General features: G+C 72.0%; 49 protein-coding genes, 1 tRNA gene and 1 riboswitch (1 of these 51 only partly in view). Of the genes, 31 read left to right on the plus strand and 19 right to left on the minus strand.

Annotation, left to right across the window (positions count from 1 at the left end):
• Positions 1-1,317: SUKH-4 family immunity protein (locus ABT300_RS09925; protein ID WP_351673778.1), on the plus strand; the 1,317-nt coding region annotated here is incomplete at its 5' end.
• Between the two features lie 236 nt (positions 1,318-1,553).
• Complete coding sequence (locus ABT300_RS09930; RefSeq protein WP_351673779.1) at positions 1,554-2,438, plus strand: coiled-coil domain-containing protein; 885 nt, start codon at positions 1,554-1,556, stop codon at positions 2,436-2,438.
• A gap of 172 nt (positions 2,439-2,610) precedes the next feature.
• On the opposite strand, the gene ABT300_RS09935 is transcribed toward ABT300_RS09930, so the two are convergent.
• Together ABT300_RS09935 and ABT300_RS09940 are read right to left on the minus strand one after the other, a co-directional pair.
• Positions 2,611-4,221: a sodium/solute symporter gene (locus ABT300_RS09935; RefSeq protein WP_351673780.1), complete on the minus strand. Its 1,611-nt coding sequence runs from the start codon at positions 4,219-4,221 to the stop codon at positions 2,611-2,613.
• Entirely contained in the window at positions 4,218-4,718 is a 501-nt protein-coding gene (locus ABT300_RS09940) for a DUF485 domain-containing protein (protein WP_351673781.1), read from the minus strand. Before ABT300_RS09940 ends, ABT300_RS09935 begins: the two co-directional genes overlap by 4 nt.
• Positions 4,719-5,490: 772 nt before the next feature.
• Between ABT300_RS09940 and ABT300_RS09945 the strand changes: the two genes are divergently transcribed.
• The 3 genes from ABT300_RS09945 (at position 5,491) to mfd (ending at position 12,872) form a co-directional block, all read left to right on the plus strand.
• A complete protein-coding gene (locus tag ABT300_RS09945) occupies positions 5,491-6,279 on the plus strand; it encodes an ABC transporter ATP-binding protein (RefSeq protein ID WP_351673782.1) in 789 nt (262 codons plus the stop codon).
• Complete coding sequence (locus tag ABT300_RS09950; protein WP_351673783.1) at positions 6,276-8,855, plus strand: ABC transporter permease; 2,580 nt, start codon at positions 6,276-6,278, stop codon at positions 8,853-8,855. The genes ABT300_RS09945 and ABT300_RS09950 overlap by 4 nt, the downstream gene beginning before the upstream one ends.
• 483 nt (positions 8,856-9,338) lie before the next feature.
• A complete protein-coding gene (gene mfd, locus ABT300_RS09955; protein WP_351673784.1) occupies positions 9,339-12,872 on the plus strand; it encodes a transcription-repair coupling factor in 3,534 nt (1,177 codons plus the stop codon).
• Positions 12,873-13,113: 241 nt separating this feature from the next.
• On the opposite strand, the gene ABT300_RS09960 is transcribed toward mfd, so the two are convergent.
• Entirely contained in the window at positions 13,114-13,299 is a 186-nt protein-coding gene (locus ABT300_RS09960) for an antitoxin (RefSeq protein WP_319279812.1), read from the minus strand.
• Between the two features lie 190 nt (positions 13,300-13,489).
• Between ABT300_RS09960 and ABT300_RS09965 the strand changes: the two genes are divergently transcribed.
• Positions 13,490-14,230, plus strand: coding sequence for an HNH endonuclease family protein (locus ABT300_RS09965; protein WP_351673785.1), 741 nt, complete (start codon positions 13,490-13,492; stop codon positions 14,228-14,230).
• Between the two features lie 52 nt (positions 14,231-14,282).
• On the opposite strand, the gene ABT300_RS09970 is transcribed toward ABT300_RS09965, so the two are convergent.
• Positions 14,283-14,678, minus strand: a complete 396-nt coding sequence (locus tag ABT300_RS09970; protein ID WP_351673786.1) for a hypothetical protein — start codon at positions 14,676-14,678, stop codon at positions 14,283-14,285.
• Positions 14,679-14,953: 275 nt separating this feature from the next.
• Between ABT300_RS09970 and ABT300_RS09975 the strand changes: the two genes are divergently transcribed.
• The 10 genes from ABT300_RS09975 (at position 14,954) to ABT300_RS10020 (ending at position 25,639) form a co-directional block, all read left to right on the plus strand.
• Positions 14,954-15,784, plus strand: a complete 831-nt coding sequence (locus ABT300_RS09975) for a glycoside hydrolase domain-containing protein (RefSeq protein WP_351673787.1) — start codon at positions 14,954-14,956, stop codon at positions 15,782-15,784.
• A 226-nt stretch (positions 15,785-16,010) separates the two neighbouring features.
• A complete protein-coding gene (locus ABT300_RS09980; RefSeq protein WP_351673788.1) occupies positions 16,011-16,655 on the plus strand; it encodes a SurA N-terminal domain-containing protein in 645 nt (214 codons plus the stop codon).
• Positions 16,656-16,812: 157 nt separating this feature from the next.
• Positions 16,813-17,901, plus strand: a complete 1,089-nt coding sequence (locus ABT300_RS09985; protein ID WP_351673789.1) for a nucleoside triphosphate pyrophosphohydrolase — start codon at positions 16,813-16,815, stop codon at positions 17,899-17,901.
• Between the two features lie 34 nt (positions 17,902-17,935).
• Positions 17,936-19,327 carry a cytochrome P450 family protein gene (locus tag ABT300_RS09990; protein WP_351673790.1) on the plus strand — a complete coding sequence of 464 codons (1,392 nt, stop codon included), beginning with the start codon at positions 17,936-17,938 and terminating at the stop codon, positions 19,325-19,327.
• 276 nt (positions 19,328-19,603) lie between these two features.
• On the plus strand, positions 19,604-20,668 hold the full coding sequence (locus tag ABT300_RS09995; RefSeq protein WP_351673791.1) for a LysM peptidoglycan-binding domain-containing protein: 1,065 nt from the start codon (positions 19,604-19,606) through the stop codon (positions 20,666-20,668).
• Between the two features lie 205 nt (positions 20,669-20,873).
• A riboswitch (cyclic di-AMP (ydaO/yuaA leader) is annotated at positions 20,874-21,054 on the plus strand.
• Positions 21,055-21,057: 3 nt separating this feature from the next.
• Positions 21,058-21,765 (plus strand): transglycosylase family protein, encoded by a 708-nt coding sequence (locus tag ABT300_RS10000; RefSeq protein ID WP_351673792.1) that lies wholly within the window; start codon positions 21,058-21,060, stop codon positions 21,763-21,765.
• A gap of 474 nt (positions 21,766-22,239) precedes the next feature.
• Complete coding sequence (gene eno, locus ABT300_RS10005) at positions 22,240-23,535, plus strand: phosphopyruvate hydratase (RefSeq protein ID WP_057578620.1); 1,296 nt, start codon at positions 22,240-22,242, stop codon at positions 23,533-23,535.
• Positions 23,536-23,654: 119 nt separating this feature from the next.
• On the plus strand, positions 23,655-24,131 hold the full coding sequence (locus tag ABT300_RS10010; protein ID WP_351673793.1) for an FtsB family cell division protein: 477 nt from the start codon (positions 23,655-23,657) through the stop codon (positions 24,129-24,131).
• Between the two features lie 36 nt (positions 24,132-24,167).
• Positions 24,168-24,701 carry a DUF501 domain-containing protein gene (locus ABT300_RS10015; RefSeq protein WP_351673794.1) on the plus strand — a complete coding sequence of 178 codons (534 nt, stop codon included), beginning with the start codon at positions 24,168-24,170 and terminating at the stop codon, positions 24,699-24,701.
• Positions 24,698-25,639 carry a Ppx/GppA phosphatase family protein gene (locus tag ABT300_RS10020; RefSeq protein ID WP_351673795.1) on the plus strand — a complete coding sequence of 314 codons (942 nt, stop codon included), beginning with the start codon at positions 24,698-24,700 and terminating at the stop codon, positions 25,637-25,639. The genes ABT300_RS10015 and ABT300_RS10020 overlap by 4 nt, the downstream gene beginning before the upstream one ends.
• A 4-nt stretch (positions 25,640-25,643) precedes the next feature.
• Here the strand turns inward: ABT300_RS10020 and ABT300_RS10025 are convergent, their stop codons facing one another.
• Both ABT300_RS10025 and ABT300_RS10030 read right to left on the minus strand, forming a co-directional pair.
• The gene (locus ABT300_RS10025) at positions 25,644-25,913 is read right to left on the minus strand and encodes a type II toxin-antitoxin system RelE family toxin (protein ID WP_351673796.1); all 270 of its coding nucleotides are present in this window, start codon (positions 25,911-25,913) and stop codon (positions 25,644-25,646) included.
• Entirely contained in the window at positions 25,910-26,182 is a 273-nt protein-coding gene (locus ABT300_RS10030) for a type II toxin-antitoxin system Phd/YefM family antitoxin (protein ID WP_351673797.1), read from the minus strand. The genes ABT300_RS10025 and ABT300_RS10030 overlap by 4 nt, the downstream gene beginning before the upstream one ends.
• Before the next feature lie 547 nt (positions 26,183-26,729).
• Here ABT300_RS10030 and ABT300_RS10035 point away from each other — a divergent pair.
• Together ABT300_RS10035 and ABT300_RS10040 are read left to right on the plus strand one after the other, a co-directional pair.
• Positions 26,730-28,124: an NAD(P)/FAD-dependent oxidoreductase gene (locus ABT300_RS10035; RefSeq protein WP_351673798.1), complete on the plus strand. Its 1,395-nt coding sequence runs from the start codon at positions 26,730-26,732 to the stop codon at positions 28,122-28,124.
• 234 nt (positions 28,125-28,358) lie between these two features.
• Positions 28,359-29,648, plus strand: a complete 1,290-nt coding sequence (locus ABT300_RS10040; protein WP_351673799.1) for a class I SAM-dependent methyltransferase — start codon at positions 28,359-28,361, stop codon at positions 29,646-29,648.
• A 57-nt stretch (positions 29,649-29,705) separates the two neighbouring features.
• Here ABT300_RS10040 and ABT300_RS10045 read toward each other — a convergent pair whose 3' ends face one another.
• Both ABT300_RS10045 and ABT300_RS10050 read right to left on the minus strand, forming a co-directional pair.
• Positions 29,706-32,234 (minus strand): ABC transporter permease, encoded by a 2,529-nt coding sequence (locus ABT300_RS10045; protein ID WP_351673800.1) that lies wholly within the window; start codon positions 32,232-32,234, stop codon positions 29,706-29,708.
• Positions 32,235-32,288: 54 nt separating this feature from the next.
• A complete protein-coding gene (locus ABT300_RS10050) occupies positions 32,289-33,059 on the minus strand; it encodes an ABC transporter ATP-binding protein (protein WP_351673801.1) in 771 nt (256 codons plus the stop codon).
• A 423-nt stretch (positions 33,060-33,482) separates the two neighbouring features.
• On the opposite strand from ABT300_RS10050, the gene ABT300_RS10055 reads away from it, so the two are divergent.
• From ABT300_RS10055 to ABT300_RS10065, 3 genes are all read left to right on the plus strand, one after another.
• Positions 33,483-33,566: transfer RNA gene (locus tag ABT300_RS10055), tRNA-Leu, on the plus strand.
• A 329-nt stretch (positions 33,567-33,895) separates the two neighbouring features.
• A complete protein-coding gene (locus ABT300_RS10060) occupies positions 33,896-35,071 on the plus strand; it encodes a 4-hydroxybenzoate 3-monooxygenase (protein ID WP_351673802.1) in 1,176 nt (391 codons plus the stop codon).
• Positions 35,072-35,283: 212 nt separating this feature from the next.
• Positions 35,284-36,174 carry a Bax inhibitor-1/YccA family protein gene (locus ABT300_RS10065; protein WP_351673803.1) on the plus strand — a complete coding sequence of 297 codons (891 nt, stop codon included), beginning with the start codon at positions 35,284-35,286 and terminating at the stop codon, positions 36,172-36,174.
• 104 nt (positions 36,175-36,278) lie between these two features.
• Here ABT300_RS10065 and ABT300_RS10070 read toward each other — a convergent pair whose 3' ends face one another.
• A complete protein-coding gene (locus ABT300_RS10070) occupies positions 36,279-36,506 on the minus strand; it encodes a DUF4287 domain-containing protein (protein WP_020128488.1) in 228 nt (75 codons plus the stop codon).
• A gap of 103 nt (positions 36,507-36,609) precedes the next feature.
• On the opposite strand from ABT300_RS10070, the gene ABT300_RS10075 reads away from it, so the two are divergent.
• Entirely contained in the window at positions 36,610-36,921 is a 312-nt protein-coding gene (locus ABT300_RS10075; RefSeq protein WP_319190738.1) for a hypothetical protein, read from the plus strand.
• A 40-nt stretch (positions 36,922-36,961) separates the two neighbouring features.
• Here ABT300_RS10075 and ABT300_RS10080 read toward each other — a convergent pair whose 3' ends face one another.
• The 3 genes from ABT300_RS10080 to ABT300_RS10090 form a co-directional block, all read right to left on the minus strand.
• A complete protein-coding gene (locus ABT300_RS10080; protein ID WP_351673804.1) occupies positions 36,962-37,777 on the minus strand; it encodes a hypothetical protein in 816 nt (271 codons plus the stop codon).
• A 273-nt stretch (positions 37,778-38,050) separates the two neighbouring features.
• Positions 38,051-39,271: an acetyl-CoA C-acetyltransferase gene (locus ABT300_RS10085; protein ID WP_351673805.1), complete on the minus strand. Its 1,221-nt coding sequence runs from the start codon at positions 39,269-39,271 to the stop codon at positions 38,051-38,053.
• Between the two features lie 165 nt (positions 39,272-39,436).
• Positions 39,437-40,465, minus strand: coding sequence for an SGNH/GDSL hydrolase family protein (locus ABT300_RS10090; protein WP_351673806.1), 1,029 nt, complete (start codon positions 40,463-40,465; stop codon positions 39,437-39,439).
• Positions 40,466-40,627: 162 nt separating this feature from the next.
• On the opposite strand from ABT300_RS10090, the gene ABT300_RS10095 reads away from it, so the two are divergent.
• Positions 40,628-42,016, plus strand: coding sequence for a cystathionine beta-synthase (locus tag ABT300_RS10095; protein WP_351673807.1), 1,389 nt, complete (start codon positions 40,628-40,630; stop codon positions 42,014-42,016).
• Between the two features lie 471 nt (positions 42,017-42,487).
• Here ABT300_RS10095 and ABT300_RS10100 read toward each other — a convergent pair whose 3' ends face one another.
• Complete coding sequence (locus tag ABT300_RS10100) at positions 42,488-42,913, minus strand: hypothetical protein (protein WP_351673823.1); 426 nt, start codon at positions 42,911-42,913, stop codon at positions 42,488-42,490.
• Between the two features lie 251 nt (positions 42,914-43,164).
• Between ABT300_RS10100 and ABT300_RS10105 the strand changes: the two genes are divergently transcribed.
• From ABT300_RS10105 to ABT300_RS10115, 3 genes are all read left to right on the plus strand, one after another.
• Complete coding sequence (locus tag ABT300_RS10105; RefSeq protein WP_351673808.1) at positions 43,165-43,707, plus strand: GNAT family N-acetyltransferase; 543 nt, start codon at positions 43,165-43,167, stop codon at positions 43,705-43,707.
• Positions 43,708-44,104: 397 nt separating this feature from the next.
• A complete protein-coding gene (locus ABT300_RS10110) occupies positions 44,105-45,028 on the plus strand; it encodes a MurR/RpiR family transcriptional regulator (RefSeq protein WP_502977907.1) in 924 nt (307 codons plus the stop codon).
• 141 nt (positions 45,029-45,169) lie between these two features.
• Complete coding sequence (locus tag ABT300_RS10115) at positions 45,170-45,754, plus strand: hypothetical protein (RefSeq protein WP_351673809.1); 585 nt, start codon at positions 45,170-45,172, stop codon at positions 45,752-45,754.
• A gap of 79 nt (positions 45,755-45,833) precedes the next feature.
• On the opposite strand, the gene ABT300_RS10120 is transcribed toward ABT300_RS10115, so the two are convergent.
• From ABT300_RS10120 to ABT300_RS10135, 4 genes are read right to left on the minus strand one after another with little or no spacing between them, the layout of a single operon-like run.
• Positions 45,834-46,208 carry a roadblock/LC7 domain-containing protein gene (locus ABT300_RS10120; RefSeq protein ID WP_057578582.1) on the minus strand — a complete coding sequence of 125 codons (375 nt, stop codon included), beginning with the start codon at positions 46,206-46,208 and terminating at the stop codon, positions 45,834-45,836.
• Positions 46,209-46,228: 20 nt separating this feature from the next.
• Entirely contained in the window at positions 46,229-46,759 is a 531-nt protein-coding gene (locus ABT300_RS10125) for a roadblock/LC7 domain-containing protein (RefSeq protein ID WP_351673810.1), read from the minus strand.
• 34 nt (positions 46,760-46,793) lie between these two features.
• Complete coding sequence (locus ABT300_RS10130; RefSeq protein ID WP_351673811.1) at positions 46,794-47,780, minus strand: transcriptional regulator; 987 nt, start codon at positions 47,778-47,780, stop codon at positions 46,794-46,796.
• On the minus strand, positions 47,777-48,229 hold the full coding sequence (locus tag ABT300_RS10135; RefSeq protein WP_351673812.1) for a hypothetical protein: 453 nt from the start codon (positions 48,227-48,229) through the stop codon (positions 47,777-47,779). The genes ABT300_RS10130 and ABT300_RS10135 overlap by 4 nt, the downstream gene beginning before the upstream one ends.
• 434 nt (positions 48,230-48,663) lie before the next feature.
• On the opposite strand from ABT300_RS10135, the gene hutU reads away from it, so the two are divergent.
• The 4 genes from hutU (at position 48,664) to hutI (ending at position 54,195) form a co-directional block, all read left to right on the plus strand.
• Entirely contained in the window at positions 48,664-50,328 is a 1,665-nt protein-coding gene (gene hutU / locus ABT300_RS10140; RefSeq protein WP_351673813.1) for a urocanate hydratase, read from the plus strand.
• A complete protein-coding gene (locus tag ABT300_RS10145; RefSeq protein ID WP_351673814.1) occupies positions 50,325-51,548 on the plus strand; it encodes an allantoate amidohydrolase in 1,224 nt (407 codons plus the stop codon). Before hutU ends, ABT300_RS10145 begins: the two co-directional genes overlap by 4 nt.
• Positions 51,545-52,921, plus strand: a complete 1,377-nt coding sequence (locus tag ABT300_RS10150; protein ID WP_351673815.1) for a formimidoylglutamate deiminase — start codon at positions 51,545-51,547, stop codon at positions 52,919-52,921. The genes ABT300_RS10145 and ABT300_RS10150 overlap by 4 nt, the downstream gene beginning before the upstream one ends.
• Positions 52,922-52,998: 77 nt before the next feature.
• A complete protein-coding gene (gene hutI / locus ABT300_RS10155) occupies positions 52,999-54,195 on the plus strand; it encodes an imidazolonepropionase (RefSeq protein WP_351673816.1) in 1,197 nt (398 codons plus the stop codon).
• On the opposite strand, the gene ABT300_RS10160 is transcribed toward hutI, so the two are convergent.
• A complete protein-coding gene (locus tag ABT300_RS10160) occupies positions 54,135-55,232 on the minus strand; it encodes a DMT family transporter (protein WP_502977908.1) in 1,098 nt (365 codons plus the stop codon). The genes hutI and ABT300_RS10160 overlap by 61 nt on opposite strands.
• Before the next feature lie 611 nt (positions 55,233-55,843).
• Positions 55,844-56,767 (minus strand): RNA polymerase sigma factor SigF, encoded by a 924-nt coding sequence (locus ABT300_RS10165; RefSeq protein ID WP_351673818.1) that lies wholly within the window; start codon positions 56,765-56,767, stop codon positions 55,844-55,846.
• A gap of 249 nt (positions 56,768-57,016) precedes the next feature.
• Here ABT300_RS10165 and ABT300_RS10170 point away from each other — a divergent pair, with 249 nt between their 5' ends.
• Positions 57,017-57,408, plus strand: partial view of an STAS domain-containing protein gene (locus tag ABT300_RS10170; protein WP_351673819.1) — the 5' portion only. 13 nt of this gene lie beyond the right edge of the window; the window shows 392 of its 405 coding nt (coding positions 1-392); it begins with the start codon at positions 57,017-57,019; its stop codon lies off the right edge, out of view.

Genomic DNA, 57,408 nt, shown 5'->3' on the forward strand with positions numbered 1-57,408 from the left:
GGCGCCCCGGGCGCCGCCCCCGGCGTTCCGGGCGGGAACGGCTCAGCGCCCGGCGCTCCGGGCGCCGTCCACCATGCCGCGACGATGCTGGCCGGTCCGTCGGTCGGCGGCCCGGGCGCGCCCCCGCCGCCGCAGGCTCCCGGGGTCCCCGGTGCTCACGGGGTTCCCGGTGCGCCGGGTGCGCCGGGTGCGCCTGGTGCTCCCGGTTTCCCCGGTGGCGGTCCCGGCGTGCCTCCGGGGCCTCCCGGGATGGCTCCGGGCGTTCCGCAGCCGCCGATGCCGCCGGGAGCCATGCCGCCGCCGGGGCAGCCGCCGTCGTACGGGTATCCGCAGCAGCAGGGTCTGCCGACGGTCGGGCCCGGTTATCAGGCCGTGCTGCGCTTCCGGGCGCAGGACGGTTCGGAGCAGCAGCTGATCCGGCGTTCTGCTCCGGGCACCCCGCACCCGGAGTGGCAGATCTTCCACGAGCTGCGGGCGATGAACGTGCCGCCGGACCAGGTGCTGGAGCTGCACACGGAGCTGGAGTCGTGCGAGTTGCCGGGTGCGTACTGCGCGCGGATGATCCGGGAACAGTGGCCGCAGGCGCGGATCACGAGCATCGCGCCGTACGGCACGGATCATGCGAGCCGACAGCAGGGCATGCAGCAGTTGCTGGCGCATCAGGGCGAGTTGCACCAGGTGGCGGACGGTCCCGCGCGTCCGGGGCCGGTACGGGCGCCGCTGACCCCTGTGCAGCCGGCGCCGCCGGTGCCGCCGGAGGCGATCGGGCAGGAGCTGGCGGCGGTGTTCGGGCCGGCGGTGTTCCGGTTCGAGCAGGCGGCGGTGTCCCGGCAGGGTGTGCCGCCGGTGGTGGCGCACACCCTGGTGGTGGCGGGTCTGCCGGCGGACATGGGGCCGTTCTTCTGGGCGCAGGCCCAGCCGGGGCGGCCGGTGCCGACGCTGGCGGAGCTGGCGGCGGAGCGGGGTGTGCAGCCGGCCTCGGACGCGGGGTCCTATCTCGTCATGGGCAGCGACTTCGGCAAGGCGATCTGTGTCCAGTACGGCACGGCGAACATCGTCGCCGTGCCGGTGGAGGCGGGTCTGGGCGGTGCTCCGGTGCCGCCGCAGTTCGTGAACACGGGGCTGCCGGAGTTCGCGCGCAGTCTGGCGCTGCTGGGGCGGATGTGGCGGCTGCGGTTCGGCCTGAACCAGGAGCAGGCGGGCCGCTGGACCGTCGACTTCCAGGCCCAGTTGGCCTCGCTCGACCCGGCGGCGCTCGGTTCGCCGGAGAGCTGGTGGTCGGTGCTGCTGGAGCAGATGTGGGACGGACTGCTGTGACGGCGGGCCGCTGACCTGCCGTAGGACTCAGCGCTGCTGCCGTAGGGCTCAGCACTCAGGACGGCGCGATGCCGGGCCCGGTCGGAAGACCGGGCCCGGCCTTTTCGTGTCCGGGCGGTGACGCTGTTGACCGTGACCTGTACGCGGAGTGTCGCGTTATGAACACTTACACCCGATACATCAAGATATGCGCGAAATCATCATGTCGTGTCCGTCGGGTGGCGAGGGGTTCAAGGATGAGCAGCGCATCGGTGTCACCGCCGGGGTTCGTGACCGTTCGCGGCCGCGGTTACCGGCCCGAGCAGGTCGAGGCGTACACGGCCGCGCTCTGTGCCGACCGGGACGCGGCATGGGAGCGAGCCGCCCGGCTCACCGTCCTCGCCCGGCAGATGGAGGAGGAGGCCGAGCGGTTGCGCGAGGTCGTGACGGGGCTCGCGCCGCAGACCTACGAGTCCCTGGGGGAGCGTGCGCAGCGCGTTCTCCAGCTCGGGAGCGAAGAGGCGGAGGACGTTCGCGTGTGTGCGCGGCGTGCGGCTGCGGACGAGGTCGCGTACGCCGAGACGTGCGCCCTCGATACGCGCCGGGCGGCGCAGGAGGAGGCCGACGCGCTGCGCGCGGAGGCCGAGGAGCGCGCACGCCAGCGGCTGCTCGCGGCGCGCGCCGAGGCCGACGAGCTCCGCATCGGCGCCCGGCGCGAGGTGAAGGAGTACCGGGGCGAGGCGCTGGCCGCTCTGCGCGAGGTGCGACAGCGCACCGCCGCCATGCTCGCAGAGCAGCACAAGGAGCACGCCGAGCGGTGGGCCGCGGCGGAGCACGAGGCCGCCGGGCGGGCCGCCGCCCTCGACGCGCGGCACGCCGGGGCGGTGGCGCGCGCCGAGGCGGCGCTCTCCGAGGCGAAGCAGGCGTTCGCCGAGGCCGAGGAGTCGGCCCGCCGCGGCCAGGAGGACGCACATGCGCGTGCGGCCGGGATCCTCGCCGAGGCGCGCGCCCGGGAGGAGCGCACCGAGCGGGAGACGGAGCGCGTCCTGCGGGAGCACATCGCCCGCGGGGAGGACGTCCAGGCGCACATGGACCACGTCCGCAACAGCCTGACGGCCCTCACCGGGAGGGCGGTCGACTGACACCCTCCCGGCCGGTCGACTGACACCCTCCCGGCCGGTCGACTGACGGCGTCCCGGCCGGCCGGCGATCGGGTCGCCCGACGTTGCGGGGCGCCCGTCGCCCCGGGCGCCCGACGTCCCGTGGAGCCCGTCGTCGCCGTGCTCGTTCGACCCGCCCGTGCGTGAGGGGCCGTCAGTCGCCCCTGCGGACCGCGCCCGCCAGGATCCAGCCCTCCACCTCCTCGTACCGGCGGCGCTGCGCCTCCGCCTTGCGGTGGCCGGAGAGCACCGTGCCCAGCCAGCCGAGGGCGAACCCCAGCGGGACGGTGACGATGCCCGTGGTGGTGAACGGGAACCAGTTGAAGTCGGCCTCGGGGAAGGCGGAGACGGGCGAGCCGGAGACCAGGTTCGTGCCCGGCATGAGGAGCAGCACGGACACGGTCCCGCCGATGAGCGTGGTGAGCAGGCCCGCGCGGGTGTAGCGGCGCCAGAAGAGGCTGTAGACGAGGGCCGGGGCGAGGGCCGACGCCCCGAGGCAGAAGGAGAGGGTGACCAGGGGCTGCAGGCTGCGGTGCTGGACCTGGGTGGCCAGCAGGATCGTCGGGACGCCGACCGCGAGGGCGGACAGCCGGGCGACGAGCATCTCGCGCCGCGGCGACGTTCGCGGTTTCTGCGCGGCGAACACGTCGTGGGCGAGGGAGTTGGCGCAGGCGAGGATCATGCCGGCGACCGAGGCGAGGACGGTGAGGAAGATCGCCGTCGTGACGGTGGTGAGGAGGAGGGTCTCGGCGGTGGACACGTCCGCGCCGAACGCGGCCCGGGAGCCCAGCAGGTAGGCGGTGTTGCCGCGGGGGTCGGCCCGGGCGATCAGCGCACGGCCGACGAGCGCGGTGGCGCCGACCCCGACGACCGTCATGACCAGCACGAACAGGGCGACCGCGGACACCGCCCAGGACATCGAGCGGCGAACCTGGCGGGCGCTGGAGGCGGTGTACATGCGCATGGTGATGTGGGGCAGACACGCGCCGCCCAGCACGACCGACAGCTGGGAGACGATCATGTCGACGCGGGGGTAGGGGCCGTCGGCGAACTCCAGGCCGGAGCGCAGGAAGGCGCCGCCCACCCCGCTCCCCTCGGCGGCCGCGTCGAAGAGCGCGCCGGGGCTGCCGTCGAAGCGGTACAGGATGATCACCGCGATGACGGCGCCGGAGCCCAGCAGCGTGACGATCTTCAGCATCTGGATGAGCGCGGTGCCCTTCATGCCGCCGATCGCCGCGTAGCTGATCATCAGGACGCCCATGCAGACGACGCAGCCCGTCTTCACCGAGTCGCCGGAGAAGCCGAGGATGAAGGCCAGCAGCTGGCCGGTGCCCGCGAGCTGGACGAGCATCATCGGCAGGAGCGCGGCGAGGGTGACCGCGCACGCCGTGATGCGCACCGCGCGGCCGGGCATCCGGCGGGCGAGTGCGTCGCCCATGGTGAAGCGGCCCGCGTTGCGCAGCGGTTCGGCCAGCAGGAACATCAGCAGCATCAGGGAGAGCACGGTGCTGAGGGCGAGGACGACGCCGTCGTAGCCGCACAGGGCGATGACCCCGCCGGTGCCGAGGACGGTGGCCGCGGAGATGTAGTCGCCCGCGATGGCCAGGCCGTTGCGCAGCGGGGACAGGGAGCGGTAGCCGGTGTAGAACTCGTCGAGGTCGTCGCGGTCGGGGCCGGTCATCACGCACAGCAGCAGCGTGATCGTGGCGACCGCGGTGAACGCCACGAGGGACATGGTCTGGGCGTCGCCGGTGAGCTCGGTCATCGTCGGGCCTCCCCGGGGTGCGTGCCGCGGCGGTCCCGGGCTTCCCGCGCGGTGCGGGTGTCCCGTCTGGCGTCGATCTCGGCGAGTTTGCGGATGCGGTCGGCGAGCGGGTCGACGTGCCGGCGGGCGGTGCGCTCGTACAGGACGATCGCCAGCCAGGTGACCGGGAGCTGCAGCAGGGCGAGCAGCAGTCCGACGGGGAGGCCGGGCGCGGGCGTGCCGGTCATCAGGGACGGCGCGAACGCCGACAGGACGAGGAAGACGACGAAGTAGCCGAGCGCGGTGAGGGTCGCCACGCGTCGCTGACGGCGGTAGGCGCCGCGCAGGATCCGCAGATCGCTGTGGCGTCCGACGGGTGCGTGGCGGTCCGGCCGCGGTCGCTGCGGCTCGGGCTGCGGGGGCGGCGGCTGCCAGGGGTAGGTCGGGCGGGCGTACGACGGGCGGGGGTGTGACGAATGGGGGAACGGCGAGTGGGGGAACGACGGGTCGTGGGACATCCCGCTCCTTGCATGGCTCGGATCCGAGGCGGCGGACCGCAGGGAGGTGGGGGGCGAGGGAGGCACGTTACTCGGGAGTACGGTCGCTGCGAAGTCTTTTCTCCAAACTGGTCGGTCGGTATGCGCTTACTGTGTGAAACGGGCTCCCACCTGCGGTGTTACCCGCGTTAACCCGGTGTCTTTCCGTAGATGACGCGATCGCGTCCCGTATCCGCCCCCGCCCGAGCGGAAGACTGCGCGGAGGGCGGCGCGGAAGACCTGGCGGAGGGCGGGCGGCGCGGAAGACCTGGCGGAAGGCGGCGCCGACGGCCGAGGCCCCCGCACCCTTGTGTGCCCCTTGCATCCATCTGCCGGAACCCGGTTTTCCGCTTGACCCTCACGCGACGGGAGGGCCCAGCATGGGCGGGGCGGAGGGTGGAGAGACCCCGAGCGCGCCTCCACCTGGCGGTGGACAGCCCCTAGGGGTCCCTCCGCACTACGGCTGGGGGCGGGTTCCTTCCGGCGGAGGAGGAGAACCCCCCTGCGCCGTCCTTAACCTGGCTTTACGCCGTCGACGGGGGGCGGACGGGGACCGGCGGGGCGGTCAACCCCACCCACGGGGGGTGGGGTTAACCCCCCGGGAAGACGGGCCCGGGCACCAGCGCGCGGGCCCGCCTCCCGCCGACACACTTCTCGACGTAGCGCTTCACCGACCGGCGCCTCCGCGCACCGCACGGCGGCCACCGGTCCGACGCGCTCGTCCACCGCAGACTTTCGACTGAGGAGACTGACCGTGACTTCGGCTGTGACCATTCCCAGGCACGGGGGCACTGGAGGGCCTACGGCCGTTGCCGCGCGAGCGCGACAGGTCGTCAAGGCGTACGGGTCCGGGGAGACCCGGGTCGTCGCGCTCGACCACGTCGACGTGGACATCACCCGGGGCCAGTTCACCGCGATCATGGGCCCCTCGGGGTCCGGCAAGTCCACGCTGATGCACTGCCTCGCCGGTCTCGACACCGTCTCGTCCGGCCAGATCTACCTGGACGAGACCGAGATCACCGGGCTGAAGGACAAGAAGCTCACCAAGCTGCGCCGGGACCGGATCGGGTTCATCTTCCAGGCGTTCAACCTGCTGCCCACGCTGAACGCGCTCGAGAACATCACGCTGCCCATGGACATAGCGGGCCGCAAGCCGGACAAGGCGTGGCTGAGCCAGGTCGTGGAGACCGTCGGTCTCGCCGACCGCCTCAAGCACCGCCCGACCCAGCTCTCCGGCGGTCAGCAGCAGCGCGTCGCCGTGGCCCGCGCCCTCGCGGCCCGCCCGGAGATCATCTTCGGCGACGAGCCCACCGGAAACCTCGACTCGCGCGCCGGCGCCGAGGTCCTGGGCTTCCTGCGCCGCTCGGTCGACGACCTGGGCCAGACCATCGTGATGGTCACGCACGACCCGGTGGCCGCCTCCTACGCGGACCGGGTGCTGTACCTCGCGGACGGCCGGATCGTCGACGAGATGTTCAAGCCCACCGCCGAGAGCGTCCTCGACCGCATGAAGGACTTCGACGCGCGGGGGCGTACGTCATGACCGTGCTGAAGACCTCGATGCGCAACTTCTTCGCGCACAAGGGACGCATGGCGCTGTCGGCCGTGGCGGTCCTGCTGTCGGTGGCGTTCGTCTGCGGGACGCTCGTCTTCACCGACACGATGAACACGACGTTCGACAAGCTCTTCGCCGCCACCTCCTCCGACGTGACCGTGAGCGCGAAGGCCGCCTCGGACAGCGGTGAGACGACCGCCGACAACGGCAAGCCGCCGGTCATGCCGGCCTCCGTGCTCGACCGGGTGCGCAAGGCGCCGGGCGTGAAGTCGGCGGAGGGCGCGGTCTTCTCCAGCGCGGCGACCGTCGTCGACGCCGAGAAGGACAGCCTGTCGCCGTCCAGCGGCGCGCCCACCATCGTCGGCAGCTGGAACGGCAACGAAGCCCGCACCATGAAGATCACCGAAGGCGCGGCGCCCAAGGGCTCCGACCAGGTCATGGTCGACGAGGACACCGCCGACAAGCACCACCTGAAGCTCGGCGACGAGATCGGCGTGATCACCGCGGTCGGCACGCACACCGCGAAGATCTCCGGCATCGCCGCCTTCCAGGTCACCAACCCCGGCGCGGCGATCTTCTACCTGGACACCGCGACCGCCCAGAAGGCGCTGGTCGGCGAGGCGAACGTCTACACGAACGTCAACGTCACGGCCGCGGCCGGGGTCAGCGACGAGCAGCTCAAGAAGAACGTCGCGGCCGGGATCGGCGCCGACTACAAGGTGCAGACCGCGAAGGAGACCGCCGACGCCAACCGCAAGGACGTCGGAAGCTTCCTGGACGTGATGAAGTACGCGATGCTCGGCTTCGCCGGGATCGCCTTCCTCGTCGGCATCTTCCTGATCATCAACACCTTCTCGATGCTGGTCGCCCAGCGCACCCGTGAGATCGGCCTGATGCGGGCCATCGGCTCCAGCCGCAAGCAGGTAAACCGCTCGGTGCTCGTCGAGGCCCTGCTGCTGGGCTTCGTCGGGTCCGTCCTCGGCGTCGGCGCGGGCGTCGGCATCGCGGTCGGCCTGATGAAGCTCATGAGCATGACCGGCATGAACCTCTCCACCGACGATCTGACGGTCGCCTGGACGACGCCGGTGGTCGGCATGGTCCTCGGCATCGTCGTGACGGTGCTGGCGGCCTACCTCCCGGCCCGCCGCGCCGGCAAGGTCTCCCCGATGGCCGCGCTGCGCGACGCGGGCGCCCCGGCCGACGCCAAGGCCGGCGTCGTGCGGGCCGTCATCGGTCTGCTGCTCACCGGCGCGGGCGGCGCGGGTCTGTACCTCGCCTCCACCGCCGACAAGGCGGCCGAGGGCTCCATGTGGCTGGGCCTGGGCGTCGTGCTGAGCCTGATCGGCTTCGTGGTGATCGGCCCGCTGCTGGCGGGAGCGGTCGTGCGGGTGCTCGGCGCGGTCCTGCTCAGGGCGTTCGGCCCGGTCGGGCGGATGGCGGAGCGCAACGCGCTGCGCAACCCCCGCCGCACGGGCGCCACGGGCGCGGCCCTCATGATCGGCCTCGCGCTGGTGGCGTGCCTGTCGGTGGTCGGCTCGTCCATGGTCGCCTCCGCCACGGAGGAGCTCGACAAAAGCGTCGGCACGGACTTCATCATCCAGAGCGACAGCGGTCAGCGGATGACCCCGCAGGCCGTCCAGGCCATCAAGGCGACGCCCGGTCTGGAGCGGGTCACCGAGTACAAGTGGACCCAGGCCGACTTCACCACCCCTGACGGCAAGACGCTCGACAAGACGGCGATCACGGCGGCCGACCCGACCTACGCGACCGACCTGCGCGTCGAGACCGTCGCCGGCAAGCTCACCGACGCCTACCGTCCCGACTCGATGTCCGTCCACGAGAAGTTCGCCGAGGACCACCGGATCAAGCTGGGCTCCCAGATCTCCGTGGCGTTCAAGGACGGCTCCACCGCCCGGCTGACGGTCCGCGCGATCACCAGCAGCGACGCCGTCATCGACCAGGGCGCGATGTACACCTCCATTGCCACGCTGAAGAAGTACGTCCCGGCCGACAAGCTGCCGCTGGACCAGCTGGTCTTCGCCAGCGCGAAGGACGGGCAGCAGGACGCCGCCTACACGGCGCTGAAGACGGCGCTGCACGACTACCCGCAGTACACCGTCCGCGACCAGACCGACTACAAGCAGCAGCTGAAGGACCAGATCGGGCAGCTGCTGAACCTGATCTACGGCCTGCTCGCCCTCGCGATCATCGTCGCCGTCCTCGGCGTGGTGAACACCCTGGCCCTGTCGGTGGTGGAGCGCACCCGGGAGATCGGCCTGATGCGGGCGATCGGCCTCTCCCGCCGCCAGCTGCGCCGCATGATCCGCATGGAGTCGGTCGTCATCGCCCTCTTCGGCGCGCTCCTCGGCCTCGGTCTGGGCATGGGCTGGGGCGCGACCGCCCAGCAGCTCCTCGCCCTGCAGGGCCTGAACGTCCTCGAGATCCCGTGGCCGACGATCATCGGCGTGTTCATCGGATCCGCCTTCGTGGGCCTGTTCGCGGCACTGATCCCGGCGTTCCGCGCGGGCCGCATGAACGTCCTGAACGCCATCGCGACGGACTAGGGCGCAAACGGCCCGCGCCGCGGAGGCGGCCGGGGGCGCACGGCCCGGCATCGAGAAGGACGGGGGTCTTCTCGGTGCCGGGCCCTTTCGCGCGCCCGGCCGCCCCGGGGCGGCCGGGGCGGCCCGGCCCCTTCGGGCTGCGGCCGCCTTCGTGGTGCGGCCGCAGCCTGAAGGGGTGGCCACCTGCGGGGCGGGCGGTGTGGCCGACTCCGGGGCGGAGCAGCCGCCTCTGCCGCGGGGTGGTGCGGGCGAATGCCGCGGGGTGGTGCGGGCGAAAGAATCCGGTCATCGGCTCCCACCGGCCCCCGGGGTTGTCCACAGCCCCCGGCGAACATCCCCGCCCCGTCGTACCCTGGACACCCCCGCCCGTGTCACGCGTCGGGCCCTTCGCGTTGCCCACCCCGGACCGGGTGCACCCGTGTCACCGCGAGAGACATCCCGCGAGGACGAGACGTGCCCGGGCCCCTCGACGGAAAGCCCTCCATGAGCCTGCACGGTCTGCTCGACGCCGTCGTCAAGGACGCCGCCCTCGCGGAAGCCATCCCCGCGGCCGCCGACGGCAACCGCATGCACGTCGATCTGGTCGGTCCCCCGGCGGCCCGTCCGTTCGCCATCGCCGCCCTCGCCCGCGAGACCGGCCGCACCGTCCTCGCGGTGACCGCCACCGGCCGCGAGGCCGAGGACCTCGCCGCCGCCCTGCGCTCGCTGCTCCCGCCGGACGGCGTCGTCGAGTACCCCTCCTGGGAGACGCTCCCGCACGAGCGCCTCAGCCCGCGCAGCGACACCGTCGGCCGCCGCCTCGCCGTGCTGCGCCGGCTGGCCCACCCACGCCCGGACGACCCGGAGACGGGCCCCGTCTCGGTGGTCGTCGCACCCGTCCGCTCCGTGCTCCAGCCGCAGGTCAAGGGGCTCGGCGATCTGGAGCCGGTGGCGCTGCGCTCCGGCGGGACCGCCGATCTGAACACGATCGTCGAGGCGCTCGCAGCCGCCGCCTACGCCCGCGTGGAACTCGTCGAGAAGCGCGGCGAGTTCGCCGTCCGAGGCGGCATCCTGGACGTGTTCCCGCCCACCGAGGAACACCCCCTGCGCGTCGAGTTCTGGGGCGACGACGTCGAGGAGATCCGCTACTTCAAGGTCGCCGACCAGCGCTCCCTGGAGGTCGCCGAGCACGGCCTGTGGGCCCCGCCATGCCGCGAACTGCTGCTGACGGACGACGTGCGCACGCGTGCGCGTGACCTCGCCGAGCGGCACCCGGAGCTGGGCGAACTGCTCCACAAGATCGCCGAGGGGATCGCGGTCGAGGGCATGGAGTCCCTGGCCCCGGTGCTCGTCGACGACATGGAGCTGCTGCTCGACGTCCTGCCCAAGGGCGCCATGGCCGTCGTCTGCGACCCCGAGCGGGTCCGCACGCGTGCCGCCGACCTCGTGGCGACCTCGCAGGAGTTCCTGCAGGCCTCCTGGGCGGCCACGGCGGGCGGCGGCGAGGCGCCCATCGACGTCGGCGCGGCCTCCCTGTGGTCGATCGCCGACGTCCGCGAACACGCGCGCGAGCTGGACATGATGTGGTGGTCGGTGTCGCCGTTCGCGGCCGACGACGAGCTGGACGACGGCACGCTGAAGCTCGGCATGCACGCTCCGGAGACCTACCGCGGCGACACGGCGAAGGCCCTCGCGGACACCAAGGGCTGGCTCGCGGACGGCTGGCGCGTCGCCTTCGTCACCGAGGCGCACGGCCCGGCCGCCCGCACGGTCGAGGTGCTCGGCGGCGAGGGCGTCGCCGCCCGTCTCGACAGCGACCTGACCGAGCTGAGCCCCTCCGTCGTGCACGTCTCCTGCGGCTCGATCGACTACGGCTTCGTCGACCACGCGCTGCGCCTCGCCGTCCTCACCGAGACGGACCTGTCGGGCCAGAAGGCGGCCGGCAAGGACGGCGCGCGCATGCCCGCGCGCCGCCGCAAGACCATCGACCCACTCACCCTCGAGGCCGGCGACTACATCGTCCACGAGCAGCACGGCGTGGGCCGCTACATCGAGATGGTGCAGCGCACCGTCCAGGGCGCCACGCGCGAGTACCTGGTCGTGGAGTACGCGCCCGCCAAGCGCGGCCAGCCCGGCGACCGCCTCTACATCCCCACCGACCAGCTGGAGCAGATCACCAAGTACGTGGGCGGCGAGGCCCCCACGCTGCACCGGCTCGGCGGCGCGGACTGGACCAAGACGAAGGCGCGCGCGAAGAAGGCGGTCAAGGAGATCGCCGCCGACCTGATCAAGCTGTACTCGGCCCGCATGGCGGCCCCCGGGCACGCCTTCGGCACGGACACCCCGTGGCAGCGCGAGCTGGAGGACGCCTTCCCCTACGCGGAGACGCCCGACCAGCTCACCACCATTGCCGAGGTCAAGGACGACATGGAGAAGACGGTCCCCATGGACCGCCTGATCTGCGGAGACGTCGGCTACGGCAAGACGGAGATCGCGGTCCGCGCCGCCTTCAAGGCCGTCCAGGACGGCAAGCAGGTCGCCGTCCTCGTGCCGACGACGCTGCTGGTGCAGCAGCACTTCGGCACGTTCAGCGAGCGGTACGCGCAGTTCCCGGTGAAGGTCCGCGCCCTCTCCCGCTTCCAGACGGACGCGGAGGCGAAGGCCACCCTGGAGGGACTGCGCGAGGGCTCCGTGGACGTCGTCATCGGCACCCACCGGCTGTTCTCCTCCGAGACGAAGTTCAAGGACCTCGGACTGGTCATCGTCGACGAGGAGCAGCGTTTCGGCGTCGAGCACAAGGAGCAGCTGAAGAAGCTCCGCGCGAACGTGGACGTCCTGACGATGTCGGCGACCCCCATCCCGAGGACCCTGGAGATGGCGGTGACGGGCATCCGCGAGATGTCGACGATCACCACGCCCCCGGAGGAGCGCCACCCGGTGCTCACGTTCGTCGGCCCCTACGAGCAGAAGCAGATCGGCGCCGCGGTCCGCCGCGAACTGCTGCGCGAGGGCCAGGTCTTCTACATCCACAACCGGGTCGAGTCCATCGACCGCGCGGCGGCGAGGCTGCGCGAGATCATCCCCGAGGCGCGCATCGCCACCGCGCACGGCCAGATGTCGGAGACGGCGCTGGAGCAGGTCGTCGTCGACTTCTGGGAGAAGAAGTTCGACGTCCTCGTCTCGACGACGATCGTCGAGTCCGGCATCGACATCTCCAACGCCAACACGCTGATCGTGGAGCGCGGCGACACGTTCGGCCTGTCGCAGCTGCACCAGCTGCGCGGCCGGGTGGGCCGGGGCAGGGAGCGCGGCTACGCCTACTTCCTCTATCCGCCGGAGAAGCCGCTCACGGAGACCGCCCACGAGCGGCTCGCCACCATCGCCCAGCACACCGAGATGGGCGCGGGCATGTACGTGGCGATGAAGGACCTGGAGATCCGCGGCGCGGGCAACCTGCTCGGCGGCGAGCAGTCCGGCCACATCGCGGGCGTCGGCTTCGACCTGTACGTGCGGATGGTCGGCGAGGCCGTCGCGGACTACCGGCGTCAGCTGGAGACGGGGGAGATCGAGGAGGAGCCGCCGCTCGAGGTCAAGATCGAGCTGCCGGTCGACGCGCACGTCCCGCACGACTACGCGCCGGGCGAGCGGCTGCGTCTGCAGGCCTACCGGGCCATCGCCTCCGCCAACTCGGAGGACGACGTCAGGGCGGTCCGCGAGGAACTCGTCGACCGGTACGGCAAGTTGCCCGAACCGGTGGAGAACCTGCTGCTGGTGGCGGGGCTGCGGATGCTGGCGCGCGCGTGCGGCGTGGGCGAGATCGTGCTCCAGGGCGCCAACATCCGCTTCGCGCCGGTGGAGTTGCGCGAGTCGCAGGAACTGCGTCTGAAGCGGCTGTACCCGGGGTCGGTCATCAAGCCCGCCGCGCACCAGGTGCTCGTACCGCGTCCGAAGACCGCGAAGGTCGGCGGCAAGCCGCTGGTCGGGCGGGAACTGCTGGGCTGGGTGGGCGAGTTCCTGGCCACGGTGCTGGGCTCGTAAGGGCGGCGGACGGGGAGGACCCGGGCCGCCGCAGGCCGGCGGGCCGACGTCCCGGGAAGGAACCGTCCCGGGAACGTACCGTCCCCGGAAGAAACCCTCCTCGGAAGAAACCCTCCCCGGAAGAAACCCTCACCGGAAGAAGCCGTCCGCGGAGCGGCCTGCTCCGCGGACGGCCACGTCAGGCTCCCGCGTTCTGCGGGACCGGCGGCGTCCAGGCCCGGCGCGCCAAGGGCTGTGCGCGCTACGGGTTCTCGGGCCTGTCCTCGTCCATGCCCATCCGCTTGTGCAGCTGCTGCTGACCCGAGTCGACCTGGGACTCGTACTTGTCGCCCGTCTTCTCGTTGATCCGCCGCTCCGCGGCGTCGGACATGTCCCTGGCCTTGTCCTGTGCCGCCTTGTTGCTCTTGAACCTGTCGAAGATGCCCATGCAGAGCTCCCTTCCCGGAGGTGACTCTCCACCGACGATATTCCCGTGATGTACGGGATGCCCACTTAAGGCCGTTGTGGTCTGGACCTCCCGGCTGCCTCCGCGCGCCCCTCGCTAGGGTGTGTGCCGGTCCACGTCAGGGGAATCCGCCCTGTGCGGGACGGGCAGCGGCCGGACAGGGGAGGGGCGCGTGAGGCGTCTGAGGGGTGGAGCGGCGGTCGCCGTCGCGTTGGCATGCGCCGTGACGGCGGCCGGCTGCAAGGAGCAGACCGCCGGGGCGGGCTCCCGTGGCGCGGGTGCGACGGCGGGCGCGGGAAAGGCGGGAGGAGGGGCGGCCCTCGCGGCGGCCGAGTCGCTGCCGGTGAAGGGGCGGGCCCCCAAGACCGGTTACGACCGGGAGCAGTTCGGCTCCGCGTGGGCGGACACGGACTCCAACTCCTGCGACACCCGTGACGACATCCTCAAGCGGGACCTGAAGCAGGTGAAGTTCACCGGCGGCGTGTGCAAGGTGTCCTTCGGCGTGCTGGAGTCGGATCCGTACTCGGGGAAGGGCGTGACCTACCGGCGCGGCAGCAGCAAGGTCGACATCGACCATGTCGTCGCCCTGTCCGACGCCTGGCAGAAGGGCGCCAAGTACTGGGACGCGGCCAAGCGGATAGCGCTGGCCAACGACCCGCTCAACCTGCTCGCCGTCGACGCGAGCACCAACCGTTCGAAGGGGGACGGCGACACGGCGACGTGGCTGCCGCCCAACAAGGCCTACCGCTGCACGTACGTCGCGGCGCAGGTCGCCGTGAAGAAGAAGTACGAGCTGTGGGTCACGCAGGCGGAGAAGTCCGCGATGGAGGAGGTGCTGTCGGCCTGCCCCGCGCAGCGGCTGCCCGCCGGGGGCAACCCGACCAAGGCCCCGGGCCGCTTCCGCGCGGGGTGAGCCCCCGGGGTCATGGGTTCAGGGCCCCCGGTTCGGGGCCGCCGGCTGACGGCTACCGGCCGTACGGGTACCCGTGCTGGTACGGGTTCGGGCTCGGGTGGCCCGCTCCGTACGCCGGGGCCGCCGGGGCCTTCTTGTCGAACATCGCGAACAGCAGCATCCCGGTCGCCATCAGCAGGGTGATGAGGAACATGCCGCCGAAGTAGGCGTCCGAGTCGTCGTTGTCGGAGGCCACCGTGGCCGTCACGATCGCCACTTCGTACAGCGCGAACGAGCCGAAGGCCACCCAGTCCGAGGACAGGCCGCGGCGGATCCCCACATAGAGGAACGGCACCCACGCCAGGAAGCCCAGCGAGAGCCATACCAGCACCACCCAGGCGAGCCGCTCGAACCAGCCGCCCTCCAGCCGTCTCGCCGTGCCGGTCACGGTCGTCGTCGGCATCGTCATGTCGCCCCCCAAGGTCACCCGGGAGCAAGGGTAGGACATGGGCGGCCCGCGTCGGGCCCCCGCTTCTTTACCGTGACGTAAGTGAATCTTGTGCCGCTCCCGACGTACCGTTTCCCGTTCACGGGGATGCCTCGGGGTACCGTGCGTGCGGCGCCGCGACGTCGAGTCGACGCCGTATCGTCGTACCGGTCGAGGGGAGAGACCCGTACGACGCCGCCGTGCCGGCGAGGACGCCGTACGCGCAGAATCACAGACGAACGATGGGGTGGGGACGCATGGCCGAGCACCGGCAGTCCAGGAAGCGCAGATACATCACGTGGGGCGTGGCCGGCGCGGCCGTCCTCGCGGGGGCCGGGATAGCGGCGCAGACCTCGATGGCGGCCACCGTGTGGCCCGCCCAGAAGACGTACACCGGCCGTGCCTTCGACGCCTGCACCGCGCCCTCGCTTGCCGCGATGAAGGCCTGGAAGACGGACGGCTACTACGGCGGCGCCGCCGTCTACGTCGGCGGCAAGAACCGCGGCTGCGCCCAGCCCAACCTGACCGCGTCGTGGGTGAAGTCGGTCAACACGCTCGGCTGGAAGCTCATCCCGCTCTACGTCGGCGCGCAGCCGCCGTGCCAGACCGGCTCCAGCCCGGAGAAGATCATCGCCTCCACGGCCACCTCCCTCGGCGCCACGGACGCCGCGGACGCCGTCGCCAAGGCCTCCGCGCTCGGCATGAAGGCCGGCAGCCCGATCTACCTCGACATGGAGGCGTACGACATCACGAACAAGTCGTGCAACGACTCCGTGCTGGCGTACGTCCGCTCCTTCAGCAAGACGCTGCGCGCCAAGACGTACCGGGCCGGCTACTACGGGTTCAGCAGCTCCAGCGCCAAGGCGATCGCCACCGCGACGAACAAGACGGACCTGCCGGGCAACCTCTGGTACGCGCTGTGGGACAAGAAGGACACCACGACCACGGACTGGCCGTGGGGCGCGACCCAGTTCACCGGCCACAGCCGCGGCCACCAGTACCTGGTCAACAGCAAGGAGACCCGCGGCGGCTACACGATCACCGTGGACCGCGACTCCTGGGACGCGCCGGTCGCCCTGGTCGGCTGAGAGCGCCCCGAACCCGCCGAGCCGACCGCCCGCACCGACGGGCGGGCGGCGACCGGGCGGCGACCCGGGCGATGGGTGAACGGGGAGCGGGCGGGCAGTGGGCGCGGCGGTGCCGGAAGTCCTGGTGAATCGTTGGTCGAATGGGTTGGCCGCAGCCGCGCCACTGCCTACCATCGATCACCGCAAGACCTTGTGCACCGCCGCACAATCTCCTCGGGAGGCTTCCTTGCACCGCCGTCGTCGCACCGCGCTCCTGCTGTCCGCCGCGATCGCGGCGGCCCCTCTCCTCACCGCCTGCGGCAACGACGCCCATCCGGGTGCGGCGGCCGTCGTGGGCGGTCAGCGGATCACCGTCTCCCAACTGGAGAGCCGGGTGGACGAGGTGCGCTCCGCGCAGCGCGCGGCCGTCACCGACGACGCCCAGTACGCGCAGGTCGTCGGCCAGACCGGCGGGCTCGCCCGGGACACCCTGCACGGCATGGTCCTCGACCAGGTGCTGCACCACGCCGCCGACGACGCGGGCATCACCGTCACTCCGCGCGAGGTCCAGGAGATGCGGACCGGCCTGGAACAGCAGGCGGGCGGCGCGAAGGGCCTGGAGACGGCGTGGCTGCAGCAGTACGGCATCCCGCCGCAGCGCCTCGACGAGAACCTGCGTCTCCAGCTGGAGGCCCAGAAACTCGCCGCCCAGCTCGGCACGACCACCAGCCAGCCCGCGTTCTGGAGCGCTCTGTCCAAGGCGTCCACGTCTCTCGGCGTCGACCTCAACCCGCGCTACGGCAGCTGGGACGCGCAGAAGGTCGCCCGCGTCGACGCGAAGACCCCGTGGGTGCGGGAGGTCACGGCGACCGGGACCAAGCAGACGACCTGACCCCATGCGCACAGTGCGCGGCGCGACCCGTGATCGGACGCGCGACGCCGTGAGCGACGTGCCCCGCCATCGATCCGACCATGTGATCGTGTGACCGGAAGGCCTGCCCTGTGGACGACTTCCGGGGCAGGCCGCGGACGTGGGTTACGTTCGGGGGGTGAACGCCATCAGCTCCGCCGACGCCGACGCCGCAGTCACCGCCCCGGGCCGCGTCGTCCTGCTCACCACCAGCCACCGCGTCGCCCCCGGTCTGCTGTCCTGGCCCGCCTGGCAGGCCCTGCGCGCGGCGGACCGGGTGCTGTGCGCGGACGGCGCGCACCCGCAGCTGCCCTATCTACGGGACGCGGGCATAGCGGTCGAGGAGAGCTCGCCGACCGCCGAGGAGCTGGTCGCCGCCTGCGCCGGGGGCCGCACCGCGGTGGTGGTGGCGACCGGCGAGGGCGAACCGGCCCTCACGGACGGTCTGGCCCGGCTGGCGGGCTCCGGCCGGGTGTCGATGCCGGAGCTGGAACTCCTCCCCGCCTCCTACGACCTGCCGGGCGCCCGGCTGCTCGACCTCGTCCAGGTCATGGACCGCATCCGCGAGGAGTGCCCCTGGTCCTCGCAGCAGACCCACCAGGGCCTGGCGAAGTACGCGATGGAGGAGGCGTACGAGCTGGTCGAGGCGATCGAGGACGGCGACCGCGACGAACTCCGCGAGGAACTGGGCGACGTCCTGCTCCAGGTGGTGTTCCACGCCCGGATCGCCGAGGAGGACGAGGAGTCCCCGTTCTCCGTCGACGACGTCGCGGGCACGATCGTCGCCAAACTCGTCCACCGCCACCCCCATGTCTTCGGCGACGCCACCGCCACCACGCCGGAAGAGGTCAAGGAGCACTGGCTGCGCACGAAGGCGGTCGAGAAGCGGCGGGCGTCGGTGACCGACGGCGTTCCGCTCCACCAGCCCTCGCTGGCTCTCGCGGCGAAGCTGGTCGCGCGAACCCGCACGGCCGGGCTGGACGTGCCGCTGCCGGCCGCCGAGGGCGTCGGCTACGAGCTGCTCGCCCTCGCCGCCCGGGCCGAGTCGCAGGGCGTGGACCCGGAGGCGGCGCTGCGGGCGGCGGCCCGGTCCTACCGGGACGCGATCCGGGTCGCCGAAGGCCTCCCCGACCGCCCGTCCCCGTCCTCGCCCTCGTCCCTGTCTCCGTCGTCGTCCGGGTCCTCGTCGTCCGAGCCCTCGTCCCCGTCGTCGGGCGAGGGAGCGTGACGGAGCGCCTCGGGAAGCCCGCTACGGTCGGGGAGTGACCGACCCGACCCACCCGAACGGCCCGACCCGTCCGACCGAGCAGACCGGCTCGGCCCGCTCGTCCCGGCCGTCCCCGGCCGACGCGCCGCCCGCTCCCGAGCTCTTCACCTGGGAGTTCGCCACCGACCCCTACCCCGCCTACGCCTGGCTGCGGGAGCACGCCCCGGTGCACCGGACCGCGTTGCCGAGCGGGGTCGAGGCCTGGCTGGTCACCCGGTACGCCGACGCCAAGCAGGCCCTCGCCGACCCGCGGCTGTCCAAGAACCCCGCACATCATGACGAGCCCGCCCACGCCCGGGGCAGGACCGGCATCCCCGGGGAGCGCAAGGCCGAGCTGATGACCCATCTGCTCAACATCGACCCGCCGGACCACACCCGGCTGCGGCGACTCGTGAGCAAGGCCTTCACCCCGCGTCGCGTCGCCGAGTTCGCGCCGCGCGTGCAGGAGTTGACGGACCGGCTGATCGACCGGTTCGCCGCCGAGGGCCGTGCCGACCTCATCCACGACTTCGCCTTCCCTCTCCCCATCTACGCGATCTGCGACCTGCTGGGCGTCCCCGAGGAGGACCAGGACGACTTCCGCGACTGGGCCGGGATGATGATCCGGCACGGCGGGGGCCCCAGGGGCGGCGTCGCCCGGTCGGTGAAGAAGATGCGCGGCTACCTGCTGGAGCTCATCCACCGCAAACGCGCCGGACTCCCCGACGAACCCGCCCCCGGCGAGGACCTCATCTCGGGTCTGATCCGCGCCTCCGACCACGGCGAGCACCTCACGGAGAACGAGGCCGCCGCGATGGCCTTCATCCTGCTGTTCGCCGGCTTCGAGACGACGGTGAACCTCATCGGGAACGGCATGTACGCCCTCCTGACCCATCCCGCACAGCGCGAGGCCCTGCAGCGGTCCCTCACCGAGGACGGCGGCGACCGGGCCCTGCTCGCCGCGGGCGTCGAGGAACTGCTCCGCTACGACGGCCCCGTCGAACTCGCCACCTGGCGGTTCGCGACCGAGCCGGTCGTCATCGGCGGCCAGGACATCGCAGCCGGCGATCCCGTCCTCGTCGTGCTGGCCGCCGCCGACCGCGACCCGGCTCGCTTCACCGACCCCGACACCCTCGACCTCTCCCGCCGTGACAACCAGCACCTCGGCTACGGCCACGGCATCCACTACTGTCTGGGCGCCCCGCTGGCCCGGCTGGAGGGCCAGACCGCGCTCGCCGCCCTGCTCACCCGGCTTCCCGACCTCCGACTGGCCGTGGAACCGGCGGAGTTGAGGTGGCGCGGCGGCCTCATCATGCGCGGCCTGCGCACGCTGCCGGTCGAGTTCGCCCCCGCCCCCGCCCCCAAGCCCGCGCCTGGCCCGGCGTCCGACGGATCCGTCGGCCCGTGACGGATCCGTCGGCCCGTGACGGGTCTGATCTGACCGGAGGGGTCTGACCGGAGGGGTCTGACCGGGCCGTCCGACCAGGAGGTCTGACCGGGTGTCAGCCCGGATTGTGACCATACGACGGAGTAAAGGTGACCGATCCTCAAGTCTGTGATCTTCACGTGATCTGCGCGGCATTAACTTGTGACAAGTGATCGTCTGCCGATACGTTCACTCGTCAGCGCGACGCGTCAGCTCACTCGCCCGCGCCGGCACTGCTGTCCAGAGAAAGGCCCTCGCATGCTCTCCGGGAACGGTCGTCACCGTCGCCCCCGCCAGGCGCCCGCGCTGCTCGTCGCGGCCGGGGTGACCGGCTCCGCCATCGCCATCCCGCTGCTCGCCGCCTCCGGTGCGAGCGCCGCGGACGGCACCGTGTGGGACAAGGTGGCGCAGTGCGAGACCGGGGGCTCGTGGAGTGCCGACGGCGCCGGCGGCGAGTCCGGCGGTCTGAGCCTCACCCAGCAGGACTGGAACGCCTACGGCGGACTCGACTACGCGGCGAGCCCCGACCTGGCCAGCCGTAACCAGCAGATCGCCGTGGCCCAGAAGGTGCTCGCGGCGAAGGGCGTCGGCGCGTGGGGCACGTGCGGGCTGACCTCCGGGCTCACCAAGGAGAACGGCGCGCTGGCCGTGGACACCGGAGTGGCGGGCGATTCTTCGGGTTCGTCCGGCTCATCGGGTTTGTCGGACCTGTCGCGAGGGCTGTCGGGTTCTTCGGGCTCCTCGGGTTCTTCGGATTCCGGCGGCGACTCGACCGGCTCCAGCGGTTCGACCGGATCAGCCGGATCGACCGGATCGACGGGATCATCCGCATCGTCCGACTCGTCCGGCGATTCCTTGAGTTCACCCTCTGCGTCGCCTTCATCCCCTTCGTCCCCATCGTCCCCTTCTGCCGCCTCCGGCGACTCCGGCGGGGCCGGCCGTCAGGGCGACCCGCAGGCGGCCGACGGCTCGACCTCGGGGACTCCGGATGCGGACGACTCGGACAAGTCGGTCCAGGATGTGGGTTCCTGGAACCTCGTCGACACCGGCGCACTCGGCTCCGGCCGCCATCGCGGCACCACGGCCGACGAGCCGGCGGCCGAGGGCGCCGACGCCGGGACCGGCGGTGCGTCCACCGCCTCGACGGGGCGGCATGCCGCGGCCGGCTATGTCGTCCAGGAGGGCGACTCCCTCGCCTCCATCGCCGACTCCCTTGGCCTGCACGGCGGATGGCGTGCCCTCTACGCCGAGAACAAGGACGTCATCGGCCCCGACCCGAGCGACATCACCCCCGGTCAGACCCTCGACACAGGGGTCCAATAGGGCGCAAAGCCCAAGAAAAACAGCGGGAGTTCACGTCACGCTTCGCGCCGAATGTCCGATTTGGCGAAAGTGTGGGATGAGTCTCAGAAGCCCTGATCGTCTTTGAAATTCCGCGGATCGCGTGTCTACGGTCGTGACCGCTCGGCAACCCGAGCCCCGGCCGTCGCAACGCCGAATCCTGCCAGCGGCTGCCCGGGAACAGTCGTCGCGTCAAGCGCCGTAGGCAGGAGCGGGGGACCCAGGTAAGTGCCGCACCGGGAAGTCACCGGAGCGGCTTGGGGTGAAGCCACCCCTCCACGGAGCGAGGTCTCCGACGGAGGAGCGGCCGGGCAACTCACTTGGCCCGAACCCGACAGCTCACCTCGCAGGCGTCGGTGAGGGGATCCACCATGCTGTTTTCCGGTAAGGGCAAGCACCGTCGTCCGTCCAAGGCCACCCGCGCCGCCGCTCTCGCCGGTGTCACCGGCGTCGCCATCGCCGCCCCGCTGCTGGCGGCCGGCAACGCCTCCGCCGCCACCGCCTCCGAGTGGGACGCGGTCGCCCAGTGCGAGTCCGGCGGCGACTGGTCCATCAACACCGGCAACGGCTACTACGGCGGCCTGCAGTTCTCGTCCTCCACCTGGGCCGCGTACGGCGGCACGCAGTACGCCTCGCAGGCCAACCAGGCCTCCAAGGCCCAGCAGATAGCCATCGGCGAGAAGGTCCTCGCGGGTCAGGGCAAGGGCGCCTGGCCGGTCTGCGGCAAGGGTCTGTCGGGCGCCTCCTACGACGGCGGCGGCGCCTCCTCGAACTCGGGCTCCTCCAGCTCCTCCGGCTCGTCGGACAGCAGCAGCTCCCGCTCCACCGAGCAGAAGAGCAGCTCCCGCTCCACCGACCGTCCGGCGGCCGCCAAGAAGTCCAAGACGGTCACCACCCCGACCGGCGAGAAGGTCAAGAAGGGCGACGGCGAGTACAAGGTCGTCAAGGGCGACACCCTCAGCTCCATCGCCGAGAAGCACAAGGTCAAGGGCGGCTGGCAGAAGCTGTTCCAGCTGAACAAGGACATCGTCCAGGACGCCGACCTCATCTACCCGGGTCAGCAGCTGCACCTGAAGTGACAGCCGGCTGCCGATGTCGGCGCTGACGTCGATGCCGACGTCGATGCCGACGCCGGCGAAGCCGCAGCGCTCTCCCGGTGAAGGCCGCTGCCCGAGGGCCGCGTGAAGGTCCCCTGCCTCCCCCCACCCCCCACGGGCTCCCCGTCCCGGTGCGTGTTCCCCCGTACGCACCGGGACGGGGTTTTTCTTGCACCCGTCGGGCAGCGCCCGCCCGGCCCTTCGGGCAGCCGCCCGCCCCGCCCCCGCCGACAATCGTCCGCCCGCCCCTGCCGGACGGCCGCCCGCCCGGTTTCGCGCACTGTTTCCGCGGTCTTTCGGACGGCTTTCCCCCGCCGCTTTGTTCCGGACAGGAACAATGTGTACGGTCAGTCCGTCCACGGGACGGTCGGTCGGTGGCCGACGCTCCGCAGACGGTTAGGCTCTAGGCGCAAGGCCACGCGCCGCGCACTTTCAGCGTCACATCCCATGAAGGAGATGCTCGTGCCGTCCATCGACGTCGTCGTAGCCCGGGAAATCCTGGACTCCCGAGGCAACCCCACGGTCGAGGTCGAGGTCGGCCTCGACGACGGCAGCACGGGTCGTGCCGCCGTCCCGTCCGGCGCCTCCACGGGCGCCTTCGAGGCCATCGAGCTGCGCGACGGTGACCCGAACCGCTACCAGGGCAAGGGCGTCGAGAAGGCCGTCCTCGCCGTCATCGAGCAGATCGGCCCGGAGCTCGTCGGCTACGACGCCACCGAGCAGCGCCTGATCGACCAGGCCATGTTCGACCTGGACGCCACCGACAACAAGGGCTCCCTCGGCGCCAACGCGATCCTCGGCGTCTCGCTCGCCGTCGCCCACGCCGCCTCCGAGGCCAGCGACCTCCCGCTCTTCCGCTACCTGGGCGGCCCGAACGCGCACCTGCTGCCCGTTCCGATGATGAACATCCTGAACGGCGGCTCGCACGCCGACTCCAACGTGGACATCCAGGAGTTCATGATCGCCCCGATCGGCGCGGAGTCCTTCTCCGAGGCGCTGCGCTGGGGCGCCGAGGTCTACCACACCCTCAAGAAGGTGCTGAAGACCAAGGGCCTGTCCACCGGCCTCGGCGACGAGGGCGGCTTCGCCCCGAACCTCGAGTCCAACCGCGCCGCGCTCGACCTCATCATCGAGGCCATCCAGCAGGCCGGTTACGTCCCCGGCGAGCAGATCGCGCTCGCGCTCGACGTCGCCGCGTCCGAGTTCTACAAGGACGGCAAGTACGAGTTCGAGGGCAAGTCCCGCTCGGCCGCCGAGATGACCGAGTACTACGAGGAGCTCGTCTCCGCGTACCCGCTCGTCTCCATCGAGGACCCGCTGTACGAGGACGACTGGGCCGGCTGGAAGGTCATCACGGACAAGCTGGGCGACAAGGTCCAGATCGTCGGCGACGACCTCTTCGTCACGAACCCCGAGCGCCTGGCCCGCGGCATCGAGGAGGGCTCCGCCAACGCCCTGCTCGTCAAGGTCAACCAGATCGGCTCGCTGACCGAGACCCTCGACGCCGTCGAGATGGCCCAGCGCAACGGCTTCAAGTGCATGATGTCCCACCGCTCCGGCGAGACCGAGGACGTCACCATCGCCGACCTCGCCGTCGCGGTGAACTGCGGCCAGATCAAGACCGGCGCCCCGGCCCGCTCGGACCGCGTCGCCAAGTACAACCAGCTGCTGCGCATCGAGGAGATCCTCGACGACGCCGCGGTGTACGCCGGCCGCTCCGCCTTCCCGCGGTTCCGCTCCGCGAACCACTGAGCGAGGCCGACGCCTGACCCCACCCGGGGTAAGGCCTAGCCAGTCGCACGAACGTCCCCGTACTCGGTCCCGTACCGTGTGCGGGGACGTACGCACGTGGGAGACGGGAGGCGCAGCACATGGCCGTGAAGGACCGGGACCGTTTCTCCACCGCGACCAGGATCAAGCTGCTCGGCGAGCAGACCGCGGCCCGCGTGTACCGTTCGCAGACCAAGCGCCAGGCCCGCCGCTCCCGCCTCACCGGCCGCGCGGCCCTGCTGGCCATCGTCCTGTGCACGCTGATCGTGGCCCTGGCGTACCCGATGCGCCAGTACGTCTCCCAGCGCGCGGAGATCGCCGACCTGGAGCGTGAGAAGCAGCAGGCCGGCGAGCGCGTCGAGCAGCTGCGCGACCTCAAGGCGCGCTGGCAGGACGACGCGTACGCCGAGCAGCAGATCCGGCTGCGGCTGCACTACGTGCTGCCGGGGGAGACCGGTTACATCGTCGTCGACCCGGACGCCGCCAGGCAGTCGCGCGCCGACCTCGGGGCGGCCGACCGCCCCTGGTACTCCAATGTCTGGGACGGCGTCGACAAGTCCGACGCCTCCGACCACTGACTGACGACCGACCGACTGACCGATGGAAAGACAGGCATGCAGACGCCCCCGCCGACCACTTCGCGCACCGAGCCCACCGACGCGGACGTCGAGGCCTTCAAGCAGCAGCTCGGACGCCCGCCGCGCGGCCTGCGCGCGATCGCGCACCGCTGCCCGTGCGGTCAGCCGGACGTCGTCGAGACGGCCCCGCGGCTGCCCGACGGCACCCCCTTCCCGACGCTGTACTACCTGACGTGCCCGAAGGCCAACTCGGCGATCGGCACGCTGGAGGCGAACGGCGTGATGAAGGAGATGACGGAGCGGCTGCAGTCCGACCCCGAGCTCGCCGCCGCCTACCGGGCCGCGCACGAGGACTACGTCCGCCGGCGGGACGAGATCGAGGAGCTGCGGAACTTCCCCAGCGCGGGCGGCATGCCGGACCGGGTGAAGTGCCTGCACGTCCTGGTGGCGCACTCGCTGGCCGCGGGCCCGGGCGTGAACCCGCTCGGCGACGAGGCGCTGGAGATGCTCCCCGAGTGGTGGCGCAAGGGCGCCTGCGTGACCCTTCCGGCCGAGGGGGAGGCCCCGTGACCCGGGTCGCCGCCGTCGACTGCGGCACGAACTCCATCCGGCTGCTCGTCGCCGACGCGGACCCGGAGACCGGCGAACTCGTCGACCTGGACCGCCGGATGACGATCGTCCGGCTCGGCCAGGGCGTCGACCGCACCGGCCGGCTCGCCCCCGAGGCGCTGGAGCGGACGTTCGCCGCCTGCCGGGAGTACGCGGCGGCCGTCAAGGAACTCGGCGCGCAGCGGCTGCGGTTCGTCGCCACGTCCGCCTCCCGGGACGCCGAGAACCGGGAGGAGTTCGTGCGCGGGGTGCTGGACATCCTGGGCGTCGAGCCCGAGGTCATCACCGGCGAGCAGGAGGCCGAGTTCTCCTTCACCGGCGCCACGAAGGAGCTCACCGGCCGCGACGACCTGGCCCGGCCCTACCTGGTGGTGGACATCGGCGGCGGCTCCACGGAGTTCGTCGTCGGCGACGACCGGGTGCGCGCCGCCCGCTCGGTCGACGTCGGCTGCGTGCGGATGACCGAGCGGCACCTGGTCGTGGACGGGAAGGTCGCCGACCCGCCGTCCGAGGAGCAGATCGCGGCGATGCGCGCCGACATCGAGGCCGCCCTCGACCTCGCCGAGCGCACGGTCCCGCTGCGCGAGGCGCACACCCTGGTCGGCCTGGCCGGGTCGGTCACCACGGTCTCGGCGATCGCCCAGAAGCTGCCCGCGTACGACTCGGCGGCCATCCACCACTCGCGCGTCTCGCGCGAGGAGGTCGGCACGATCACGGGGCGGCTGCTGCGTTCCACCCACGCCGAGCGTGCGGCGATCGGCGCGATGCACCCGGGCCGGGTGGACGTGATCGGGGCGGGCGCGCTGGTGCTGCTGGCGATCATGGAGCGCACGGGCGCACAGGAGGTCGTCGTGAGCGAGCACGACATCCTCGACGGCATCGCCTGGTCGTTGGCCTGACCGCCTACAGGTTGCGGTATGCGTCCCGCCGGTCGCCCACCTTGACGACGAGAGCGACAAGTTCACCATCGTTGATCTGGTAGGCGACCCGGTGGCTTCCGACCCGGAGCCGGTAGAGCCCGGACGGGCCGGTGAGCTTCTTGACGTCGGCGTCCTGGCGGTACGGGTCGTCACCGAGTGCGGTCAGCGCGGTCAGGATGCGCATGGCGTCGGGCCGGCTGACGGCCCGGAGCTGCCGCTGCGCCGCAGTGGTGAACCGAAGGGCGTACTTCACGCCGCATCGCCGCCCTGCTCGGTGAACAGGTCCGCCAACAGTTCGGCCATCGTCACTGTGGGGCCGCCCTCGGCCAGCACCGCTTCGGCTTCGCGCGCCAGCATGACGTCGGCCGCTTCCTCCAGTGCCTCGAAGTCGGCGATCGGAACCACCGCTGCCACCGGAGCGCCGTTACGCGTGATGACGGTCGGAACGCCTTCCTCGGCCCGGTTGATGTGGTCGGCGAGGTGCGCGCGGGCTTCCCGCACGGTCACGGTGTTCTCAGTCATGAGATCAGTGTACGCGCATGTGTGTACACGCGGCCGTGTTCGGGGAATCGCGATCGTCGGCGATCCTCGACGGCGTCGCCCGGTCGGTCGCGTAGCGCTCGGCGGGGTCGTCGGGTGCACTCTGCTGAGCAGGCAGGATGCGCGGATGAGCAGTCCTGGGGGCCCTTCGGGGCCCCTTTGGCGTGTTCCCGCGACACCCCGCCGGGAAAGTTCGTGAAGTTCTTCACAAGGAATTCGGCCCTGTCGGAGGACGATCGTGTCCCGGTTGACCCTTCCGAGGGCCCAACCCCCGTGTGAACGTGTTCAAAAGAGGCGGACGCGGACGTCTCGCGACTGTCTCGCGAGGCGTTTCACAGGATGCTCACGGAGGCCTTCTGGAGTCGGAGAGGCAGCTCACGCGGCATTGACAACGCCATGCCCTACACGCAGGTTCCCGTTCTCCGCCATGATGTGGATCACGCGGGTCGCGGAGGATAGCACACACCCTCGGGAAGCTTGTGAAGGGGCGCACGAGCGACCCCCCCGAACCAGGTGGATACTCGATGGCATGAGCACCACGGAGCGTCCCAGGATCCTCGTAGTAGGCGGTGGGTACGTAGGCCTGTACGCAGCTCGGCGCATCCTCAAGAAGATGCGCTACGGCGAGGCGACCGTCACGGTCGTCGACCCCCGGTCGTACATGACCTACCAGCCCTTCCTCCCCGAAACCGCCGCCGGCAACATCTCCCCGCGCCACGTCGTCGTCCCGCTGCGACGAGTGCTGCCCAAGGCGGAGGTCCTCACCGGCCGGGTCACCACCATCGACCAGGACCGCAAGGTCGCCACGATCGCCCCGCTCGTCGGCGAGGCGTACGAGCTGCCCTTCGACTACCTGGTGATCGCGCTCGGCGCGGTCTCCCGCACCTTCCCGATCCCCGGCCTCGCCGAACAGGGCATCGGCATGAAGGGCGTCGAGGAGGCCATCGGCCTGCGCAACCACGTCCTCGAGCAGCTGGACAAGGCCGACTCCACGACCGACGAGGAGATCCGCCGCAAGGCGCTCACCTTCGTCTTCATCGGCGGCGGCTTCGCCGGTGCGGAGACCATCGGCGAGGTCGAGGACCTGGCCCGCGACGCGGCCAAGTACTACAAGACCGTGTCCCGCGAGGACATGCGCTTCATCCTGGTCGACGCCGCGGACAAGATCCTGCCCGAGGTCGGCCCCAAGCTCGGCCAGTACGGCAAGGCCCACCTGGAGAGCCGCGGCGTGGAGATCTACCTCTCCACCTCCATGGACTCCTGCGTCGACGGCCACGTCGTGCTGAAGAACGGCCTCGAGGTCGACTCCAACACCATCGTGTGGACCGCCGGCGTCAAGCCGAACCCGGTCCTGGCCCGCTACGGCCTGCCGCTCGGCCCCCGCGGTCACGTCGACACCGCCCCGACCCTCCAGGTCCAGGGCACCGACTACATCTGGGCCGCCGGCGACAACGCCCAGGTCCCCGACGTCGCCGCCCGCAAGGCCGGCGTCGAGAACGCCTGGTGCCCGCCGAACGCCCAGCACGCGCTGCGCCAGGCGAAGGTCCTCGGCGACAACGTGATCTCCGGCATGCGGGGCTTCCCGCAGAAGGACTACGCGCACTCCAACAAGGGCGCGGTGGCGGGTCTCGGCCTCCACAAGGGCGTCGCGATGATCGTCATGGGCAAGGTGAAGATCAAGCTCAAGGGCCGTCTCGCCTGGTACATGCACCGTGGCTACCACGGCATGGCGATGCCGACCTGGAACCGCAAGATCCGCGTCTTCGCCGACTGGACCCTCGGCATGTTCCTCAAGCGCGAGGTCGTGGCGCTGGGCGCGCTGGAGACCCCGCGCGAGGAGTTCTACGAGGCCGCCAAGCCGGCCCCGGTCGCCGCGAAGCCGGCCGCCGTGAAGACCGAGAACGAGAAGGCCAACGCCTCCTGACCTCGCGTCACCCGACCCCGGGCCCGTGGGCCCGAGGTCACTGAACACCCCCGAAGGGGCCGTCCGCCATCCGTGGTGCGGACGGCCCCTTCGGCATGCGGCGACCGTCCCCGGCGTGTGGCATGCGCACGTGTTTTGCCCGGTCGTGACGGCCGCGCGGGACTGGACTGCGCGTCCCGGCGTGTTTACGTGGTGACAGGACATTCCGGGATCACCGTCACGGAGGTGTGCATCATGGCTGACGCCGCGCCGCGGCTCCATGGGCTCGTCGAACAGTTGCTGGGGGCTCCGTTCCCGCTGCGCATCCGCGCCTGGGACGGTTCGCAGGCGGGCCCGCCCGGCGCCCCCGTCCTCGTCGCCCACCGCCGCAGAGCCCTGCGCCGTCTCCTGTTCAAGCCCGGCGAACTGGGCCTCGCCCGCGCCTGGGTGGCCGGCGACGTGGACATCGAGGGCGACCTGTACACCGCGGTCGACCTGCTGTCCGGCCTCGTCTGGGAGCGCGGAGAGGACGCCCGCACCCTCTCCCGGGCCCTGCGCGACCCCGGCTTCCGTGCGGCCGTCCGCGGCCTGCTGAGACTCGCCGGGCCCCCGCTGCCGCCCGCCCCGCCCCGGGAGGAGGTCCGCGGAGCGCGGCACCTGCACAGCCGGCGCTCCGACAGACGCGCCGTCAGCCACCACTACGACGTCGGCAACGACTTCTACGCGCTGGTCCTCGGCCCGTCCATGGTGTACTCGTGCGCCTACTGGGAGACCCCGGGCGGCGCCCTCGAGGACGCCCAGCGCGACAAGCTCGAACTCGTCTGCCGCAAACTCGCCCTGAGCCCCGGTCAGCGGCTTCTGGACGTCGGCTGCGGCTGGGGCTCGATGGCGGTCCACGCCGCCCGCGAGCACGGCGCGCACGTCGTCGGGATCACCCTCTCGCAGGAGCAGGCGGCCCACGCCCGCAAGCGGGTCGCCGAGGCCGGCCTCACCGACCGGGTCGAGATCCGCGTCCAGGACTACCGGGACGTCGCCGACGGCCCGTACGACGCCGTCTCCTCCATCGGCATGGCCGAGCACGTCGGCTCCGACCGGTACCTCGTGTACGCGCGCGCCCTGCACGCGCTGCTGCGGCCGGGCGGCCGACTGCTCAACCACCAGATCGCCCGCCGTCCGCAGCGCGACGAGTCGGCCTACGACGTGGACGCCTTCATCGACGCCTACGTCTTCCCGGACGGCGAGCTCGCCCCCCTCGGCGCCACCGTCGCCCAGCTCGAACGGGCCGGTCTCGAGGTCCGCGACGTCGAGTCGATCCGTGAGCACTACGCCCTCACCCTGCGTCGCTGGGTGACCCGTCTGGAGGACGACTGGGACCGGGCCGTCCATCTGGCCGGGCCCGGCCGCGCCCGCGTCTGGCGGCTCTACATGGCGGCCTCCGCGGTCGCCTTCGAACGCAACCGCATCGGCGTCAACCAGGTCCTGGCCGTCCGGACGCCGGAGTCCGGGGACTCCGGGCTGCCGCTGCGCGCCCGCACCTGGAACTGACGAGCACGCGGAAGGGCCCGGCGCCGTGGACACGACGCCGGGCCCGACCGCTGCCCCCTACTCGGACTTGATCGCCGTCAGCACGTTCAGCCGGGACGCCCGCCGGGCCGGCCAGAGCGCCGCCAGGATGCCCACCGCCGCCGCGAGCACCAGGAAGACCGCCATCCGGCCCCAGGGCAGGACGAGTTCGTAGGTCGGCATCTTCGCGCCGAGCAGCTCGCCCGCCGCCCAGCCGAAGAACACGCCGAGGCCGATGCCGAGCACCCCGCCGAAGAGCGAGATCACCAGCGACTCCAGCCGGACCATCCGCTTGACCGACCGGCGGTCCAGGCCGATGGCCCGCAGCATGCCGATCTCCTGGGAGCGCTCGAAGACGGACATGGCCAGGGTGTTGATCACGCCCAGCACCGCGACGACGACCGCCATCGCGAGCAGCCCGTAGAGCATGTTCAGCAGCAGCGTGAACATCTTCGCGATCTGGTCGGAGAGGTCCTGCTTGCTCTGGACCTTGATGGCCGGGTTGGAGCCGAGGGCCTTCTCCAGCCGGTCCTTGGCGCCGTCCGAGACGCCGCCGGACGTCTTGACCATGACCTGCATGTCGGCCGGGTCCTCGACGTGCGGCGTCAGCGCCGAGTTGTCGAGGAGGATGCCCCGGATCAGCTCGTTGCTCTCGTACACCCCGGCGACCGTCAGCCGCTGTTCCTTGCCGTCCTCGTAGTGCGCCGTGAAGACCGAACCGGCCTTCCAGCCCCGGTGCTTCGCGGTGCCCGCGTCCACGACGACCCGCGAGCCGCCCACCGTGAAGGCGCCGTCGTCCATCGGGAGGTCGGTGAGCTCGCCGAAGGCGGAGCCGGTGACGCCGGTGAGGTACTCGGTCTCGCCGTTGATGCGCGCGGGCGCGTTGCGCATCGGGCTGGTGGCGGTCACCCCGTCGACGGTCTTCAGCTTCGCGTCGACGTCCGGGGAGAGCTCGTTGCCGTTGGCCATCGACACGACGTAGTCGGCCTTGATCGCGGCGGAGGCCATCTTGTCGATGGACTTCTGCAGGCTGCCCGCCATCACCGTCATACCGGTGATCAGCGTCAGGCCGATCATCAGCGCGGACGCGGTGGCCGCCGTGCGGCGCGGGTTGCGCACCGAGTTCTGCCGGGCCAGCTTCCCGGACACCCCGAAGATCCGCAGGACCGGCGCGGAGGCCGCGATCAGCGGGCGGGACAGCAGCGGAGTGAGGATGAAGACGCCGATGATCAGCAGGACCGCGCCGAGGCCCATGGGAGCCTGGCCGTCGGAGCCGTCCATCGTCGTCGCGGTGAGGACGACGGCGACGCCCGCCGCCGAGAACAGCGCGCCCAGGGTGTTGCGCAGCACCAGCGACTTGGTGGTCGCGGCGGCGTGCACGCTGCTCATCGCGGCGACCGGCGGGATCTTCGCGGCCCGGCGCCCGGGCAGCCAGGCCGCCACCATGGTGATGACGACGCCGACGGCCATGGCGGTGGCGACCGTGCCGGGCGTGACGACGAGCGGGCCGTCGGGGACGGTCGCCCCGAGCGTCCCGAGCAGCGAGCGCAGCCCGGCGCCGATGCCGATGCCGGCGACGAGCCCGGTCACGCCCGCGACGGTGCCGACCACGAACGCCTCGATCAGCACGGACCGGGTGACCTGCCGGCGGGAGGCGCCGACGGCCCGCATGAGCGCGAGCTCCTTGGTGCGCTGGGCGACCAGCATCGTGAAGGTGTTGGCGATGATGAAGGTGCCGACGAACAGGGCGATGCCGGCGAAGACCAGCAGCCCCTGCTTCATTCCGCTCATCGACGCGGAGATCGCCTCGGCCTGGTCGTCGGCCAGTTGACGGCCGGTGGTGGTCTCCACCCGGTCCTTGGGCAGGGCGGCGTCCAGCGCGGACTTCAGCGCGCTCTGCGAGGTCCCGGCGGCCGCCCGGACGTCGATCTCGTCGTAGGCGCCGGGCTTGCCGAACAGCGTCTGCGCGCTCGCCGTGTCGAACAGGGCGAGGCTGCCGCCGGCGGCGACGTTGCCGTCGTCGGTGGTGAAGACGCCGACGATCTTCGGGGTGAGGACGGGACCGTCCACCGAGATCCGCACGGTGTCACCGACCTCGTATCCGGCCCGATCCGCGGTCCGCGAGTCGATGAGGACCTCGTTCCTGCCGCTCGGGGCGTGCCCGGAGACGAGCGGGTACCGGGCGTCCTTCTCGCCCCAGTAGTTGCCGCCCTGCGACTGGAAGCCGCCGCCGACGAGCTTGCCGTCCTTGTCGGCGATGGCGGTGAAGCCGTTGACGACGCCGATCGCGGACTTCGCGCCCGGGACCTTCGCGCTCTGCTCCAGCAGCTCCCGGGTCAGATCGGGCGTCTTGACGATGCGGTCGCCGACGTCCGGCTGGGACTCGGCGGTGATGGCGACGTCGACCTGGTCGAAGCCCTTGGCGGAGCTGTTCTGGAGGGCGTTGGACAGGGTGTTGGTGAAGACCAGGGTCCCCGACACGAAGGCCACGCCGAGCATCACGGCGAGCACGGTCATCAGGAGCCGGGCCTTGTGCGCGAGGACGTTGCGCAAGGCGGTACGGAACATGGGCGGTGTCTTCTCAGTCCTGCTCGTCGGCGAGCGGTCGGTCCCGGTCGGGGATCAGCTGGTGCGGCCCTTGGCGTCGAAGCGCTTCATACGGTCGAGCACCGACTCGGCGGTCGGGCCGTGCACCTCGTCGACGATCCGTCCGTCCGCGAGGAAGACGACCCGGTCCGCGTAGGCCGCGGCCACCGGGTCGTGGGTCACCATCACCACGGTCTGTCCCAGCTCCCGCACGGAGTTGCGCAGGAAGCCCAGCACCTCGGCGCCGGAGCGCGAGTCGAGGTTGCCGGTCGGCTCGTCGCCGAAGATGATCTCGGGTCGGGAGGCCAGGGCGCGGGCGACGGCGACTCGCTGCTGCTGACCGCCGGAGAGCTGAGAGGGCCGGTGGCCGAGCCGGTCGGCGAGGCCGACCATGGCGATGACCTTTTCCAGCCACTCCTTGTCCGGCTTGCGGCCCGCGATGTCCATCGGGAGCGTGATGTTCTCCTTGGCGGTCAGCGTCGGCAGCAGGTTGAACGCCTGGAAGATGAACCCGATCTTGTCCCGGCGGAGCTTGGTGAGCTGCTTGTCCTTCAGCGAGCCGAGTTCGGTGTCGCCGATGCGCACGGAGCCGGAGGAGAAGGTGTCGAGACCGGCCACGCAGTGCATCAGGGTGGACTTGCCGGAGCCGGACGGCCCCATGATCGCGGTGAACTCGGCCTGCCGGAAGTCGACCGACACCCGGTCCAGGGCGACCACCTGGGTCTCGCCCTGTCCGTAGATCTTCGACAGGTCCGTGGCGCGCGCGGCCACGGCGGTGGTCCGCTCGGCGAGGGGGCTGGTGGTCACGGGAAACGGGCTCCTGACGGGACGGTGGGATCTTCCGGGGACGTGAACCATCGTCCCGGCCGTCCGTCGCCGTGTAGTCAGCCGCTGTTCCGGTTCTGAGGGCAGACTCGGGATGGACCGGGGGCCGGGAGTGTCATACCTGGGGATGACCCTGTGCCCCGAGAAGCGGTCCCGCGGACGGGCGGTCAGGCCCGACGAGATGTCAAGAACCGGTGGAGCAACCTCGTCCGGACGGTGAAATTCCGTCATTCCGCATACGCAAGCGGTTTCCGCGCGCCACGCTACTGGCAAGTGCTGATGGCCGGCGCCGTGTACTGATGCACCCTCAGACATCAATAAAATAAGACAACATGAGGTCTGCTCGTCCGCTGTTCGGGGGACGGATCCCGATAGGGTCGGAAGCTCCAGCGGAGCCTTGGGCCTGCCCAGATGGTGGAATGCAGACACGGCGAGCTTAAACCTCGCTGCCCCTACGTGGGCGTGCCGGTTCAAGTCCGGCTCTGGGCACTTCCGTGGTCACCCTGTGTGACGCTTGGAGACGACGAGTTGCGAAGGGGGTCGCCGGCCACCGCCGGCCGGCCCCTGATGCACGTCCGGCTCCCTCTTTCCCTCCCCCGGGCGCCCGGCCCGCACGCCCGCGTCCGCGTCCCGTCCGCCGCGAGCGGGCCGGGCGCTCCGACCGTTGACACCCGGAACGCGGGAGCGCAGACTCGGACCAGGATCGTTGGGTGAAGAAATTTTCACTGTGCGAACAACAAGCGTCGGCCGTCGCGGGCCCACCCGGGGTGCCGCGGCCCGGCGCCAGCCCCCGTCCCGTCCTCGAAGGGAAACGCCCGATGCGCACGACCGTCGGCATCGTCGGCGCCGGCCCCGCCGGCCTCCTCCTCGCCCGTCTGCTGCACAACGCCGGCGTCGACTCGGTCGTGCTGGAGAGCCGCGACCGCGCCTACGTCGAGCAGCGCCAGCGCGCCGGGATCCTGGAACAGGGCACGGTGGACGTGCTGCGCGCGGCTGGCGCCGGGGAGCGCATGGACCGGGAGGGCCTGCAACACGACGGCATAGAGCTGCGGTTCGACCGCCGCCGTCACCGCGTCGACTTCCCCGCGCTCACCGGCGGCCGGTCGGTGACCGTCTACGCCCAGACCGAGGTGTGCAAGGACCTCATCGCCCTCCAGCTCAAGGAGGGCGGCCCGCTGCTGTTCGAGGCGGAGGCCCTGGCCGTGGAGGACGCCGACACCGACCGCCCCCGCGTCCGCTTCCGCCACCAGGGCGTCGAGGACGTCCTGGAGTGCGACTACGTCGTCGGCTGCGACGGCTTCTGGGGCGTCGCCCGCAAGGCCGTCCCCGCCGAACTGAGCCGCACCTTCGAACGGTCCTACCCGTTCGGCTGGCTCGGCGTCCTCGCCGACGTGCCGCCCTCCCACGACGAGCTGGTCTACGCCCGCCACGACCGCGGGTTCGCGCTGCTGTCCATGCGCTCCCCGACCGTCTCGCGGCTCTATCTCCAGGTGCCCGAGGGCACGGACGCCGAGTCGTGGAGCGACGAGGAGATCTGGGACGAGCTGGAGCGGCGGTTCGCCACCGACGACGGCTGGCGGCTGGAGCGCGGCCCGATCACCCAGAAGTCGGTCACCCCGATGCGCTCCTACGTCCACGAGCCCATGCGGCACGGCCGGCTCTTCCTCGCCGGCGACGCGGCCCACATCGTGCCGCCCACCGGGGCGAAGGGCCTCAACCTGGCCGTCGGGGACGTGGTCACCTTCGCCCGGGCGCTGACGAGCCTGCGGGAGACGGGGTCGAGCGCGTTGCTGGACGCCTACTCCGCGACCTGTCTGCGGCGCGTGTGGCAGGCCGAGCGGTTCTCCTACGACATGACGACCCTGCTCCACCCGGCCCCGGACGCGGACCCCTTCGAGGGCCGCCTCCAGCTCGCCCGTCTCGAGCGGATCGCCTCCTCCCGGGCCGCCGAGACCGATCTCGCCGAGGGGTACACCGGCTTCTCGTTCGAATGACCGAACACCGCGGCCCGTCCGGTCTCCGTGCGATACCGGGCATGTCGCGGCTTGGTCATGATCGGGGACCTTCCGTGCCGGGAATCACGACGGGACGTAGCGTGTTGCGCAGCAACAAGAGGGAAAGATCCTCCCCAAGCACTAGGGTCAATCCTTTGCCTACCCATTACCCTTGAGCTCAAGGCCGCGCAGTGCGGCCATGGAGGAGTGCAATGAGGAGCAGAAACCCGGTCTTCTCGCGACGGGGGTTCAGCCGCGACAACGGCTACGCGGGCTTCAACGCCGCGCCGCAGGCCGGGGGACCCGCAGTCGGCACGCAGCAGGGCAACCCGTACGCCCAGCCGGCCGGCAACCCGTACGCGCAGAACCCGTACGCCCAGCAGGGGCTGCAGGGCGCCCCGCCGCAGGCCCCGGCCGCCACCGGCCGCATGACGATGGACGACGTCGTCGCGCGTACCGCGACCACGCTCGGCACCGTGGTCGTCACGGCGATCCTGTCGTGGCTGCTGCTGCCCGTCGACGACGCCAACATCGGCAAGTCGTACGGCATCGCCATCGGCGCCGGTCTGGTCGCGATGGTGCTCGCGCTGGTCCAGTCGTTCAAGCGGCGTCCGTCGCCCGCGCTGATCCTGTCGTACGCCGCGTTCGAGGGCGTCTTCCTCGGCGTGATCTCCAGCGCGGTCTCCACCTACATCGCGGACGGCGTCGTCGCCCAGGCGGTGCTCGGCACCATGGCGGTCTTCGCCGGCGTGCTCGTGGCCTACAAGGCCGGCTGGATCCGCGTCAACCGTCGCTTCTACGGCTTCGTGATGGCCGCCGCGATCGGTTTCGTCCTGCTGATGATGGTGAACCTGCTGTTCGCGGTCTTCGGCGGCGGTGACGGCCTCGGCTTCCGCAGCGGCGGCCTGGGCATCGTGTTCGGCATCATCGGCATCATTCTCGGCGCCTGCTTCCTCGCCCTGGACTTCAAGCAGGTCGAGGACGGCGTGGCCTACGGCGCCCCGCGCGAGGAGGCCTGGCTGGCCGCCTTCGGCCTCACGATGACGCTGGTGTGGATCTACATGGAGTTCCTGCGACTCCTGTCCATCCTCAACAGCGACTGAGCGAAGAGCCGGCCGACGGCGCGTGAGCGCCGGCGCACCACGGCGAGAAGGGCCCCGGGATCGAGATCCCGGGGCCCTTCTCCGTGTCGCGTGTCGCGTGCGCGCTAGAGCAGTTTGCGCGCGGCCCTCCTCAGGTCGTACTCGTGGATGATCGCCTTGGCGTGGCCGTACGCGAGGTTGTGCTCGGCGCGCAGCCAGCTGACCTTCTCCTCGAAGCGGAGAGCGGGGCCTTCGTCGACGGTGCGCAGCCAGTCGGCGACTTCACGACCGGTGCAATGGGGGATGCGGGCGAGAATGTTGCGGTGGGTCTCCTCGGAGAGGACATGGGACATCGGCGCCTCCGGTAGCAAAGGGGATGTAAGCCGGTCCTCAGGTCACCGTGCCTGACTGTTCGCCCGTTGGCAACAGTCCCGCTGCGACGCGTAGTCTCGCGGCGTGGCTGATACGACGTCCCTGACCCGTGCGGTGGATCACTTCGCCGATCGTCTTCGCGCCGCCCCGCAGAGCCGACTGCAGCGAGGCGCGGCCGCCGAGGCGCTGGCCCTGGCCAGGGAGCTGGCCCGGCGGACCCAGCTCATCGAGGAGCCCGGGACGCCGCTGCGGGAGATGCCCGACGCCGGCATGTTCGCCGCCGCCGACCAGATCACCGTCGCCGTGCACGACCTGGCCCTCGTGCTCACGGACGAGGGCCAGGTCGACGAGGCTGTGGAGTTGGTGGCGCAGGCGCAGAAGCGGGCGGGCGTGTGACGCCGGGGGAGCCGATCGTGCCGGTCACGGCAGAGGACGCTCAGAGGCTCGCTATGACGCGGTCCGCCAGGATGTAGACGTTGTCGCCGCCGCACTGGAACGTCAGGGTGTAGGCGCCCGAGATGCCCGACCCGCCCAGCAGGAACGGCGTCTGGCCGGCGGTCAGCGCCGCGGAGAGCCGTTCGGCCGTCTCACGGTGGCCCGGGGTCATGCAGAGCGTGGTGCCGTCGGCGAAGACGTAGACGTCGAGCGTGCCGAGCGGGCCCGGCCGGACGTCGGTGAGCTCGATCTGCGACGAGGCCAGCTCCTCGAGGGCGGCGACCGTGCGCTCGTGGTCGTTCACGACCGGTGACTGCACCGGCACGAAGTCGGGGTGGGACGGGTGCCGGCGGCGGGCCGCGGCCAGTTCGGGGGACTCCCCGGCGAGTTCTCCGGCCAGTTCCCCGGCGAACTCGTCGGCGTCCGCGGCCGACTCGGCGACGGGCTCCAGGCCCAGCAGGTCGGCCTGACGGGGCAGGAACAGCTCGCTGTCCGGCAGGCCCAGCAGCGACGGGGCGTCGGAGGCGTCACGCGCCTCCTGGGCGGCCCAGAACGCGCGCGCCTCGGCGAGCTCCCGCTCCCGCTCCTCGGCGAGCGCCTCGGCGACCGCGGCGCGTATCTCGGCCGCGTCGGCGGTGGTGCGGGCAGCCGGGACGAAGCCGCGAAGGTCCGCCGCGGCGTCCTCGGCGTTTCTGGCGAGCTGGAGGTGCAGGGCGGCGACCTGTCGGCGCAACTGCATGAGGGTGCGCAGGACGGCGACGCCCACGGCGCCCGTGGCGGCCGTGGTGACCAGCAAGGCGATCGGCATGGCGCTCACTGACGTACTCCCGGTTTCAAGTCGACCCCCGACTTCCTACATCAGCTTGAAGGGCGGACTATCCAGCTGTCAGTGCGTAACGTCACGAAACGGGCAGGACTTTGGTCCTCCGGTTTACTGCCGAAAGGCGCTGAGCTGGGTGAACCCCTCCGGGGAGGGAGATAGGTCACATCCTGGGGGAGATTGGATCACAGAATGGCCCGGAGTCCGGGTGCTTTCCGGACTCCGGGCCATTTCGTCACAGCAGGTGCTGTAGCGGTCACTCAGGGGCGCTCAGCTGAGGCGCTCGACGACCATCGCCATGCCCTGGCCGCCGCCGACGCACATGGTCTCCAGACCGAACTGCTTGTCGTGGAACTGCAGGGAGTTGATCAGCGTGCCGGTGATGCGGGCGCCCGTCATGCCGAAGGGGTGGCCGACGGCGATGGCGCCGCCGTTGACGTTCAGCTTGTCGAGGTCGATGCCCAGGTCGCGGTAGGACGGGATCACCTGGGCGGCGAACGCCTCGTTGATCTCGACCAGGTCGATGTCGTCGATGGTGAGGCCGGCCCGGCGCAGGGCCTGGTTGCTCGCGTCGACCGGGCCGAGGCCCATGATCTCGGGGGACAGGCCCGAGACGCCGGTGGAGACGATGCGGGCGAGCGGGGTGAGCCCGAGCTCGCGGGCCTTGGTGTCGCTCATGATCACGACCGCGGCGGCGCCGTCGTTGAGCGGGCAGCAGTTGCCGGCGGTGACCATGCCGTCGGGGCGGAACACCGGCTTCAGGCCCTGGACGCCCTCGAGGGTGACGCCGGCGCGCGGACCGTCGTCCTTGGAGACGACCGAGCCGTCGGGCAGCGTCACCGGGGTGATCTCGCGCTCCCAGAAGCCGTTCTTCAGGGCTTCCTCGGCGAGGTTCTGCGAGCGGACGCCGAACTCGTCCATGTCCTGGCGGGTCACGCCCTTCACGCGGGCGAGGTTCTCGGCGGTCTGCCCCATGGCGATGTAGGCGTCCGGGACGAGGCCGTCCTCGCGCGGGTCGTGCCAGGTGGTGCCCTCCTGGGCCGCGACGGCCGCGGTGCGGGCCTCGGCCTCGGCGAAGAACGGGTTGCGGGTGTCCGGAAGGCTGTCGGAGTTGCCCTTGGCGAACCGGGAGACCATCTCGACGCCCGCCGAGATGAAGACGTCGCCCTCGCCGGCCTTGATGGCGTGCAGCGCCATCCGGCTCGTCTGCAGGGAGGAGGAGCAGTAGCGGGTGATCGTGCAGCCGGGGAGGTGGTCCATCCCCATCTGCACGGCCACGATCCGGCCGAGGTTGTTGCCCTGCTCGCCGCCGGGCAGACCGCAGCCGAGCATCAGGTCGTCGATGTCCCGCGGGTCCAGCTCGGGGACCTTGGCGAGGGCCGCCTGGATGATCGTGGCGGTGAGGTCGTCCGGGCGCAGGTCCTTCAGGGAGCCCTTGAAAGCGCGGCCGATGGGCGAGCGGGCGGTCGAGACGATGACGGCTTCGGGCATCACGGCTCCATTGGCGAGGTTCTTACGGGGACGGCTTCCTGGGAAGTTACCCGTACGTATGGGCTGGGTCACGAGGACGGCGGTGTGACCCTGGCCGCAATTTACTAAGCGCTTGCTTTTGCCTCTGGCGGCAGGGCGGGAATCGTGCGCGCGGGAACCGTGCGGTCAGGCGCTCGTCGGGGAGGACGGCTCCGATTCCGACACCCGCCGACGGCGACGGCGCTTGAGGAGGGCCCAGGGGCCCCGGGGGCCCGTCGGCATCGCGGCCGTCACCTCAGTGCCGGGCTCCGAGGCCGCTTCCGCCGCCGCCCGGGCGACCGGCAGGAACCCCTCGTGACGGGAGGCGTCCGGGCGCTCCTCGTCGGCCGGCCAGAGGCCGAGGGCCGCGCAGACCGTGGGAAGGACCGCCATCGCCGCCGTCGCGTACCCCTCCGCCGACGGGTGGTAGTGGTCGGGTCCGAACAGCTCGCGCGGGTTCGCCTCGAACTCGGGGCCGAGCAGGTCGCCCAGCGACACCGTGCGGCCGCCCTGTTCGACCGTGCCGATCGTCTGGGCCGCCGCCAGCTGGCGGGAGGCCCGGCGGGCCAGCCACCGCAGGGGCTGCTGGACCGGCTCGATCGTGCCCAGGTCGGGGCAGGTGCCGACGACGACCTCCGCGCCGGCCGTGCGCAGCCGCCGCACCGCCGCGGCCAGATGCCGCACCGAGCGCGTCGGAGGCATCCGGTGGGTGACGTCGTTCGCGCCGATCATGATCACGCAGACGTCGGGCGCCCCGTCGGCGTCCGACAGGACCAGCGCGACCTGCCGGTCCAGGTCGTCGGACTGGGCCCCCGGCAGCGCCACGTTGCGCAGCTCCACGGGACGCTCGGCGACCGCCGCCAGCCCGGAGGCCAGCAGGGCGCCCGGCGTCTGACCGGAGCGGTGCACGCCCTGGCCCGCCGCCGTGGAGTCGCCCAGCATCGTCAGCCGCAGGGGCTCCCTGCCGGGCCCGGGGGCGTCATAGGCGACGCCGTAACGGCCGTCCGCCTGCGGGACGTGCGGATGCGCCCCGTTGTTCACCTGACGCCGCGCCAGGTGCATCTCGGCCAGCACCAGGCCCGCCGCCGCCGCGCCGGCCAGCCCGAGTCCGCCGCCGCCGTAGGCCGCGCCGGCCGCGATGCGCCGGGCCACTCTCGCCCTCGACATGCTCGTCATGCCTCGACGCCACCTCCTCGTGTCCGTACACCCACTCCTTGCCCCGTACGGACGGTCGCCCAATCTCGACCAGGAGTGAACTATGCCGCTTCGGTCAGAGCTCGACCCGTACTCTGGCGTAACCACTACGACCACAGTTTTTGCAAGCAACCGGAGACAACGGTGCAATTCCACGACTCGATGATCAGCCTCGTCGGCAACACCCCGCTGGTGAAGCTCAACAGCGTGACCAAGGGCATCCAGGCCACCGTCCTGGCCAAGGTGGAGTACTTCAACCCGGGCGGCTCCGTGAAGGACCGCATCGCCCTGCGCATGATCGAGGCCGCCGAGAAGAGCGGGGAGCTGAAGCCCGGCGGCACGATCGTCGAGCCGACCAGCGGCAACACCGGCGTCGGGCTCGCCATCGTGGCCCAGCAGAAGGGGTACCACTGCATCTTCGTGTGCCCCGACAAGGTGTCCACCGACAAGATCAACGTGCTGCGGGCCTACGGGGCCGAGGTCGTCGTCTGCCCGACCGCCGTGGATCCCGAGCACCCGGACTCCTACTACAACGTCTCCGACCGGCTGGTGCGCGAGACGCCGGGCGCGTGGAAGCCGGACCAGTACTCCAACGCGAACAACCCGCTCTCCCACTACCACTCCACCGGCCCCGAGCTGTGGGAGCAGACCGAGGGGCGGATCACCCACTTCGTGGCGGGCGTCGGCACGGGCGGCACCATCTCGGGCACCGGCCGCTATCTGAAGGACGCCAGCGAAGGCCGGGTCCAGGTCGTCGGCGCCGACCCGGAGGGGTCCGTGTACTCCGGCGGGTCCGGACGGCCGTACCTCGTCGAGGGCGTCGGTGAGGACTTCTGGCCGACCGCCTACGACCGGACCGTCGCCGACGAGATCGTCGCGGTGTCCGACAAGGACTCCTTCCAGATGACCCGGCGGCTCGCGAAGGAGGAGGGCCTGCTGGTCGGCGGCTCCTGCGGGATGGCCGTGGTCGCCGCGCTGCGGGTCGCCGAGCGGCTCGGCCCGGACGACGTCGTGGTCGTGCTCCTGCCCGACAGCGGCCGCGGCTACCTCAGCAAGATCTTCAACGACGAGTGGATGGCCGACTACGGCTTCCTCGAGGACGAGGGCCCGAGCGCCCGCGTCGCCGACGTCCTCAACGACAAGGTGCACGGCGCCATCCCGTCCCTCGTCCACATGCACCCGGACGAGACCGTCGGCGAGGCCATCGAGGTGCTGCGCGAGTACGGCGTCTCGCAGATGCCGATCGTGAAGCCGGGCGCGGGCCACCCCGACGTCATGGCCGCCGAGGTCGTCGGATCGGTCGTGGAACGGGAACTGCTCGACGCCCTGTTCACCCAGCGGGCCTCCCTCGGCGACCCCCTGGAGAAGCACATGTCCGCGCCCCTGCCGCAGGTCGGCTCCGGCGAGCCGGTCGGCGATCTGATGTCCGTGCTCGGCACCGCCGACGCGGCGATCGTCCTCGTCGAGGGCAAGCCCACCGGGGTCGTCAGCCGCCAGGACCTGCTGGCCTTCCTGGCCAAGGGCGGAAAGTGACGTCTGCGTGACGGGGGCCGCGACCGCAGGGAAACCTGCGGTGAACGGCCCCTTCTGGCGCTGAATCTCCGTTTTCCCACCGAAGCGGTGGACTTCGCGGAAGTGGTACGCGCGCGTCACGTCCACGCAGCACCCGGTTAACACGCGTCCGGCATCTTGGTGGATGTCGGCAGGGAGCGGCTCCCCGGTCGACACCGAAACGGCGTCACGGACCTCCGGAGCGGCTCCCGGACCTTCCACAGACGCCATGGACGCGGCGACCCGGCCTGACCCGGCCCGCGTCCCTCGCGGGGACCGCCGTCGTCCCGCCCCCCGGCAACGGGGGTGCGGCGGTCCCCGCGCACAGCTCTTGGCCGTCGTCCTCCCCGCGCGCTGCCGTCCCTGCGCACGGCCTTCGCCTCACGTTCTTCCCCCGCACGCGCTCGGCGTCCCCGCATGCCTTCGGCCTGAGGACGCGCCTCGTGGGGCTGCTCACTCCTCCCAGTCGCCGTCCTTCGAGGAGCGGCGCCGGCCGGCGAAGAGAGCGGGATTGCTGCGGGCGGCCTGGACCACGTTGACGCCGACGATGCCCACCCAGGAGACGATCAGGCCCGGCAGGCCCTCGACGCCCACGCCGATCGCGGACAGCGGGACCGCCAGCACCAGCGTGACGATGCCGAAGCCGAAGCGCTCGCCCCACGAGTCCGTCGACTTCGGCGAGCGGGAGTCGCGGGCCGCGGCCATCTGCTGCTCCGCGAACTGCCTCCGCACCCGGCGCTCCACCGCGCCGTCGATGCGCTGGTCGACCTTCTCCAGGAACGAGTCCACCAGCGCGGACTCGTACTCCTCGCCGAGTTCCCTGCGGGTCTGCAGGGTGGCGTCCAGGTCCTTCTTCAGGTCCGTGTCCCGCGCTTCCATGGTGGTCTCCCGTCCCGTCATGGGCACCAGGCTAGAGAGAGCGCCCGCCCGTCGCACTGGGGATAGCCCCCCTCTCCGGGGTCGGGGCCGCCGGGTCGGGGCCCTGTCATCGCGGCCACGACAGGGCCCGGCGGCCCCGACCCCGGGGCGTGAGACAGCCGCCGCCGCGGAAACCCGGTTGACCCGGTGAACCCGGCGACCGCACCCGGTTAGGCTGCTCCGTCCTGAACAGGCCTGGGAGGTCCTTCACCATGAGCAGCACCCCGCCCTTTCCCGACCGGATCGAGCTCGTGGGGGAAGGCCTCGTCCTGCGCGACTGGACCGAGGACGACCTGGCGGAGATGCCCGATCTGTTCGACCACCCCGACATCGCGTACTGGACGCCGATCGTCTCTCCCTTCGACGCGGCGGCCGCCCGCGCGCGGCTGGACCGGGCCCGGCTGCTGAGGACGGAGGGCACGACCGTCCTGCTCGCCGTCACCGTCGACGGCCACGCCCCGCTCGGCGAAGTGATGCTGCGCCGGTCGCCCGAGGGCGCGGAGATCGGCTACGCGGTCGGCCCGGCGCACCGCGGCCGGGGACTGGCCGTGCGGGCGGTGCGCCTCATGGCCGCGTACGCCTTCGAGCAGCTGGACGTGACACAGGTGGTCCTGGAGCTGGAGGCCGAGAACGCCGCGAGCGTCGCCGTGGCCACGAAGGCGGGCTTCCGGCTGCTCGACGTGCCGCTGATCGAGGGCGAGGAGAAGGGGCGGCCCTACGCCCTGCAGACCTGGGGCCTGCAACGCTCCGCCTGACCTGACCTGACCGGACCGGACCGGCCTGTCCTGCCCGGAGGGCCGGGCGCCGTGCGGGCAGTTCGTAGCCGCTGATCCTCGGGCCGGCTGTGTTGTCAGTGGCTCGGGCTACGATCACGGCCTCGATGGGCCGGACGGAGATCGTGAGGGACTCGCGGCCATGGGGGGTGGGTCGCACAGGCCCCGGCGTCAGCTCGGGACTGGAGATATCTTGCCGTTGCCCCACCCCCCAACCGATCTCCGGGCCATCACGTGCACGCTCATGTGCCAGGGCGGCGCTCACCGGCTTCGGGGCCCGGGTCTGTCTTGCCTGGCTGTATGACGTCATGCAGAGTGCGTGGAAGCTGAATAAGCTCGTCGACGGCTCGGTTGCGGGCGGCTGAAGGGGGAAGCGGGCATGAGCGCGGAGACGGACACGGGAGCGGGAGCGAGGACGGGGCAGGAGCCTCGGCGGGGGGCGGGTGAGGGCGTGCCGGGTGCGGCGCTCCCGGACAGCCCGGCGGCACGGCTGCAGGCGCTCTTCGAAGGTCACCGGCTGACCCCCACCCAGCGGCGCATCGCGCACAGCATGGTGCGGCGCGCCGCCGACGTGCCGTTCCTGTCCAGCGTGGAGCTGGCCGAGCTGGCCGGGGTCAGCCAGCCGTCCGTGACCCGCTTCGCGGTCGCCCTCGGCTTCGACGGCTATCCCGCCCTGCGCAAGCACCTGCGCGAGGTCGCCCCCGCCGACCGGGCGCCGGGCTCGGCCTCGTACAACGCCTACCAGCAGGCCGTCCAGGCCGAGATCGAGAACCTGCGGCACCTGGCGGATCTGCTCGCCGATCCGCGCCCCGTGCAGCAGGCGGGACGGCTGCTCGCGGCCTCGCGGCCGCTGCCGGTGCTCGGACTGCGGGCGGCCGCCTCCCAGGCGTACGGCTTCGCCTACTTCGCCGCCAAGGTGCACCCCGACGTACGGCTGCTGCACGAGGGCGGCACGATGATCCACGACCGGATCGACGCCGCCGTCCGGGCCGGGGCGTCCGCGCTGCTCTGCTTCGCGCTGCCCCGCCACCCGCGGGAGGTCGTCGACACCCTCGCCTACGCCAGGGAGGCCGGGCTGAGCGTGGTGACGGTCGCCGACTCCGCGTTCGCGCCGGTGGCCAAGGTCTCCGACCTGCTGCTGCCGGCCGCCGTCGGCACGGGGCTGGCCTTCGACACGGCGTGCGCGCCGATGCTGCTGGGACGGGTGCTGCTGGAGGCGATGTGCGACGACCTGCCCGACGCACAGGCCCGGCTGGAGGAGTTCGACGCACGGGCGGCGACGCGCGGCCTCTTCGTGGAATAGGGGCCCGCCCCGGTCGCCGGTCTTCCGGCGCCGGTCTCCTGGTCGCCGGGCTTTCGGTTCGGCGGACTCTCAGACTCGTCTCACGTTCGCTGACTACGCTGAACGGCCACGAGAGGGAGCCGGAGCGATGAGGAGGCGGACGTGGCGCGCGGAGGGCAGGGGCTGGCTCGGGTGGCCGTCGTCGTACGGGCCGGGGCCGCGCCGTTGTGGTGGTGCGGGGTGTTCGCGGCCGGGGTCGGGGTTCTGGCGCCCGGCCTGACCGGACGGCGGATCGGGGTGTGGGCCGGGGCCGCGTTGTTCCTCGTGGCCGCGGCGGTCACGGCGGTGCGCGGTCGCCGTCGGTTCACCGAGCTCGGGCGTGGCGCGGTCCGTGCGGGCAAGCACGACGTGCTCCAGGACCGGGCGGTGACGGTCCGCGTCTGGCGGCGCGGTCACCGCCGGTGGCTGCCGGCGGCTTTCCTCGTCGCGCTGGGCAGTGCGTTCGCCGTGCCCGCGGCCGGCGGCATGCTGCTCGCCGGCTGCGGGGCGGGGCTGTGGCTCAAGGCCGCCTGGCTGGGCCGGCGTGAGCGTGCCGACGACGCGCTGCTGTGGGTGCGCGTCGACTGGCTGGACCGACGCGGCGGACGCCCCGCGGGGAAGACCGTCAAGGCGTACCGCAGCACCGGCATCGCGGCGGGCGACGCGGCTCCGGGCGGATCCCGCCGCCGCGCCGCCGCACTGGTCTGAGACGTGTCGTCCAGGCTGACGTCAGGCCCTGACCGACAGCCCTGACGTCAGGGCCGGGCGCCGCGGCCGGGTCGGTCCGTCAGACCTCGAGGTCCTCCTCGATCCTCTTCAACTGGTGGCGGGCCATCGCCAGGTTGGCCCGTTTGGCGTCCAGCACCAGGTAGAGGAAGAGGCCGTTCCCGCCGCGGCCGCTGATCAGCCGGATCATGTGGTACTGGTCGGACAGGGTGATCAGGATGTCCTCGATCTGCGCCTTCAGCCCGAGGTGCTCCATGGTGCGCATCTTGGCGCGCACCACGTCGGTGTTGCCGGCGGCGGCGACGTTCAGGTCGAACGTCTTGCCGCCGCCCATGGTGCCCAGCGCCATGCCGCTGGTGTAGTCGACGAGCGCGACTCCGGTGGCGCCCTCGATGGAGGCGAGCGCCTCTTTCAGGCAGGTCTCGGTATTGGCCATGACTGTGCTCCTCGGTTCCTTCAACTTTCCGTGGTGGTGCGCGCGTTGGTGGTGGCTGGGCCGCGCGCCGATCTGGTCCGTACGGTCGTGGGCTTCGCGGGCGTCCGCACCGGCGCCTTCGCGGGCGGCTTGGGCGGGGTCTTCACAGGGGCGGCCGCCGCGGCTGACCGCGCCGTCGCCTCCCGCGCGTCGACCAGCTCCCCGATGCGGGCGCCGGCCCGGCGTCCCTCAAGATGCAGCCGGCCGACGTTGACGCGGTCCTGGGCGAGCAGCGTCAGCACGGCGTTCTCGCCGGCCGAGTACGTCGAGACGTAGCCGTACCGGCCGCGCACGAGCAGCTCGCGGAAGTCACCCTGGCCGGTCGTGTCCGCCATCCGCACCGCCACGCCGAGGGCGGCGGCGGTCAGCGCGGCGACCACCTCCGGCTCGACGCCCGGGGTGTCGTGGGCGAGGACGAGTCCGTCCACACCGGCCGCGAGTGCGCCGGTCAGCTGGGGCACCCGCGCCCGCAGTCGCCTCAGCTCGTCGAGTATCTCGGGCGCGGAAGCCATCAGCTCGCTCCTCTCGGCGCGTGGTCGCTGCCGTTCAAAGGGCCTCCAGCGCATCCCTGAGCCTCTTCAGCAGAGTGATGTCGGGGTCGTTGACGCGGGGCAGGGCGATGCCCTGCGGGGCGTCGGGGACGGGGGGTGCGGGGAGTCCCGCGGCGGCCGGGGCGCCGGCCGCCGGGCCTCCGGGTGCGTGCGCCGCGGCTGCGGGGTCTGCGGCGGTGGGGGACCCGGTCGCGGGGAGTGCGTGGCGGGGCGGGAATCCGGTCGGCAGGCGGTGCGGCCCGGGCGGCGGGACGAGGGCGGTGAGCAGGCCCGCCGCCGCCAGCCGCCGGGCGTCCACCAGGGTGTGGAAGGCCTGCCGGCCCAGCTCGCGGGCGATGTCCGGCGCGGTGCGTATCCCGTCGGCCAGGGCGAGCACCGCGCTCTGCCGGGCGGTCGGCGCGGGCGAGGCGACGGTCTCGGCCCGGCGCAGCGGTGATCCGTCGGTCGCCGGGTCGGGCCACAGCCGGTCCAGCAGCGCGCGCCGGCGCAGTGTCTCGCGCTCGAGCGCGCCGACCGGGACGGGGCTGAGGGCGCCGAGCCGGTGCCGGGCGCCGTAGTGGAAGCGGCCCGGCGTGCTGCTGGGGGCGAGCGCGAAGTACGCCGCGTCGAACACGGCCTCCAGGTGGCACAGTTCCAGCGCGCCGCGCGGGACCCGGCCGGCGTCGAGCAGCAGACGGGTGACGTCGTACTCCTCGTCGGCCCGCTCGACGGCGTCCTGCCAGACCGCGGGGGAGAGGGTGCCGTGGGTCAGGAGGAGCACGTCGAGGCCGGGGGCGAGGGGACTCTCGGCGTGCACCACCCGCCCCTCGGCGAGGTAGAGCGAGCCGCGCTCACGCTCCAGGACGCCCGTCGCCCGTTCGGCGGCGAGACGGTTCAGCATCGGCGACAGTCCGCCGCCCTGCCCCTGCGCCGCCGACTTCTCCCGTACGGGCAGCCGGGGCGGCGGGGTGGTGCCGGGCGGGGTCGTCCGCACCGCCGTCATCCCAGCACCAGCCGTTCGGCCATCTCGCCCAGCCTGATCCGGGCCAGTGCGAGGTTGCCGTCCGACCGGGCCAGCCACACGTGCAGGAACACGCTGCTGTCGAAGGACGTCGGCACGAAGCGGAGCACGTGGTAGCTGTCCCGGTTGCTGATGATCAGGTCCTCGACCGGCGGGTCGGCGGGCGTGGCCGGGGCGGCCCCGCTCGCGCCCTCGCCGCCTTCCAGCGCCTCGCGGCCGAAGGGGCCGTCGTGGCCGTCCGGTGTGAACGCCCGCTGCTCCGCCGTCAGCCGGGCGACCTCCGCGGCCTCGGCGGCCGCCGCCTCGTGGTCGCCGCCGGGGAACTCCCCGACCGCCCCCAGGGCCAGCCCGCTCGTCCAGTCGACCAGCGCTGCGCCGCGTGCGCCGGGCAGCCGCATGGCCTCCAGTAGACACTCGTCGATTCCGGGCACCGGTGACTCCCCCTCCCGCCCGCCGTTCGGCTGAGTGATGAAGAAGCTACGCAACGTGTGCGTCGGGAGTGAGTCTTCTGGCATTTTCCCGCGGAACATGCGCCGTGGTGACTAAGGTGGGTCGACTGACCACTTTCCGTGCCCGTGGCGACGCCTCATGCGTCCCTTCAACACCGCTCCCACGGGTGTGCGCCATGGCGCACGGGCTCGCACAGGGTGGTGAAGGCGGCGCCGAGCGCCCCGACGGGGCCCGTCCGGCCCCCTTCCCCTGCCGTTTTCCGCCTCCCCTTCGTCGCACGTCGACGGTCCCTCCGGCCGCCTCCGGCGGGCGGCCCTGCCGCGCGGCCGTATTGACTAGCTCTATTCAGCGGGCCAGGATGTGAATAACGGCAGTAAAAGCCCGCCGGGATCACCCGTCCGCAAGGAGGCAGACCATGTCAGGACCCCGCCCCGTACGAGCGCCGCGCGGTACGGAACTGAGCGCCCTGGGATGGCAGCAGGAAGCCGCCCTGCGGATGCTGCAGAACAACCTCGACCCCGAGGTCGCCGAACACCCCGACAAGCTCGTCGTCTACGGCGGCACGGGCAAGGCGGCCCGCGACTGGCGCTCCTTCGACGCGATGGTCCGCACCCTGCGCACCCTCAAGCAGGACGAGACGATGCTCGTCCAGTCCGGCCGGCCGGTCGGCGTGATGCAGACCCACGAGTGGGCCCCGCGTGTCCTCATCGCCAACTCCAACCTCGTCGGCGACTGGGCCAACTGGGAGGAGTTCCGCCGCCTCGAGCAGCTGGGTCTGACCATGTACGGCCAGATGACCGCCGGTTCCTGGATCTACATCGGCACCCAGGGCATCCTCCAGGGCACCTACGAGACCTTCGCCGCCGTCGCCGCGAAGAAGTTCGGCGGCACTCTCGCCGGCACGATCACCCTCACCGCCGGCCTCGGCGGCATGGGCGGCGCCCAGCCGCTCGCCGTGACGATGAACGACGGCGTCGCGATCTGCGTCGACTGCGACCCGCGCGCCATCGACCGCCGTATCGAGCACCGCTACCTGGACGTGCGGGCCGACAGCCTCGACCACGCGCTCCAGCTGGCCGTCGAAGCCCGCGACCAGCGCAGGCCGCTCTCCATCGGCGTCCTCGGCAACGCCGCCGACCTCGTGCCGCAGCTGCTCGCCATGGGCGCCCCCATCGACATCGTCACCGACCAGACCTCGGCCCACGACCCGCTGGCCTACCTGCCCACCGGGATCGACTTCGAGGACATGGCCGACGCCGCCGCGAAGGACCCGGCCGGCTTCACCACCCGAGCCCGTGAGTCCATGGCGCGGCACGTCGAGGCCATGGTCGGCTTCCTGGACGCGGGCGCCGAGGTCTTCGACTACGGCAACTCCATCCGAGGCGAAGCCCAACTCGCCGGTTACGACCGGGCGTTCGCCTTCCCCGGCTTCGTCCCCGCCTACATCCGCCCGCTGTTCTGCGAGGGCAAGGGCCCCTTCCGCTGGGCCGCCCTGTCCGGCGAGGCCTCCGACATCGCCAAGACCGACAAGGCGATCCTCGACCTCTTCCCCGAGAACGAGTCCCTGGCCCGCTGGATCAAGCTGGCCGGTGAGCGCGTCCACTTCCAGGGCCTGCCCGCCCGGATCTGCTGGCTCGGCTACGGCGAGCGCGACAAGGCCGGCGAGCGCTTCAACGACATGGTGGCCTCGGGCGAGCTGGCGGCCCCGCTGGCCATCGGCCGCGACCACCTCGACTGCGGCTCGGTCGCGTCCCCCTACCGCGAGACCGAGGCCATGCTCGACGGCTCCGACGCGATCGCCGACTGGCCGCTGCTGAACGCCATGGTCAACGTCGCCTCCGGCGCCTCCTGGGTGTCCCTGCACCACGGCGGCGGCGTCGGCATGGGCCGCTCCATCCACGCCGGGCAGGTGTCGGTGGCCGACGGCAGCAAGTTGGCCGGCGAGAAGATCCGCCGCGTCCTCACCAACGACCCCGGCATGGGCGTCATCCGGCACGTGGACGCCGGCTACGACATCGCCGAGTCGGTCGCGGACGAGCGGGGCGTGCGGGTGCCGATGCGCGAGGGTGACGGCGCGTGACCTTCCACAGCATGTGGGCGGAGCTGCTGCCGATCGGCCGCAGCTCCGCCTCCGGCGGCTACCGCCGCTACGCCTGGACCGCCGCCGACGCCGACTGCCGGGCCTGGTTCCGGGAACAGGCCGAGGCGCGCGGCCTGACCTACGAGGTCGACCGCAACGGCAACCAGTGGGCCTGGCTCGGCGACCCGACGGCCGGCGACGCCGTGGTGACCGGATCGCACCTCGACTCGGTGCCCGACGGCGGCGCCTTCGACGGTCCGCTCGGAGTGGTGTCCTCCTTCGCCGCCCTCGACGAACTGCGCGCCCGCCGGGCCGAGTTCGCCAAGCCGCTCGCCCTCGTCAACTTCGGCGACGAGGAGGGCGCGCGCTTCGGGCTCGCCTGCGTCGGCTCCCGACTCACCGCCGGCCGGCTCACCGTGGAGCAGGCCCACCGGCTCACCGACGGCGACGGCGTCACCCTCCCGCAGGCCATGGAGGCCGCCGGGCACGACCCGGACGCCATCGGCCCGGACCCGGAGCGGCTCTCCCGCATCGGCGCCTTCGTCGAACTGCACGTCGAGCAGGGCCGGGCGCTCGACCTGAGCGGCGACCGGGTGGGCGTCGCCAGCGCCATCTGGCCGCACGGGCGCTGGCGGTTCGACTTCCGGGGCGAGGCCAACCACGCCGGCACCACCCGCCTCGAGGACCGGCGCGACCCGATGCTGCCCTACGCGGAGACGGTCCTCGCCGCCCGCCGCGAGGCCCGGCTCGCGGGCGCCGTGGCCACCTTCGGCAAGATCTCCGTCGAGCCGAACGGCGTCAACGCCATCCCCTCCCTGGTACGCGGCTGGCTCGACTCCCGCGCCGCCGACCAGGCCACCCTCGACACGGTCGTGGGCGGGGTGGAGCGGGCTGCCCGCGACCACGCCGCGGCCCACGGCATCGACCTGGACGTCGTCCGGGAGTCGTTCACGCCCGTCGTCGAGTTCGACCACGCGCTGCGCGACGAGCTCGCCCGCATCCTCGGCAAGGGCGACGACGCTCGGCTCACGGTCCCCGTCCTCGGCACCGGCGCCGGACACGACGCCGGGATCCTCTCCGACCGCATCCCGACCGCCATGCTGTTCGTGCGCAACCCCACGGGCGTCTCGCACTCCCCGGCCGAGTTCGCCGCCGAGGACGACTGCGTGGCCGGGGTGCACGCCCTCGCCGACGTACTGGAAGGACTGGCCTGCCGGTGACCCCCACGCAGCGGACACGGACGTACTGGCTGGAGCACGCCTGGCTCGACACGAACGTCGAGCCGGGCGTCGCCCTCACGGTGTCGGCGGGCGGCGGCTCCGGAGCGGTGACGGCCGGCCGCATCACCGCCGTGCGCACCGGCGTCGACGCCCCGCCGCCCGGCGCCGAGATCCTGCGCGGCCTCACCCTGCCCGGCCTCGCCAACACCCACAGCCATGCCTTCCACCGCGCCCTGCGCGGCACCGTCCAGGTCGGCTCCGGAACCTTCTGGACCTGGCGCGAGGTCATGTACGCGGTCGCCGACCGGCTCACCCCGGACACCTACCACCAGCTGGCCCGCGCCGTGTACGCCGAGATGGCGCTGGCCGGCGTCACGGCCGTCGGCGAGTTCCACTATCTGCACCACGCCCCCGGCGGCGGCCGCTACGCCGACCCCAACGCCATGGGCGAGGCGCTGATCGAGGCCGCCGCCGAAGCCGGTGTGCGCATCACCCTCCTCGACACCGCCTATCTGTCCTCCGGCTTCGGACAGCCCCCCAACGCCCATCAGCTCCGCTTCTCCGACGGCGACGCGGACGCCTGGGCCGAACGCTGTTCACTTCTCAAGGAACGGGATCACGCACGGATCGGGGCCGCGATCCACTCGGTGCGGGCCGTGCCCGCCGACCAGCTGACGACCGTCGCGCGCTGGGCGGACGAGCGCGGAGCGCCGCTGCACGTGCACCTGTCCGAGCAGACCGCCGAGAACGACGCCTGCCACGCCGCCCACGGGTGCACGCCCACCCGGCTCCTCGCCGAGCACGGCGTGCTCGGGCCGCGCACCACCGGAGTCCACAACACCCACCTCACCGACGAGGACATCGCCCTGCTCGGCGGCTCCGGCACCGGCACCTGCATGTGCCCGACGACCGAGCGGGACCTCGCCGACGGCATCGGCCCGGCCGTCGCCCTCCAGGCCGCCGGCTCACCCCTCTCCCTCGGCTCCGACAGCCACGCGGTGATCGACCTGCTCGAGGAGGCGCGCGCGATGGAGCTGAACGAACGGCTGCGCACCCGCACCCGGGGTCACTGGACGGCGGCCGCCCTGCTGCGCGCCGCCTCCGCCGACGGCCACGCCGCCCTCGGCGCTCCCGACGCGGGCGTCCTGGAGGCCGGCGCGCCCGCCGACTTCACGACGATCGCCCTCGACTCGGTCAGGACGGCGGGCCCGCTGCCCCGGCTCGGCGCCGAGACGGCCGTCTTCGCGGCGACCGCGGCGGACGTACGGCACACGGTCGTCGCCGGACGGCACGTCGTACGCGACGGGGCGCACACCCTCGTACCGGACGTGCCGCAGGCCCTCGCGCGGGCCGTCGCGGCCCTGCACGCCTGACACCGCCACCGGCGGCCGTCGACCCCGCCCGCGCCTCCGACTCAGCCCCCACCCCCGTCAGCCACGAGGACACGACGATGAGCAGCAGCACCGGCCAGACCGGCACCAGCACCGCCATCACCGACATCGCCACGCTGGTCACCAACGATCCCTCCCTAGGCGAAGGCTCTCCCCTGGGCCTGATCCGGGACGCGGCCGTCGTCGTCGAGGGCGACCGCGTCGTGTGGACCGGTGAATCAAGCAAAGCACCCGCCACTGACAACCGGGTCAGGGCCGACGGCCGGGCGATGCTGCCGGGCTTCGTCGACTCCCACTCCCACCTCGTCTTCGCGGGCGACCGCACGGAGGAGTTCAACGCCCGGATGTCGGGCCGGGCGTACAGCGCGGGCGGCATCCGCACGACGGTCGCGGCCACCCGGGCCGCCACCGACGCGGAACTGGAGGCCAACCTCACGCGCTTCCTCGCCGAGGCCCTCCGCCAGGGCACCACCACCTTCGAGACCAAGTCCGGCTACGGCCTCACGGTCGAGGACGAGGCGAGGGCCCTGCGCATCGCCGCCGCCCACACCGACGAGGTCACCTACCTCGGCGCCCACATCGTGTCCCCGGACTTCGCGGACGACCCGGCGGCCTACGTCTCCCTCGTCACCGGCGAGATGCTCGACGCCTGCGCCCCGTACGCCCGCTGGATCGACGTCTTCTGCGAGAAGGGCGCCTTCGACGGCGACCAGGCCCGCGCGATCCTCACCGCCGGCAAGGCGAAGGGCCTGCACCCCCGCATCCACGCCAACCAGCTCTCCCACGGCCCCGGCGTGCAGCTGGCGGTCGAGCTGGACGCGGCCAGCGCCGACCACTGCACCCACCTCACCGACGCCGACGTCGACGCGCTCGCGAACGGCGACACGGTCGCCACGCTGCTGCCCGGCGCCGAGTTCTCCACCCGGGCGCAGTGGCCGGGCGCCCGCCGCCTGCTGGACGCCGGGGTCACCGTCGCCCTGTCCACGGACTGCAACCCGGGCTCGTCCTTCACCTCGTCCGTGCCCTTCTGCATCGCCCTCGCCGTGCGGGACATGGGGATGACGCCGGACGAGGCGGTGTGGTCCGCCACGGCGGGCGGGGCCGCGGCGCTGCGCCGCACCGACGTCGGCCGCATCGCCCCCGGCGCGTACGCCGACCTGACCCTCCTGGACGCGCCGAGCCACGTCCACCTGGCCTACCGGCCGGGCGTGCCGTTGGTCTCGGGGGTGTGGCGGCGAGGCGTGCGGGTCGTCTGAGGGTCCTGGCCGACGGGGGCGTCGGCGGCCGCCCGCCCCCGGTCCGCCGCCCGGCCCACCCCCCGCTCCGCCGTCCGCCCCCGGTCCGCCGCCGCCCGCCCCCACGCCGTGCCGACGAGCACCAGCACCGCGCCCGCGAAGCCGAGCCATCCCGGCCGGTCCCCGGCGAGCGCGATGCCCACGGCCGCCGCCCACACCGGCTCGGTCCCCAGCAGCAGGCTGACCCGGGACGGCGACGTACGGCGGACGGCCCACATCTGCACGAAGAACGCGAAGAGGGTGCAGAAGACGGAGAGGTAGACCAGGCCTGCCCAGTCCCCGGCGCCGAAGTCCGCCGCGGCGGCCCAGGGCGACGCCCCCGTCCCCGGCACGGCCGCCAGCACGGCGAACACGACGACGGCGCCGCCCAGTTGCACGGTCGTGAGGGACAACGCGTCCGCGCCGCGCACCGACTCCATGCGGGCCATGGCCAGCACGTGCACGGTACGGGCCACGGCCGCCCCGAGCATCAGCAGATCGCCGCCGGACGGAGCGGTGAACCCGGCCCCCTGCGTCAGCAGGGCCACGCCCGCCACCGACAGGCCCGCGGCCGCCAGGAACCGTCCCGGCAGCCGTACCCCGCGCGCCAGGCTCTCCGCGACGGGCGTGAAGACCATGGTCAGGCTGATGATCAGCCCGGCGTTCGTGGCGGAGGTGTGGACGACGCCGTACGTCTCCAGCAGGAAGATCCCCGCGAGGATCAGCCCCAGCAGCCCGGCTCCCCGCAGCTGTGCGCCGCTCAGCGCGCACAGCCGCCGCCGCCCGACGGCCGCCAGCACCGGCAGCACCACGGCGAACCGGAGCACGAGCACGGCGAGCACGGTGTCCGCCGTCGTGACGCCCTTGGCGGCGAGGTAGCTGGACCCCCACACGACGGCGACCAGCAGCACGGGGACGTCGGAGAGCCGGCCGAGCCTGCCGAGCCGGGAGCCGGCGGAAGGGGCGGACGAGGCGGGCGACGCGGGAGAGGAAGGGGAGGCGGGCACGGGGCTCCTCATGAGCAGGTGACGCGGCTGGCCCAGCGGCGCTGCTGGTCGGAGGGGCTGGGCCAGCGTAGCGATCGCCGTGAATCCGGCCAGGGAATTTCCCGCGCACTGCAACGCACCACGGACTGTCGACCATGGACCGCCGACCACGGACCGCCGACCACGAGCGGCGGCCACGGACGGTCGACCGCGGACCGGCGGCCACGGACTGTCGACCGCGGACCGGCGGCCACGGACTGTCGACCGCGGACTGTCGACCGCGGACCGGCGGCCACGGACTGTCGACCGCGGACCGGCGGCCACGGACTGTCGACCACGGACTGTCGACCGCGGACTGTCGACCGCGGACCGGCGGCCACGGACCGCCGACCACGAGCGGCGGCCACGGACTGTCGACCGCGGACCGGCGGCCACCGACTGCCGACCGCCGACTGCAGACGCTGAGCGCGGAGGGTCGCCTCGGCTGCGGAGGGCCACCTCCTGCCGCGCTCCTGCCGCGACCTGCGGGCACGCCGACGTCCGCGCTGCGGGCGATCGTTCGTTGATCGCCCGCACGCGGACGGCACCGGTGTCCGCCGGACACCGGTGAAAGGGGTGTGCTCCTCGGCCCGCGGCCGGCGGGCCTACTCCTCGAGCGTCAGGCCCTTCCGCAGCCGCACGAGCGTGCGCGACAGCAGTCGCGACACGTGCATCTGCGAGATGCCGAGTTCCTCGCCGATCTCCGACTGGGTCAGACCCGCGACGAAGCGGAGGGAGAGGATCTGGCGGTCGCGGGCGGGAAGTTCGGCGATCATCGGCTTCAAGGACTCCACGTACTCGATGCCCTCGAGGCCGTGGTCCTCATAGCCGATGCGGTCGGCGAGCGCGCCTTCCGAGTCGTCCTCCTCCGGCTGCGCGTCCAGCGACGAGGCGGTGTACGCGTTCGACGCGGCCATGCCCTCGACGACTTCGTCGTGGGAGAGGCCGAGGCGTTCGGCCAGCTCCGCGACGGTGGGCGCCCGGTCGAACTGCTGGGCCAGCTCGTCGCCCGCCTTGGCGAGGTCGAGCCGCAGCTCCTGGAGCCGTCGCGGGACGCGCACGGACCACGAGGTGTCACGGAAGAACCGTTTGATCTCGCCGATGATGGTTGGCATGGCGAAGGTCGGGAACTCGACGCCGCGCGACAGCTCGAAACGGTCGATCGCCTTGATCAGGCCGATGGTGCCGACCTGGATGATGTCCTCCATCGGCTCGCTGCGGGAGCGGAACCGGGAGGCGGCGAACTTGACCAGCGCGAGGTTCAGTTCGACGAGTGTGTTGCGGACGTACGAGTACGCGTGCGTGCCCTCTTCGAGGGCTTCGAGCCGCGCGAACAGGGTCTTGGACAGGGCCCGCGCGTCGAGGGGTGCGATCTCGTCGTACGGGGGGATGTCCGGGAGTCCGGCGAGGAGGTCGGTGGGGTCGACGTCCTGCACCGCGTGCTGTGCGATGGGTTCCAGACTTTTCAGTTCCGGAGGGGGTGTCGACGTCGCTCCGCGGGTATGCGGTGCGTCGAGCCGGGGTGACATGAGTCCTCCATCGTTCTCGGCGTATGGCCGCCGATGCCAGTGAGCGCACTTCGGTGTGCGGCGCCTCCAAAGCCGGCCGTGTCGGTTACGTGTTTCCCCTAGCCCTACCCGCTTTGCTTGACCGATCGCAAGTGCATTTTGTAGGGTTATGTCCGTTTGTGTGCGATTGTTCGGGTGTTGGGTGACGGGTCGAGGGCGTAGGGTGCGAGAGCGTCAGCAACCAGTTCACGACCCCGGGAGAGAGACGGCATGGACCGCGGGACGGTCGGCAGCGCACAGTCTGGCCGGCTTCTGGTAGAGGTGCGGCGGGAAGGCTCGAGCGCCGTGGTGACCCCGGCAGGTGAGTTGGATCACCACACGGCCGATCTGTTGCGTGAGCCACTCGACGACTGCCTCTCCGAGGGCCTCAGCCGGCTGGTCGTGGACTGTGCAGGACTGGAGTTCTGCGACTCCACCGGGCTCAACGTGCTCCTCGGCGCCCGCCTGAAGGCGGAGGCGGCCGGTGGCGGCGTCCATCTGGCCGGCATGCAGCCCGTCGTGGCCCGGGTCTTCGAGATCACCGGCGCCGACGCGGTGTTCACCGTGCACGACACGGTGGAGGCGGCCCTCGCGGACGACGACGGCGAGCGCGACGGGCGCGG

This window comes from Streptomyces sp. NPDC001027, from assembly GCF_040299045.1.
Classification (GTDB): Bacteria; Actinomycetota; Actinomycetes; order Streptomycetales; family Streptomycetaceae; genus Streptomyces.

Coding starts and splice junctions, on each gene's coding strand:
- ABT300_RS09930 (WP_351673779.1), top strand. CDS start 1,554: ATGAGCAGCGCATCGGTGTCACCGCCGGGGTTCGTGACCGTTCGCGGC.
- ABT300_RS09935 (WP_351673780.1), bottom strand. CDS start 4,221: ATGACCGAGCTCACCGGCGACGCCCAGACCATGTCCCTCGTGGCGTTC.
- ABT300_RS09940 (WP_351673781.1), bottom strand. CDS start 4,718: ATGTCCCACGACCCGTCGTTCCCCCACTCGCCGTTCCCCCATTCGTCA.
- ABT300_RS09950 (WP_351673783.1), top strand. CDS start 6,276: ATGACCGTGCTGAAGACCTCGATGCGCAACTTCTTCGCGCACAAGGGA.
- mfd (WP_351673784.1), top strand. CDS start 9,339: ATGAGCCTGCACGGTCTGCTCGACGCCGTCGTCAAGGACGCCGCCCTC.
- ABT300_RS09960 (WP_319279812.1), bottom strand. CDS start 13,299: ATGGGCATCTTCGACAGGTTCAAGAGCAACAAGGCGGCACAGGACAAG.
- ABT300_RS09970 (WP_351673786.1), bottom strand. CDS start 14,678: ATGACGATGCCGACGACGACCGTGACCGGCACGGCGAGACGGCTGGAG.
- ABT300_RS09975 (WP_351673787.1), top strand. CDS start 14,954: ATGGCCGAGCACCGGCAGTCCAGGAAGCGCAGATACATCACGTGGGGC.
- ABT300_RS09995 (WP_351673791.1), top strand. CDS start 19,604: ATGCTCTCCGGGAACGGTCGTCACCGTCGCCCCCGCCAGGCGCCCGCG.
- ABT300_RS10000 (WP_351673792.1), top strand. CDS start 21,058: ATGCTGTTTTCCGGTAAGGGCAAGCACCGTCGTCCGTCCAAGGCCACC.
- eno (WP_057578620.1), top strand. CDS start 22,240: ATGCTCGTGCCGTCCATCGACGTCGTCGTAGCCCGGGAAATCCTGGAC.
- ABT300_RS10010 (WP_351673793.1), top strand. CDS start 23,655: ATGGCCGTGAAGGACCGGGACCGTTTCTCCACCGCGACCAGGATCAAG.
- ABT300_RS10015 (WP_351673794.1), top strand. CDS start 24,168: ATGCAGACGCCCCCGCCGACCACTTCGCGCACCGAGCCCACCGACGCG.
- ABT300_RS10030 (WP_351673797.1), bottom strand. CDS start 26,182: ATGACTGAGAACACCGTGACCGTGCGGGAAGCCCGCGCGCACCTCGCC.
- ABT300_RS10035 (WP_351673798.1), top strand. CDS start 26,730: ATGAGCACCACGGAGCGTCCCAGGATCCTCGTAGTAGGCGGTGGGTAC.
- ABT300_RS10040 (WP_351673799.1), top strand. CDS start 28,359: ATGGCTGACGCCGCGCCGCGGCTCCATGGGCTCGTCGAACAGTTGCTG.
- ABT300_RS10045 (WP_351673800.1), bottom strand. CDS start 32,234: ATGTTCCGTACCGCCTTGCGCAACGTCCTCGCGCACAAGGCCCGGCTC.
- ABT300_RS10060 (WP_351673802.1), top strand. CDS start 33,896: ATGCGCACGACCGTCGGCATCGTCGGCGCCGGCCCCGCCGGCCTCCTC.
- ABT300_RS10065 (WP_351673803.1), top strand. CDS start 35,284: ATGAGGAGCAGAAACCCGGTCTTCTCGCGACGGGGGTTCAGCCGCGAC.
- ABT300_RS10070 (WP_020128488.1), bottom strand. CDS start 36,506: ATGTCCCATGTCCTCTCCGAGGAGACCCACCGCAACATTCTCGCCCGC.
- ABT300_RS10085 (WP_351673805.1), bottom strand. CDS start 39,271: ATGCCCGAAGCCGTCATCGTCTCGACCGCCCGCTCGCCCATCGGCCGC.
- ABT300_RS10090 (WP_351673806.1), bottom strand. CDS start 40,465: ATGACGAGCATGTCGAGGGCGAGAGTGGCCCGGCGCATCGCGGCCGGC.
- ABT300_RS10100 (WP_351673823.1), bottom strand. CDS start 42,913: ATGGAAGCGCGGGACACGGACCTGAAGAAGGACCTGGACGCCACCCTG.
- ABT300_RS10105 (WP_351673808.1), top strand. CDS start 43,165: ATGAGCAGCACCCCGCCCTTTCCCGACCGGATCGAGCTCGTGGGGGAA.
- ABT300_RS10110 (WP_502977907.1), top strand. CDS start 44,105: ATGAGCGCGGAGACGGACACGGGAGCGGGAGCGAGGACGGGGCAGGAG.
- ABT300_RS10120 (WP_057578582.1), bottom strand. CDS start 46,208: ATGGCCAATACCGAGACCTGCCTGAAAGAGGCGCTCGCCTCCATCGAG.
- ABT300_RS10125 (WP_351673810.1), bottom strand. CDS start 46,759: ATGGCTTCCGCGCCCGAGATACTCGACGAGCTGAGGCGACTGCGGGCG.
- ABT300_RS10130 (WP_351673811.1), bottom strand. CDS start 47,780: ATGACGGCGGTGCGGACGACCCCGCCCGGCACCACCCCGCCGCCCCGG.
- hutU (WP_351673813.1), top strand. CDS start 48,664: ATGTCAGGACCCCGCCCCGTACGAGCGCCGCGCGGTACGGAACTGAGC.
- hutI (WP_351673816.1), top strand. CDS start 52,999: ATGAGCAGCAGCACCGGCCAGACCGGCACCAGCACCGCCATCACCGAC.
- ABT300_RS10160 (WP_502977908.1), bottom strand. CDS start 55,232: ATGAGGAGCCCCGTGCCCGCCTCCCCTTCCTCTCCCGCGTCGCCCGCC.
- ABT300_RS10165 (WP_351673818.1), bottom strand. CDS start 56,767: ATGTCACCCCGGCTCGACGCACCGCATACCCGCGGAGCGACGTCGACA.